Annotated in this window: 47 protein-coding genes, 1 tRNA gene and 1 pseudogene (2 of these 49 cut by a window edge); 16 read left to right on the top strand and 33 right to left on the bottom strand. The window is 56.2% G+C overall.

Annotation, left to right across the window (positions count from 1 at the left end; all coding sequences use genetic code 11):
- On the top strand, positions 1 to 395 hold the 3' portion of the coding sequence (gene rep / locus JOE34_RS05895; protein WP_003318412.1) for a DNA helicase Rep. The gene continues 1,615 nt to the left of window position 1, outside the view; 395 of the gene's 2,010 nt are visible here — the last part of the coding sequence; the start codon falls outside the window, past its left edge; its stop codon occupies positions 393 to 395.
- Positions 396 to 446: 51 nt separating this feature from the next.
- Complete coding sequence (locus JOE34_RS05890) at positions 447 to 1,016, top strand: xanthine phosphoribosyltransferase (RefSeq protein ID WP_003318411.1); 570 nt, start codon at positions 447 to 449, stop codon at positions 1,014 to 1,016.
- 134 nt (positions 1,017 to 1,150) lie between these two features.
- On the opposite strand, the gene JOE34_RS05885 is transcribed toward JOE34_RS05890, so the two are convergent.
- Positions 1,151 to 2,470: a sigma 54-interacting transcriptional regulator gene (locus JOE34_RS05885; RefSeq protein ID WP_074955135.1), complete on the bottom strand. Its 1,320-nt coding sequence runs from the start codon at positions 2,468 to 2,470 to the stop codon at positions 1,151 to 1,153.
- Between the two features lie 266 nt (positions 2,471 to 2,736).
- Between JOE34_RS05885 and JOE34_RS05880 the strand changes: the two genes are divergently transcribed.
- The 3 genes from JOE34_RS05880 to JOE34_RS05870 are packed head-to-tail and all read left to right on the top strand — an operon-like array spanning position 2,737 to position 5,707.
- Positions 2,737 to 3,621: an MBL fold metallo-hydrolase gene (locus JOE34_RS05880; protein WP_003421590.1), complete on the top strand. Its 885-nt coding sequence runs from the start codon at positions 2,737 to 2,739 to the stop codon at positions 3,619 to 3,621.
- A gap of 27 nt (positions 3,622 to 3,648) precedes the next feature.
- Positions 3,649 to 4,902 (top strand): FAD/NAD(P)-binding oxidoreductase, encoded by a 1,254-nt coding sequence (locus JOE34_RS05875; protein ID WP_003421591.1) that lies wholly within the window; start codon positions 3,649 to 3,651, stop codon positions 4,900 to 4,902.
- Complete coding sequence (locus JOE34_RS05870) at positions 4,895 to 5,707, top strand: sulfite exporter TauE/SafE family protein (RefSeq protein WP_003421592.1); 813 nt, start codon at positions 4,895 to 4,897, stop codon at positions 5,705 to 5,707. Before JOE34_RS05875 ends, JOE34_RS05870 begins: the two co-directional genes overlap by 8 nt.
- Before the next feature lie 200 nt (positions 5,708 to 5,907).
- Here the strand turns inward: JOE34_RS05870 and JOE34_RS05865 are convergent, their stop codons facing one another.
- The 6 genes from JOE34_RS05865 to dibA all read right to left on the bottom strand — a co-directional run bounded on the left by JOE34_RS05865 (position 5,908) and on the right by dibA (position 12,156).
- Positions 5,908 to 6,888, bottom strand: coding sequence for a sulfate ABC transporter ATP-binding protein (locus JOE34_RS05865; RefSeq protein WP_209995286.1), 981 nt, complete (start codon positions 6,886 to 6,888; stop codon positions 5,908 to 5,910).
- Positions 6,889 to 6,890: 2 nt separating this feature from the next.
- Positions 6,891 to 7,763: a sulfate ABC transporter permease subunit CysW gene (cysW, locus tag JOE34_RS05860; protein WP_003421594.1), complete on the bottom strand. Its 873-nt coding sequence runs from the start codon at positions 7,761 to 7,763 to the stop codon at positions 6,891 to 6,893.
- Positions 7,764 to 7,776: 13 nt separating this feature from the next.
- Complete coding sequence (cysT, locus tag JOE34_RS05855; protein ID WP_003421596.1) at positions 7,777 to 8,598, bottom strand: sulfate ABC transporter permease subunit CysT; 822 nt, start codon at positions 8,596 to 8,598, stop codon at positions 7,777 to 7,779.
- Positions 8,599 to 8,692: 94 nt separating this feature from the next.
- On the bottom strand, positions 8,693 to 9,703 hold the full coding sequence (locus JOE34_RS05850; protein WP_003413883.1) for a sulfate ABC transporter substrate-binding protein: 1,011 nt from the start codon (positions 9,701 to 9,703) through the stop codon (positions 8,693 to 8,695).
- Positions 9,704 to 9,855: 152 nt separating this feature from the next.
- Entirely contained in the window at positions 9,856 to 10,035 is a 180-nt protein-coding gene (oscA, locus tag JOE34_RS05845) for a sulfur starvation response protein OscA (RefSeq protein WP_003318679.1), read from the bottom strand.
- A gap of 201 nt (positions 10,036 to 10,236) precedes the next feature.
- Positions 10,237 to 12,156 (bottom strand): phosphodiesterase DibA, encoded by a 1,920-nt coding sequence (gene dibA, locus JOE34_RS05840; RefSeq protein WP_096137659.1) that lies wholly within the window; start codon positions 12,154 to 12,156, stop codon positions 10,237 to 10,239.
- A 153-nt stretch (positions 12,157 to 12,309) separates the two neighbouring features.
- Here dibA and desA point away from each other — a divergent pair, with 153 nt between their 5' ends.
- Together desA and JOE34_RS05830 are read left to right on the top strand one after the other, a co-directional pair.
- Positions 12,310 to 13,494, top strand: coding sequence for a delta-9 fatty acid desaturase DesA (gene desA, locus JOE34_RS05835; RefSeq protein ID WP_024683748.1), 1,185 nt, complete (start codon positions 12,310 to 12,312; stop codon positions 13,492 to 13,494).
- Positions 13,495 to 13,623: 129 nt separating this feature from the next.
- Positions 13,624 to 14,622: a sensor domain-containing diguanylate cyclase gene (locus JOE34_RS05830; RefSeq protein ID WP_003318683.1), complete on the top strand. Its 999-nt coding sequence runs from the start codon at positions 13,624 to 13,626 to the stop codon at positions 14,620 to 14,622.
- A 1,625-nt stretch (positions 14,623 to 16,247) separates the two neighbouring features.
- Here the strand turns inward: JOE34_RS05830 and JOE34_RS05825 are convergent.
- From JOE34_RS05825 to JOE34_RS05805, 5 genes are all read right to left on the bottom strand, one after another.
- A complete protein-coding gene (locus JOE34_RS05825; RefSeq protein WP_209995284.1) occupies positions 16,248 to 17,633 on the bottom strand; it encodes an HDOD domain-containing protein in 1,386 nt (461 codons plus the stop codon).
- Positions 17,634 to 17,792: 159 nt separating this feature from the next.
- Positions 17,793 to 19,073 (bottom strand): 4-aminobutyrate--2-oxoglutarate transaminase, encoded by a 1,281-nt coding sequence (gene gabT, locus JOE34_RS05820; protein WP_065088790.1) that lies wholly within the window; start codon positions 19,071 to 19,073, stop codon positions 17,793 to 17,795.
- Positions 19,074 to 19,252: 179 nt separating this feature from the next.
- Entirely contained in the window at positions 19,253 to 20,695 is a 1,443-nt protein-coding gene (gene gabD, locus JOE34_RS05815; protein WP_209995282.1) for an NADP-dependent succinate-semialdehyde dehydrogenase, read from the bottom strand.
- Between the two features lie 286 nt (positions 20,696 to 20,981).
- On the bottom strand, positions 20,982 to 21,617 hold the full coding sequence (locus JOE34_RS05810; protein WP_209995280.1) for a LysE family translocator: 636 nt from the start codon (positions 21,615 to 21,617) through the stop codon (positions 20,982 to 20,984).
- Positions 21,618 to 21,662: 45 nt separating this feature from the next.
- On the bottom strand, positions 21,663 to 23,048 hold the full coding sequence (locus JOE34_RS05805) for an FAD-dependent monooxygenase (RefSeq protein ID WP_209995278.1): 1,386 nt from the start codon (positions 23,046 to 23,048) through the stop codon (positions 21,663 to 21,665).
- A gap of 23 nt (positions 23,049 to 23,071) precedes the next feature.
- Between JOE34_RS05805 and JOE34_RS05800 the strand changes: the two genes are divergently transcribed.
- Positions 23,072 to 23,148: transfer RNA gene (locus JOE34_RS05800), tRNA-Arg, on the top strand.
- Positions 23,149 to 23,432: 284 nt separating this feature from the next.
- Here JOE34_RS05800 and JOE34_RS05795 read toward each other — a convergent pair.
- From JOE34_RS05795 to JOE34_RS05755, 9 genes are all read right to left on the bottom strand, one after another.
- Positions 23,433 to 24,536 carry a hypothetical protein gene (locus tag JOE34_RS05795; RefSeq protein ID WP_209995268.1) on the bottom strand — a complete coding sequence of 368 codons (1,104 nt, stop codon included), beginning with the start codon at positions 24,534 to 24,536 and terminating at the stop codon, positions 23,433 to 23,435.
- Positions 24,537 to 24,616: 80 nt separating this feature from the next.
- A complete protein-coding gene (locus tag JOE34_RS05790; RefSeq protein WP_046266584.1) occupies positions 24,617 to 26,413 on the bottom strand; it encodes a DUF262 domain-containing protein in 1,797 nt (598 codons plus the stop codon).
- A gap of 79 nt (positions 26,414 to 26,492) precedes the next feature.
- Entirely contained in the window at positions 26,493 to 26,825 is a 333-nt protein-coding gene (locus JOE34_RS05785; RefSeq protein ID WP_046266585.1) for a hypothetical protein, read from the bottom strand.
- A 12-nt stretch (positions 26,826 to 26,837) separates the two neighbouring features.
- Positions 26,838 to 27,812, bottom strand: coding sequence for a 5'-nucleotidase (locus tag JOE34_RS05780; RefSeq protein ID WP_046266586.1), 975 nt, complete (start codon positions 27,810 to 27,812; stop codon positions 26,838 to 26,840).
- Between the two features lie 125 nt (positions 27,813 to 27,937).
- Positions 27,938 to 29,128: a restriction endonuclease subunit S gene (locus JOE34_RS05775; RefSeq protein ID WP_046266587.1), complete on the bottom strand. Its 1,191-nt coding sequence runs from the start codon at positions 29,126 to 29,128 to the stop codon at positions 27,938 to 27,940.
- The gene (locus JOE34_RS05770; RefSeq protein ID WP_046266588.1) at positions 29,125 to 30,729 is read right to left on the bottom strand and encodes a class I SAM-dependent DNA methyltransferase; all 1,605 of its coding nucleotides are present in this window, start codon (positions 30,727 to 30,729) and stop codon (positions 29,125 to 29,127) included. Before JOE34_RS05770 ends, JOE34_RS05775 begins: the two co-directional genes overlap by 4 nt.
- Before the next feature lie 33 nt (positions 30,730 to 30,762).
- Positions 30,763 to 32,619 carry a DNA recombination protein RmuC gene (rmuC, locus tag JOE34_RS05765; protein WP_209995266.1) on the bottom strand — a complete coding sequence of 619 codons (1,857 nt, stop codon included), beginning with the start codon at positions 32,617 to 32,619 and terminating at the stop codon, positions 30,763 to 30,765.
- Positions 32,620 to 32,621: 2 nt separating this feature from the next.
- Positions 32,622 to 36,026: a DEAD/DEAH box helicase family protein gene (locus JOE34_RS05760; protein ID WP_245226991.1), complete on the bottom strand. Its 3,405-nt coding sequence runs from the start codon at positions 36,024 to 36,026 to the stop codon at positions 32,622 to 32,624.
- A gap of 32 nt (positions 36,027 to 36,058) precedes the next feature.
- Positions 36,059 to 37,540, bottom strand: a complete 1,482-nt coding sequence (locus tag JOE34_RS05755) for a sigma-54 dependent transcriptional regulator (protein ID WP_209995264.1) — start codon at positions 37,538 to 37,540, stop codon at positions 36,059 to 36,061.
- Positions 37,541 to 38,140: 600 nt separating this feature from the next.
- On the opposite strand from JOE34_RS05755, the pseudogene JOE34_RS25790 reads away from it, so the two are divergent.
- Both JOE34_RS25790 and JOE34_RS05750 read left to right on the top strand, forming a co-directional pair.
- A pseudogene (locus tag JOE34_RS25790) lies at positions 38,141 to 38,375 on the top strand (hypothetical protein); the annotation flags it as partial.
- A gap of 346 nt (positions 38,376 to 38,721) precedes the next feature.
- Positions 38,722 to 40,080: an MFS transporter gene (locus JOE34_RS05750; protein WP_063313214.1), complete on the top strand. Its 1,359-nt coding sequence runs from the start codon at positions 38,722 to 38,724 to the stop codon at positions 40,078 to 40,080.
- A 592-nt stretch (positions 40,081 to 40,672) separates the two neighbouring features.
- Here JOE34_RS05750 and JOE34_RS05745 read toward each other — a convergent pair.
- The 10 genes from JOE34_RS05745 to JOE34_RS05700 form a co-directional block, all read right to left on the bottom strand.
- On the bottom strand, positions 40,673 to 41,440 hold the full coding sequence (locus tag JOE34_RS05745) for a LuxR family transcriptional regulator (protein ID WP_063313215.1): 768 nt from the start codon (positions 41,438 to 41,440) through the stop codon (positions 40,673 to 40,675).
- A gap of 89 nt (positions 41,441 to 41,529) precedes the next feature.
- The gene (locus JOE34_RS05740) at positions 41,530 to 42,117 is read right to left on the bottom strand and encodes an aminodeoxychorismate/anthranilate synthase component II (protein WP_209995262.1); all 588 of its coding nucleotides are present in this window, start codon (positions 42,115 to 42,117) and stop codon (positions 41,530 to 41,532) included.
- Positions 42,114 to 43,589, bottom strand: coding sequence for an anthranilate synthase component I family protein (locus tag JOE34_RS05735; protein ID WP_209995260.1), 1,476 nt, complete (start codon positions 43,587 to 43,589; stop codon positions 42,114 to 42,116). Before JOE34_RS05735 ends, JOE34_RS05740 begins: the two co-directional genes overlap by 4 nt.
- 534 nt (positions 43,590 to 44,123) lie before the next feature.
- The gene (locus tag JOE34_RS05730) at positions 44,124 to 44,999 is read right to left on the bottom strand and encodes an alpha/beta hydrolase (protein ID WP_063313219.1); all 876 of its coding nucleotides are present in this window, start codon (positions 44,997 to 44,999) and stop codon (positions 44,124 to 44,126) included.
- 27 nt (positions 45,000 to 45,026) lie between these two features.
- A complete protein-coding gene (locus JOE34_RS05725; RefSeq protein WP_063313220.1) occupies positions 45,027 to 45,911 on the bottom strand; it encodes an EamA family transporter in 885 nt (294 codons plus the stop codon).
- A 6-nt stretch (positions 45,912 to 45,917) separates the two neighbouring features.
- A complete protein-coding gene (locus tag JOE34_RS05720; RefSeq protein ID WP_058398368.1) occupies positions 45,918 to 46,529 on the bottom strand; it encodes a flavodoxin family protein in 612 nt (203 codons plus the stop codon).
- Positions 46,530 to 46,533: 4 nt separating this feature from the next.
- Positions 46,534 to 47,220 carry an iron-containing redox enzyme family protein gene (locus JOE34_RS05715; protein WP_063313222.1) on the bottom strand — a complete coding sequence of 229 codons (687 nt, stop codon included), beginning with the start codon at positions 47,218 to 47,220 and terminating at the stop codon, positions 46,534 to 46,536.
- A complete protein-coding gene (locus tag JOE34_RS05710) occupies positions 47,213 to 47,767 on the bottom strand; it encodes an acetyltransferase (RefSeq protein WP_080466133.1) in 555 nt (184 codons plus the stop codon). Before JOE34_RS05710 ends, JOE34_RS05715 begins: the two co-directional genes overlap by 8 nt.
- Before the next feature lie 13 nt (positions 47,768 to 47,780).
- Entirely contained in the window at positions 47,781 to 48,884 is a 1,104-nt protein-coding gene (locus JOE34_RS05705; RefSeq protein WP_245227108.1) for an AMP-binding protein, read from the bottom strand.
- Positions 48,885 to 49,699: 815 nt separating this feature from the next.
- On the bottom strand, positions 49,700 to 50,326 hold the full coding sequence (locus JOE34_RS05700; RefSeq protein WP_065093765.1) for a TetR/AcrR family transcriptional regulator: 627 nt from the start codon (positions 50,324 to 50,326) through the stop codon (positions 49,700 to 49,702).
- A gap of 113 nt (positions 50,327 to 50,439) precedes the next feature.
- Between JOE34_RS05700 and JOE34_RS05695 the strand changes: the two genes are divergently transcribed.
- The 4 genes from JOE34_RS05695 (at position 50,440) to JOE34_RS05680 (ending at position 53,952) form a co-directional block, all read left to right on the top strand.
- Positions 50,440 to 51,360, top strand: a complete 921-nt coding sequence (locus tag JOE34_RS05695) for an NmrA family NAD(P)-binding protein (RefSeq protein WP_209995258.1) — start codon at positions 50,440 to 50,442, stop codon at positions 51,358 to 51,360.
- On the top strand, positions 51,357 to 52,511 hold the full coding sequence (locus tag JOE34_RS05690; RefSeq protein WP_209995240.1) for an epoxide hydrolase: 1,155 nt from the start codon (positions 51,357 to 51,359) through the stop codon (positions 52,509 to 52,511). The genes JOE34_RS05695 and JOE34_RS05690 overlap by 4 nt, the downstream gene beginning before the upstream one ends.
- A 198-nt stretch (positions 52,512 to 52,709) precedes the next feature.
- Positions 52,710 to 53,045: a hypothetical protein gene (locus JOE34_RS05685; RefSeq protein WP_016566852.1), complete on the top strand. Its 336-nt coding sequence runs from the start codon at positions 52,710 to 52,712 to the stop codon at positions 53,043 to 53,045.
- 142 nt (positions 53,046 to 53,187) lie between these two features.
- Positions 53,188 to 53,952 (top strand): hypothetical protein, encoded by a 765-nt coding sequence (locus JOE34_RS05680; protein ID WP_046266597.1) that lies wholly within the window; start codon positions 53,188 to 53,190, stop codon positions 53,950 to 53,952.
- Positions 53,953 to 54,046: 94 nt separating this feature from the next.
- Here the strand turns inward: JOE34_RS05680 and JOE34_RS05675 are convergent, their stop codons facing one another.
- Both JOE34_RS05675 and JOE34_RS05670 read right to left on the bottom strand, forming a co-directional pair.
- Complete coding sequence (locus tag JOE34_RS05675; protein ID WP_209995238.1) at positions 54,047 to 54,541, bottom strand: hypothetical protein; 495 nt, start codon at positions 54,539 to 54,541, stop codon at positions 54,047 to 54,049.
- 249 nt (positions 54,542 to 54,790) lie between these two features.
- Positions 54,791 to 55,243, bottom strand: a complete 453-nt coding sequence (locus tag JOE34_RS05670) for a hypothetical protein (protein ID WP_209995229.1) — start codon at positions 55,241 to 55,243, stop codon at positions 54,791 to 54,793.
- A gap of 327 nt (positions 55,244 to 55,570) precedes the next feature.
- Here JOE34_RS05670 and JOE34_RS05665 point away from each other — a divergent pair, with 327 nt between their 5' ends.
- A complete protein-coding gene (locus JOE34_RS05665; RefSeq protein WP_065089019.1) occupies positions 55,571 to 56,341 on the top strand; it encodes an SDR family NAD(P)-dependent oxidoreductase in 771 nt (256 codons plus the stop codon).
- Positions 56,342 to 56,785: 444 nt separating this feature from the next.
- Positions 56,786 to 57,671: the 5' portion of a ribokinase gene (gene rbsK, locus JOE34_RS05660; RefSeq protein WP_209995227.1), read on the top strand. 41 nt of this gene lie beyond the right edge of the window; the window shows 886 of its 927 coding nt (coding positions 1-886); it begins with the start codon at positions 56,786 to 56,788; the stop codon falls past the right edge of the window.

Below are 57,671 nucleotides of genomic sequence, written 5' to 3'. Positions count from 1 at the left end.
TGCTCGAACGTCAGCAGGAAGAGGAAGACGGTGCCGAAGGCGTGCAGATGATGACCTTGCACGCCTCCAAGGGTCTGGAATTCCCTTATGTGTTCATCATGGGCATGGAAGAAGAAATCCTGCCGCACCGTTCCAGCATCGAAGCCGACACCATCGAAGAAGAGCGCCGCCTGGCCTACGTGGGCATCACCCGCGCGCGGCAGACCCTGGCCTTCACCTTCGCCGCCAAGCGCAAGCAGTACGGTGAAATCATCGACTGCGCGCCAAGCCGCTTTCTGGATGAGCTGCCCCCGGACGACCTGGCCTGGGAAGGCAATGACGACACCCCTACGGAAGTCAAAGCGGTGCGCGGCAACACCGCGCTTGCCGACATTCGCGCCATGCTGAAACGCTAGCCGACACCCTATTGATCATTTATTGCGCAATGGCGCAGCCAAGGAATTGAAGTGGAAGCACTGCACAAGAAAATTCGCGAAGAAGGCATCGTGTTGTCCGATCAGGTGCTGAAGGTCGATGCGTTCCTCAACCATCAGATCGATCCGGCGCTGATGAAGGAAATCGGCGACGAATTCGCCCGACTGTTCGCCGACGCTGGCGTGACCAAGATCGTGACCATCGAAGCTTCCGGCATCGCGCCGGCAGTTATGGCAGGCTTGAACATGGGCGTGCCGGTGATCTTCGCCCGCAAGCACCAGTCCCTGACCCTGACCGAAAACCTGCTGTCGGCGACCGTGTACTCATTCACCAAGCAGGTGGAAAGCACCGTGGCCATCTCGCCGCGCCACCTGAGCAGTGACGACAAGGTGCTGATCATCGACGACTTCCTGGCCAACGGCAAAGCCTCGCAGGCACTGATCTCGATCATCAAACAGGCCGGCGCCACGGTGGCCGGGCTGGGCATCGTGATCGAGAAATCCTTCCAGGGCGGCCGCGCCGAACTGGACGCCCAGGGCTATCGCGTTGAATCCCTGGCGCGGGTCGAATCCCTGGCCGGTGGGGTTGTGACGTTCAAGTAAGGCTCCCGAGGGCGGACGCGGAGCGTCCGGAAAGGCATACGACGCGGAGCGCCGCACGATAGTTGCGGTTATCGTTCCGCACGCTCCAGCATGGGAATGCCGTTCGTGACGCTCTGCGTCATAGCGTCCGTGCGTCAGCGCGGAATCCCCAGGGCACGCAAACGTCGATACAAAGTGCGCTCGCTCAGTCCCAGTTCTCTGGCCAGTTCGCTGCGCGAGCCGTTGAACACTCGCAGCGCATGGGCGAGTTTTTCCAGGCTGTCGTCCTGCTGGCGGTACGTCACGCCACCCGCCTCGCCCTGCCCACGTACTTCGGCGGGCAGATCCTGCGCGCGAATGATGCCGTCATCGGTAAATAAACGGGCGCGTTCGAGTATGTTGCGCAGCTCGCGAATGTTGCCGGGGTAGCTGTACAAACTCAGCAGCTTCATGGCCTCGGCGTCGACACGCGGCGCGGCGCCAGGCGCGATGCGTTGCAGCAGGCTATCGATCAGCAGCGGCAGGTCTTCACTGCGTTCACGCAGGGCCGGCAGGCGAATCGGAAAGGCGCTGATGCGGTAAAACAAATCCTGGCGAAAGCTGCCGTCGGCGACCATCTCCCTGAGCGGTTTATGCGTGGCGACCACCAGCCGAAAATCCGAGTGCACCGTGCGCAGACTGCCCACCGGACGAAAACTGCCCGACTCAATCAGCCGCAACAGCTTGACCTGCATGGCGAGCGGCACTTCGCCGATCTCATCAAGAAACAACGTCCCGCCATGAGCGGCTTCGGCCAGACCGGTCTTGCGCTGCAATGCGCCAGTGAATGCGCCCTTCTCATAGCCGAACAGCTCGCTTTCCAGCAGGGTTTCGGTAAGCCCGGTGCAATCGACCACCACCAGCGGCCCGGCGGACCTGGCGCTGCTGGCGTGCAGTGCGCGCGCGAACAATTCCTTGCCGGTGCCCGACTCGCCCTGCAGCAACACCGGAATCTGCGCGGGCGCAGCGCGTTGCAGAGCGCCCAGCACTTCTTTGAACGCCGCCGAGCGCCCTACCAGCCCATGTTGCTGCGGCTGGACGGATGCCACCGCCACCGAGCTCAGTCGCTCGACATAAGCGATCACCTCACCCTGATCGTCGAGAATCGGCCGCAGCTCCACATCCACATGCTCGGGGCCGCGCGGCGTGTGATGAATGTGCAACAGACGCTCCGGAAGCCGTGTTTCATGGGCCTTGCGCATCGGGCAATGCTCACCGGCCTGATCGCACGGCACCGCAAACTGATGCGACACCCGATAACACTTCTCGCCCACATGCGGCGTGCCTTCGACGCCGAACTGGCGCTGGTAGGCAGTGTTGGCGGCAATGATGTTGTAGTCGGTGTCGAGCACGATGGTCGGTCGCAGATCATGTTCGAGGTATGACACCAGCGACTGCATGCGACTGCCGGGAAAATCGGTGGCGATGAGGTTCATGGGTGCTCCTGTGGACTGGGCGCAGCTTAACCCATTCGCCTGCCAGCTTGTGCCACTGACTGCCAAATGACTGCCAGAATGTGGCAGTCAGCGAATTGCGGCAGGCCATCGAGGTGTTTTGAAAAACCGCAAAACGCCCCGAATTTATTAGCCTTAACAGGCTTTACAGTGATTGGCATGGTTATTGAGACATCATGGCAACGACTGCCAACCGTCCGGCCTGGCCAAATGGGCCTTGAGGCGATTTACAGCCACAGGAATTGCACATGATCATCGGTGAAAAACTCCATGTCGAAGCGCTCTTCGACACGCATACCTGGACCATCAGCTATCTGGTGATGGACCTGCACAGCAAGCAATGTGCGCTGATCGACAGCGTGCTCGATTACGACCCCAAGTCCGGCCGTACCAGGACCGAGTCTGCCGACCGGATGATCGAACGGGCGCAGGCGCTGGGCGCCTCGGTGCAGTGGATTTTTGAAACCCACGTGCACGCCGATCACCTCTCGGCAGCGCCGTATCTGAAACAGAGATTGGGTGGGCAAATTGTCATCGGCAGCCATATCACTGCCGTGCAGGAAACCTTCGGTACGCTGTTCAACGCGCCGTCTGACTTTGCCCGCAATGGCAGCCAGTTCGATGTGCTGCTGGAGGACAACGCGTCGTTCGCCCTCGGCACGCTTGAGGTCAAGGCCATGCACACGCCCGGACACACGCCGGCGTGCATGAGTTACCTGGTGCAAGTCGGTGACGCCACGGTCGCGTTTGTCGGCGATACGCTGTTCATGCCCGATTACGGCACCGCTCGTTGCGACTTCCCGGGTGCCGATGCGCGCACGCTGTATCGCTCGATCAAGAAGCTGTTGGCGCTGCCGCCGGACACTCTGCTGTTCATGTGCCACGACTACCTGCCCAATGGTCGGAAGCTGAAATACATGACCACGGTTGCCGAACAGCGCGCCAGCAACATCCATGTGCACGACGGGGTGGATGAGGACGCGTTCGTCGGCATGCGCGAAGCCCGTGACGCAACGCTGGACATGCCGGTACTGATGCTGCCTGCGGTGCAGGTCAACATGCGCTGCGGACACTTTCCCGAGCCGGAAGACAACGGCGTCGTCTACCTGAAGATCCCGCTCAATGCCCTTTGACCGCTGCCCGCCTTGGAAAACCCTGTGATGAATGCTTCGACAACAACCTGTCAGATCCTGATCGTCGGTGGCGGTGCTGCCGGTATCGCTACTGCCGCAAGCCTGCTGGCCCGCGATGCTACCCTGCAGATCACCCTGGTCGACCCCGCCGATACCCATTATTACCAGCCCGGCTGGACCATGGTCGGTGCGGGGATCTTCACCCCGCAGTCGACGGCACGCAGCATGGCCTCGCTGATACCCACAGGCGTGCAGTGGATCAAGGCTGCGGTCGCGACCTTCGAGCCGCAGCACAATACGCTGACGCTGGCCGACGGCCGTGTGCTCGGTTATCAGCAACTGGTGGTCTGCCCCGGCCTGAAGCTGGACTGGTCGGCTATCGACGGGCTGGTGGAAACGCTCGGGGCCAATGGCGTGACTTCCAACTATCGCTATGACCTGGCGCCCTACACTTGGAAGCTGGTGCAGAACCTGAAACAGGGGCGCGCGCTGTTTACCCAGCCGCCCATGCCGATCAAATGCGCCGGTGCGCCGCAGAAGGCCATGTACCTGTCCTGCGATCACTGGTTGAAAAGCGGCCGTCTCGCGCAGATCAATACGCAGTTCTACAACGCCGGTGGCGTGCTGTTCGGTGTCGCCGACTATGTCCCGGCGCTGATGAAGTACGTCGAGCGCTACGCCATCGACCTCAAGTTCAGCCATCGGCTGGTCGCCGTCGACGGGCCTGGCAAGCGCGCGACCTTCATTCGCACGCAGGCCGATGGCAGCAGCGAGACCGTCGAGCAAAGCTTCGAAATGTTGCACGTAGTGCCGCCGCAGATTGCCCCTGACTTCATCCGCAGCAGCCCGCTGGCCGATGCCGCAGGCTGGGTGGATGTCGACCCTGCCACGCTGAAGCACCGGCAGTTCGCCAATGTTCATGGTCTGGGCGACGTCACCAATACCAGCAATGCCAAGACCGCTGCAGCGGCACGCAAGCAGGCGCCGGTGGTGGCCAACAACGTGCTGGTCGCGCTGGGTCGTCGGGATGGGGCAGCGGTGTATGACGGTTACGGCTCGTGCCCGTTGACGGTCGAGAAAGGCCGCATCGTGCTGGCCGAATTTACCTATGGCGGCAAGGTTGCGCCGAGCTTTCCGCGCTGGCTGCTGGAGGGTCGCCAGCCGACCCGACTGGCCTGGTGGTTGAAAGCGCGAGTGCTGCCCGCGCTTTATTGGCATGGCATGCTCAAGGGCCGTGAATGGCTGGCCAAACCGCAAAAGGCTGACACCCGGCATGGATGAGCATCAGTTGCTGGGCGTTGGTCTGGGGACCGTCATCGGCATGGTACTGGCGCTGACCGGCGCGGGCGGCGGCATTCTCGCCGTGCCGCTGCTGGTCTTCGGTCTCGGCCTGTCGATTGTCGAAGCCGCGCCTGTCGGTCTGTTGGCCGTAGGGCTGGCGGCGGGGATCGGTGCGGTACTGGGGCTGCGTCAGGGCATCGTCCGCTATCGCGCGGCCGGGTACATCGCCTCCATTGGTGTGCTGATGGCGCCTCTGGGCCTATGGCTCGCTCATCGACTGCCCAATACGCCGCTGGCTTTGGTCTTTTCGGTCGTGCTGCTGTACGCCTGTGGACGCATGTTCATCAGGGCCAGCCGCGAATTGCGCCACGGCAAGCCGGCGCCGCGTGCGGAAATACTGCCCTGCGTGCTCAACCCGCTGCAGGGCCGCCTGCGCTGGACCATGCCCTGCCTGCGCGCACTGACGCTGACCGGCGTGGGCTCCGGGTTGCTGTCCGGGTTGTTGGGGGTGGGCGGCGGGTTCGTGATCATTCCGGCGCTGACCCGCTACAGCGACCTGGACATGAAGAGTGTCGTGGCGACGTCACTGGCCGTGATCGCCCTGGTTTCGATGGGCAGCGTCATTACCGCGTCACTGAGCGGGGTGATGCACTGGGCGGTCGGTGCGCCGTTCGCGCTGGGTGCAGTCATCGGCCTGGTCATCGGCAGACAAGTCGCCCGCTACCTCGCCGGCCCACGCCTGCAACAGCTGTTTGCCGTATGCGGCATCGTCGCGGCGTTCATGCTGGCGTTGTCCGTGCGATAACAGCCCGAGGACGCAGAGCACGCGGAGCATGGGAACGATAAGGCTTCTGCCCGGAGGGCGTAGGAGCGAACTTGTTCGCGAAGGGGTCGGTAGAATCGCCGAAAATACATCGACTGAAACACCGTCTTCGCGAGCAATGCGGATCGCCGCTCCGGTCGCTCCCACAAGAGTTGTGTATAACGATAAGCACCTGCGCAGGCTTAAAGCTTCTGCCAGACCTTCGGTTTGAAGAACAGCGTCTCGCCCTTGGTCAGGCCCACCAGGCTGTCGTGGTCTTTCACCACTTCGGCCTCGATCAGTTCGCTCTGCCCTTCCACTTTCAAGGTGACCCGCGTCGTCGCGCCCAGCGGGCGGATGTCGCGGACTTCGGCGGCGTGGTGGTCTTCGATTTCCTGGCGGGACAGCGACACCTCATGCGGACGGAACAGCAGGTGACCCTCCTCGCCCAGGCTCAGGCGATTGGAGTCGCCGAGGAAGTGGTAGACGAAGTCGTTGGACGGGTTCTCGTAGACCTCGCCCGGCGAGCCGATCTGTTCGATCACGCCCTTGTTCATCACCACGATGCGATCGGCCACTTCCATGGCCTCTTCCTGATCGTGAGTCACGAACACCGAGGTCAGGTTGATGTCTTCGTGCAGGCGCGCCAGCCAGCGACGCAGCTCTTTGCGGACCTTGGCGTCCAGCGCGCCGAACGGCTCGTCCAGCAGCAGCACTTTTGGCTCGACCGCCAGGGCGCGGGCCAGGGCAATGCGCTGGCGCTGTCCACCCGACAGCTGCTCCGGATAACGGTCGGCCAGCCAGTCCAGCTGCACCATGTTCAGCAGCTCATGGACCTTCTCGGCGATGCGCGTTTCGTTCGGGCGCTCGCGCTTGGGCTTCATGCGCAGGCCGAACGCGACGTTGTCGAACACCGTCATGTGGCGGAACAGCGCGTAATGCTGGAACACGAACCCGACATTGCGATCACGCACGTCGTGGCCGGATACATCTTCGCCATGGAACACGATGCTTCCGTTATCCGGGGTTTCCAGACCGGCAATGATGCGCAGCAGAGTGGTCTTGCCGCAGCCTGACGGGCCGAGCAAAGCCACCAGCTCGCCACTCTGGATGTCCAGACTGATGTTGTTCAGGGCCTTGAAGGCGTTGAAGTTCTTGCTGACGTTACGGACTTCGATCGACATGATTATTCCTCCGCCGCGTTATGGCGCAGACGGTTAATGCGGGATTCGCTCCACTGCTTGAGCAGCAGGATGAATAGCGCCAGGATCAGCAACAGGCTCGCCACGGCAAAGGCGGCAACGTGGTTGTACTCGTTGTAGAGAATTTCGACGTGCAGCGGCAGGGTGTTGGTGACGCCGCGAATGTGCCCGGAAACCACCGACACCGCGCCAAACTCACCCATCGCCCGCGCCGTACACAGCACCACGCCGTAGATCAGGCCCCATTTGATGTTCGGCACCGTGACGTGCCAGAACATCTGCCAGCCGTTGGCGCCCAGCAGCCGTGCGGCCTCTTCTTCCTGAGTGCCCTGCTCCTGCATCAGCGGGATCAGTTCACGTGCAACGAAGGGCACAGTGACGAAGATGGTCGCCAGCACGATGCCCGGCAGGGCAAAGACGATCTGGATGTCGTGATCCTGCAACCACGGCCCGAATAGCCCCTGCGCACCGAACATCAGCACGTAGACCAGGCCGGCGATGACCGGCGATACCGAGAACGGCAGGTCGATCAGCGTGACCAGAATGCTCTTGCCGCGGAACGAGTATTTGCTCACGCACCATGCGGCGCTGACGCCGAACACCAGATTGAGCGGCACCGAGATCAGTACCGCGATGACCGTCAGCTTCAGCGCCGACAGCGCGTCCGGCTCGAGGATGGCGGTAAAGAACGCGCCCAGACCGTTTTTCAGGCCCTGGGATACCACGATGAACAGCGGCAGGCCCAGAAACAGGGCGAACACCAGCCAGCACAGGCCGATCAGGATACGTCGCGACACCGCGCTGCCACGACGTGCAGCGTTGGCAGAGGCGGCGGCTGAAACAGATGAATAAGACATGTTCTGCGCCTCCTCAGGATGGGGTTTCAATGCGCCGCTGCAGCAGGTTGATCAGCAGCAGCAGAATGAAGGACACCACCAGCATCATCACGCCGATAGCGGTTGCGCCGGTGTAGTCGTACTGGTCGAGCTTGACCATGATCAGCAGCGGCAGGATCTCGGTTTTCATCGGCATGTTGCCGGCGATGAAAATCACCGAACCGTACTCGCCCACGCCACGGGCAAACGCCAGGGCGAAGCCGGTCAGCCAGGCAGGCAGCAACGCCGGCACGAGGATGTGGCGGAACACCTGCAGGGGGCGTGCGCCCAGGCAGGCAGCGGCCTCTTCGACTTCGCGGGGGATGTCGGCCAGCACAGGCTGCACGGTGCGCACCACGAACGGCAGGGTGACGAAGGTCAGCGCCAGGGTGATGCCCAGCGGGGTGTAGGCGATCTTGAAGCCCAGATCAGCTGCGAACTGGCCGACCCAGCCGTTGGGCGCGTATAGCGCGGTCAGGGCGATACCGGCCACGGCGGTCGGCAGGGCGAAGGGCAAATCGATCATCGCATCGATGATCTTGCGGCCGGGGAAGGTGTAGCGCACCAGCACCCAGGCCAGCAGTGTGCCGATCACCCCGTTGATGAGGGCTGCGTAAAAGGCGGTGCCGAAACTCAGCTTGAGTGCCGCGATCACGCGAGGTGCCGTGATGATGGTCCAGAACTGATCCCAGGTGAGCTGCGCAGCATGTACGAACATGGCGGCCAGCGGTATTAGCACAATCAGACTGAGGTACACCAAGGTGTAGCCCAGCGTCAGCCCGAAGCCGGGTATGACGGGGGAGATACGACGCGACATAAAAGTCCCTGGTTTCACTTGCACGAAGCCCGGAGGTCAATCCGGGCTGTTTGGCCAAACCTGCGATGCCGCTCGTGCGGCATCCTCATTCGGCTTATTGCGCCTGATAAATCTGGTCGAACACGCCGCCGTCATTGAAAAACTTCGGCTGCGCAGTTTTCCAGCCACCAAAGTCTTTGTCGATAGTCACCAGATCCAGTTTCGGGAATTGCTTCTCGTACTTGGCGGCCACTTCGGCATCACGTGGACGATAGAAGTTTTTCGCGGCAATTTCCTGACCTTCCTTGCTGTACAGGTGCTTGAGGTATTCAGTCGCGATTTCGGTATTACCTTTCCGCTCGGCGTTCTTGTCGACCACGGCAACCGGAGGCTCGGCAAGGATCGACAGCGACGGTACGACGATGTCGAACTTGTCCTTGCCGCCGTCTTCTTTCAACGCCAGGAACGCTTCGTTTTCCCATGCCAGCAGCACATCACCCTGACCGTTGTTGACGAAGGTGATGGTCGAACCGCGTGCGCCGGTATCCAGAATCGGCACGTGCTTGAACAGCGTCTGCACGTATTCCTTGGCCTTGGCTTCGTCACCGCCGCCCGCCTTCAGGCCGTAGGCCCAGGCGGCCAGGAAGTTCCAGCGCGCACCGCCGGAGGTTTTCGGGTTGGGCGTGATCACCGAGACGCCTTCCTTGGTCAGGTCGCCCCAGTCCTTGATGCCTTTCGGGTTGCCCTTGCGCACCAGAAACACGATGGTCGAGGTGTACGGCGTGCTCGCGTCCGGCAGGCGGGTCTGCCAGTTTTCGGGCAGGGTCTTGCCGAGCTTGGCGATTTCGTCGATGTCACCGGCCAGTGCCAGGGTCACCACGTCGGCGCGCAGGCCGTCGATCACGCCACGCGCCTGCTTGCCCGAGCCGCCGTGGGATTGCTTGATCTCGACCTTGTCGTCCGGATGTGATTTTTTCCAGAAATTGACGAATTCTGCGTTGTAGTCCTGATACAGCTCGCGGGTCGGATCGTAGGACACGTTGAGCAGTTCGTAATCCTTGGCGACAGCCGAACCTGCGAAAACAGCACTGGCCAGAGCAGCCAGCGCAAAACGGCGAATGGACATAGATTGAAGCTCCTGGAAATACGGTGTGTCGGCTTTTTTGATTTCTTCTTGGCGCGTCAGAGCGGCATTCGCACGGGCGCGCTGCTTTTTTTCAGGGGGGTATCAGGAGTCAGGATGAAACCCTCCGGTTGACCAGTCGGGTGCTTGCCGCTTCAGCTCTGCTTGGCAGGGTTCTGCAAACGAAACTTTTCCTTGCGCTCGATCTGCACCACCTGTGCGTTGTGCACGGTGATTTCGACGGCACCAAAACGCAGGTCACGCAACGCACTCTGAATTTCACGCAGAATGGCTGCTTCGTCCTGACCGTCAACACTACGTAGAGATGCGCTCATTGTCTTATTCCTTGAGAAGTGAGAGGCCTGCCTTCGCGACTGGGGGCGATGGCGTATGGCAGTGAGGCAATAATAGTGAGGTGCGGATATTCTTAAAAAGACTATTTAAGAATGCAGATATAACCAAAAGAACTTTAGAGAGGTGTGACTCTGCCAGAGTGCATTGCACACCCTGGCCGGTGTTATCAGTGAGAGGCTGAACTAGTTGAACGCGGGGGCGTGCGTCCAATCGATAGACTGCGCCGCCATGGGCCGGGCAAACCAGTAACCCTGGCCCAACTCGCAACCGTTGCTTAACAAAAATGAAGCCTGATTGGCGTGTTCGATCCCCTCGGCCAGTACACGCATGCCCAGGCTCGACGCCAGCGCGATGACCGCCCGCACAATCGCGATGTCATCTACATCGCCCGGCAGCCCGGCCACGAACCCCTGGTCGATCTTGAGCTTCTGCACCGGCATGCTCTTGAGCCGCAGCAGCGATGAGTAGCCTGTGCCGAAATCATCGATGGCCAGGCTCAGACCCAGTTCACGCAGGCGATGCAATTGCTCGATGGCCTGTTCAGGGTCTTCCATGACGGCACTTTCAGTGACTTCCAGCTCAAGAAATGCCGGATCGAGGCCGGTCTCGTTCAAGACCTCAGCCACTCGCCGATCGACATCACCACGACTGAACAGACGGCTGGATACATTGACCGCGACGGACGCAATCGAGACGCCTTCTGCCAGCCAGGCCTGCATTTGCCGACAGGCAGTATTCAATACCCAGGCATCGATATCGGCGATAAGTCCGTTCTGCTCGGCAATAGGGATGAAGTCGCCAGGCGACACCATGCCACGGGTCGGGTGTTGCCAGCGCACCAGCGCTTCGACCGCGCAAATACGCCCGGTCACCAGGTCGTAAACCGGTTGGTAGAACACCCGCAATTGGTCCTGCTCGATCGCCTGACGCAACTCGCTGGCCAGTTGCACCCGTTGCTGGGCGTGGGCGGTCAGCTCTTCGGTGTACAGCGCAAACCCTTCGCGGCCATCGCTCTTGGCCTTGAACAGCGCCGAATCAGCATTGCGCAACAATTGCTCGGCAGTCAGCGCATCACCGGGAAACAGGCTGATACCGATACTGGCACTGACGAACAACTGATGCCCGGCAATCGGGTATGGCGCTTTGAAGGCATTGATCACCTGTTGCGCGAGCGCTGCGGCATGCACCATGTGCGTACAGTTTTTGACCAGCAGCGCGAACTCGTCACCCCCCAGGCGTGCGACCGTCATACCGCTGTCAGCCAGCGCTTTGAGGCGTTCGGCAGCCGCCTTGAGCACTTCGTCGCCGATGTTATGGCCAAGGCTGTCGTTGATGTTTCTGAAGTTGTCCAGGTCCACCACCAGCAGCGCACAGCCGCGCTTGCTGGAGCGCGCCGAGGTCAGCGCCTGGCTGATACGATCGGTCAGCAGCAGACGATTGGGCAACTCGGTCAGCGCATCGTAATGGGCCAGTTGCGCCAGTTCCTGCTCGGAGCGCTTGATGGCCGTGATATCGGAAAACACCGCGACAAAATGCCTGGCCTGCCCGTCTTCACCCTTGATGCTACGGATGGTTTGCCACTGCGGATAGATTTCACCGCTTTTGCGTCGGTTCCAGATCTCGCCACTCCACTGCCCGGCACTCTGCAGTGAGTGATACATCTGCCGATAAAACTCGGGGCCATGACGACCGGACTTGAACTTGCTGGGGTTGAAACCCAGCACCTCGTCGGCCTGATAGCCGGTGATGTCCACAAACGCACGATTTACATGGACAATGCGCCCTTCGGCATCACTGACCAGTACGCCCTCACGCGTGCTGTCGAACACCACTGCCGCCAGCAGCAGTCGGTCATAGTCCTGTTGTTGGCGCTCAAACAGCGCTTCACCGCCGACGATGGCCTTCAATCTGTCACGTGCAATGAAGATCATGACGGTGCTGAGCAGCGCCCAGCCATAACCGATCATCTGTTGTCCGACGGCCAGTCGAGCCGGATTCTTGACGAAAAAAGACAGCAGGGCGCTGCCTGTCGCGAACCACAGAATCGACAGCAGCCCATACAGAACGGCGGTTCGCAGCGCGTTACGGGAATAATCGGACATAAAAAACCGAGCCTTACGAAAGGTCTGGATTATAAAGCAAGAAACATCCTGCGACGCTTATCTGCAAGGGTGGCTGGTTTTCTGAGCAATGTCAGTGATAATGCTGTTGCGACTTTTTTCTTCACAGGTATTTCTACGAGGGCCAAACAGCCTATGTGGTACAACGGTTTGCTCGACCTTTCCGTCTGGCAGGTAATAGCGGTCACGCTGGCGATGACCCATATAACTATTGTCGGCGTCACGGTCTATCTGCACCGCTATTCAGCCCACCGCTCACTTGAGCTCAATGCGGGTCTGAAACACTTCTTCCGCTTCTGGCTGTGGCTGACCACTGCCCAGAATACCCGCGAGTGGACAGCCATCCACCGCAAACACCACGCAAAATGCGAAACCGTCGATGACCCGCACAGCCCGGTCGTCAAGGGTCTGTCCACTGTGCTGCGCAAGGGGGCCGAACTGTACCGCGAGGAAGCGCAGAACCAGGACACCTTGCGTATCTACGGCAAGAACTGCCCGGAAGACTGGATCGAGCGCAATCTGTATTCGCGCTACAAGCTGCTGGGTATCGCTCTGATGGCGGTCATCGACGTGGCGCTGTTCGGCGCCCTCGGTATCACGGTCTGGGCCGTGCAGATGATGTGGATTCCCTTCTGGGCTGCCGGCGTGGTCAATGGTCTGGGTCATGCCGTTGGCTATCGCAACTTCGAATGCCGCGACGCAGCCACCAATCTCGTGCCGTGGGGCATCGTGATCGGCGGCGAAGAACTGCACAACAACCACCACACCTATCCCAACTCGGCCAAGCTGTCGGTCAAGCCATGGGAGTTCGACATGGGCTGGGCGTGGATCAAACTGTTCAGCTTCCTCGGTCTGGCCAAGGTCCAGCGGGTCGCGCCGATCGCCCATCGCGTCGAAGGCAAGGGCCATATGGACATGGACACCGCAATGGCGATCCTCAACAACCGTTTCCAGATCATGGCGCAGTACCGCAAGCTGGTCATCGCGCCGCTGGTTGCCCAGGAACTCGGCAAGGCCGACGAGTCGGTGCGTCATCAGTTCCGCCGCGCAAAACGTCTGCTGTCGCGTGAGACCAGCCTGCTCGATGACAGGCATCACCTGCGTATCCAGACCATGCTGGAACACAGCCATGCGCTGAAGGTGATCTATGAAAAACGCCTGGCCCTGCAGCAGATCTGGGTCAAGACCAGCAGCAACGGTCACGACATGCTGTCGGCCATGAAAGAGTGGATTCACGAGGCCGAAGCCAGTGGTATTCACTCGTTGCGCGAGTTCGCCGACCAGCTGAAAACCTACTCGCTGCGCCCCGCCCACGCTTGAACCGTTGATCGGCGCGCCATCCCCTGGCGCGCCGGTCCCGGAACTTATCCCCTCCTCGTCTATCTCATCCACTTTCCCGCCAATCGGGACAGGGCGCCTCACTGGCCGTAAACGCTTGAGATGGTTCTTATGGAAAAGCAGCCCCCCACCTCCCTATCCGGCACTCCGATCACAGATATGCCCGCAGCCGCAGAAACCCTGTTAGCCCTGATGCACGCTCAGGCAGAAGTCGCACGCCTGAGCGAGCGTGAACAATTGTTCAGCTCGTTGCTGGTGAGCGTGAACGCTGTTCTGTGGGCGTTCGACTGGCAAACTCAGCAGATGATCTATGTCAGTCCGGCCTACGAGCGCATCTTCGGTCGTTCGGCGGGCCTGCTGCTGGCTGACTACAGCGAGTGGCGCGATAGCATCTACCCCGATGACCTGAATTACGCCGAGCGCAGCCTCAACGAGGTCATCGAGAAAGGCTCGATCGAAGACCGCGAGTACCGGATCATTCGTGCGGACGGCGAAGTGCGCTGGCTCAGCGACAAATGCTTCGTCAGCCAGCGCGCTGATGTCAGCCAGCGTCTGATCGTGGTGGGCATCGCAGAAGACATCACCGAGAAGAAGCACCTCGAGGATGAGCTGCAACGCCTGGCAACCACCGATGTGCTGACCCAGAGCAGCAACCGCCGGCACTTTTTCGAATGCGCCCAGCGCGAGTTCGAACTGGCTCGTCTCAACGGCACGCCGCTGGCGTTCCTGCTGCTGGACATCGATGACTTCAAGCTGGTGAACGACACCTACGGTCATCAGGAAGGCGATACCGTGCTGCAGCGCATCGCCGAAAGCGGTCGTTCGGCATTGAGGCGGGGTGACCTGTTCGGGCGTATCGGTGGCGAAGAGTTCGCCGCAGTATTCCCCGGCTGCGCGCCGGACATGGCCATGCAGATCGCCGAACGCCTGCAACGCGAGATCCAGCGCCAGAACTTCCAGTCAGGCGGCACCACCTTCAGCATCACCGCCAGCCAGGGCCTGACCAACCTGGGCGCTGACGACCCAAGCCTCGAAACCCTCTACGGCCGCGCCGACGCAGCGATGTATCAGGCCAAACGCCAAGGCAAGAACCAGATCGTACTGGTCTGAAATGCTTTCTCGAAGGTAGAAAGCACGACCGGCCCCATCGCGAACAAGGCGGATCGCCACCCCGGTCGCTCCTACAGGAGCACGCAGTATCTTGTGGGAGCGAGCTTGCTCGCGAAGAGTCCGGTACAGTCGATGGACTTTCTGCGTCAGGAATACCGCCTTCGCGAACAACTTCGCTCCTACAGGAGCACGCGGTACCTTGTGGGAGCGAGCTTGCTCGCGAAGAGGGCGGTACATTCAATGCATTGGCTGCGTTTGGAATATAGCCTTAGCGAACAAGTTCGCTCCTACAGGAGTACTCGGTACCTTGTGGGAGCGAGCTTGCTCGCGAAGAGGCCGGTGCAGTCGATGGTTTTCCTGCGTCAGGAATATAGCCTTCGCGAACAAGGCGGATCGCCACCCCGGTCGCTCCTACAGGAGCACGCGGTACCTTGTGGGAGCGAGCTTGCTCGCGAAGAGGCCGGTGCAGTCGATGGATTTCCTGCGTCAGGAATACCGCCTTCGCGAACAAGGCGGATCGCCACCCCGGTCGCTCCTACAGGAGCACGCGGTACCTTGTGGGAGCGAGCTTGCTCGCGAAGAGTCCGGTACAGTCGATGGACTTTCTGCGTCAGGAACCGCCTTCGCGAACAAGTTTGCTCCTACAGGAGTACTCGGTACCTTGTGGGAGCGAGCTTGCTCGCGAAGAGTCCGGTACAGTCGATGGACTTTCTGCGTCAGGAACCGCCTTCGCGAACAAGTTCGCTCCTACAGGAGCACGCGTTACCTTGTGGGAGCGAGCTTGCTCGCGAAGAGGCCGCTACAGTCGATGGATTTCCTGCGTCAGGAATACCGCCTTCGCGAACAAGGCGGATCGCCACCCCGGTCGCTCCTACAGGAGTACGCGGTACCTTGTGGGAGCGAGCTTGCTCGCGAAGAGGCCGGTACAGTTGATGGATTTTCTGCGTCAGGAATACCGCCTTCGCGAACAAGTTCGCTCCTACAGGAGTACGCGGTACCTTGTGGGAGCGAGCTTGCTCGCGAAGAGTCCGGTGCAGTCGATGGATTTCCTGCGTCAGGAATATAGCCTTCGCGAACAAGTTCGCTCCTACAGAAGCACGCGGTACCTTGTGGGAGCTTGCTCGCAAAGAGTCCGGTGCAGTCGATGGATTTCCCGCGTCAGGAATACCGCCTTAGCGAACAAGGCGGATCGCCACCCCGGTCGCTCCTACAGGAGCACGCGGTACCTTGTGGGAGCGAGCTTGTTCGCGAAGAGGCCGATACAGTCGATGGATTTTTCTGCGTCAGGAATACCGCCTTCGCGAACAAGTTCGCTCCTACGGGAGTACGCGGTACCTTGTGGGAGCGAGCTTGCTCGCGAAGAGTCCGGTGCAGTCGATGGATTTCCTGCGTCAGGAATACCGCCTTCGCGAACAAGGCGGATCGCCACCCCGGTCGCTCCTACAGGAGTACGCGGTACCTTGTGGGAGCGAGCTTGCTCGCGAAGAGTCCGGTGCAGTCGATGGATTTCCTGCGTCAGGAATACCGTCTTCGCGAACAAGGCGGATCGCCACCCCGGTCGCTCCTACAGGAGCACGCGGTACCTTGTGGGAGCGAGCTTGCTCGCGAAGGCGTCAGTCAGATTTTTACTTTTCGGGCGGACCCTGAACAGCGCCAGCCGGATCCTCAAGTGCAGCAGGCTCTTCAGCAGGTGCCTCAGGCGCCAGGTCGAGCAGATCAGGCTCGTCGTCGACCGCATCGACAGCCACCTCAGGCTCGCTAGTCAGCGGCCTCAGCAAACTCGGATCCGTCACACCCGTCAGCTTCTTGCGCAGGCGCTGCAAGTCACCGACGCTGAGCTTCAACAGCTTGGCCGACTTGGTCTTGACCAGCGTGGTGACACTTTCTTCCTCGCCCAGGCGTGCCATCTGCCCCGCCAGGTTCATTGCCAGCACTTCGCGTGTGTAGATGCCGGTATTGTACTGATACACCGCAGCGATCAGCTCACGCAGTTCCAGCGGCAAACGCCAGCGGGTGCGCAGAGCAGAACCGAAGGCAGCGGAGTACTGCTCCAGAGACTGCCCGATCACCTGCTCATCCAGATGGCCGCCAGCCAGCAGCCACTCCTGCAGACAACCCAACACCGCCAGATCGCCCAGCGACTGCAACAGTCCGGCACAGAAACAGCGCTCCGCATCCAGCTCCAGCATGCCGCCCAGAATGCGTGCGTAATCAGCCGTGCGCTGCGACAGGGTCCACAGCTCATGGGCCTTGGCCAGCAACGCGTCGTCGGTCAGCACCGCCATACGCTTTTTGCCCAGACCGGACGCGATATTGGCGCCCTGCATCGGCCCGAGAACGGCCAGCGCTCCGCCCATGGTCTGGATCGGCTTGCCCAGATGCTGCGCCGCCGTGTTGGCGGCTGCGATCAGTACGGCGGTGATGTGCGGATCGTTGCGCAGTTCCTGCTCCAGCAGGGCGGCGTCGATGCCACTGGCGGTCTGGCTGAGCGTCACCGCTGTGGCGACATCGACAAACAGCGGCGCGCCATCGGCTATGTCGCGGCGTTTGTCGAGAAACTTGGTCAGGGTCAGACCCGGCGTCAGCGCGGGCACCGCACCCGCAGCCGGGGCGCTGCGTTCCAGCAACAGGCCTTCAAGACGCTGGCGCAGGCCTTCGGTGTTCAGTGGTTTGGTCAGGTAGGCAGTCGGCGCCAGCGGCACGACCTCGCGCACGCTGGCGCTGTCATTGCGATTGCTGATCAGAATGAACGGGATGGCGGGCTGACGACGCAGATTGCGCACGCCCCGCAGCAGGCTCAGGCCATCGATCCCCGGCAGCTCGCGGGCGGCGATGATCAGGTCCGGCAGGTGTTTTTTCATCCACTCGACGGCCTGTTTGCCATCGGTGCACATCTCCAGCTCGATATCCGCACGCACGCCCAGCACCAGGTCGCTGAGCGTCTCGCGAACCCACGGATCAGACTCGGCTATCAGTACGCGAGGAACGGCGGGCAAAACTACAGCGGTCATCATGACTCTCCGATGTCAATGCGACCACCTTAGCCAATGCAAACGTCCGGATATACCCAAAACAGCGAAATACCCTGCTCTAAAGCAAAAAAAACCCGTCGAAACGGGCTTTTTTTGTCTGTTTGGTCATAAATTAATCAATTCATGACTTCACACTTTTTACGCGATTTCAGCGAAGCATTCGTCAAGAATGGCCAGGCCGCGGTTCAGCAATTCGTCTTCGGCGGTCAACGGCACCAGCACGCGCAACACGTTGCCGTAAGTACCGCAGGACAGCAGAATCAGACCCTTGTCACGCGCCTTGGCAACCACCTGAGCCACAGCAGCGGCGTTAGGCTTGTGCGAGTCGCCGCTTTCGAACAGCTCGACAGCGATCATCGCACCCAGCGCACGCACTTCACCGATAACCGGGTACTTGGCCTGCATCGCCTTGAGCGAGGTCACCAACTGCTCGCCAACCGCCTTGCAGCGCTCCAGCAGGTGCTCTTCTTCGAAGATATCCAGCACCGCCAGCGCCGCAGCGCAGGCCACCGGGCTACCGGCATACGTGCCGCCCAGACCGCCGGGTGCGATGGCGTCCATGTACTCAGCCTTGCCGCACACGCCCGCCAGCGGGAAGCCGCCTGCGATGGATTTGGCGAAAGTAGTCAGGTCAGCCGCAACGCCCATCTGCTCCATCGCGAAGAACGTGCCGGTACGGCCAGCGCCGGTCTGCACTTCGTCGGCGATCAGCAGAATGCCGTGCTTGTCGCACAGCTCGCGCAGACGCAGCATGAAGGCCTTCGGTGCCACGTAGAAACCACCCTCGCCCTGTACGGGTTCGATGATGATTGCAGCGATGTCCTTGGGCTCGGCGTCGTTCTTGAAGATGCGCTCGATGCTGGCGATGGAATCATCCACGCTCACGCCATGCAGTTCGCACGGGTACAGCGCGCGGAAGATACCGCCTGGCATCAGGCCCATGCCGGCCGAGTACGGCACGACCTTGCCGGTCAGACCCAGGGTCATCATGGTGCGGCCGTGGTAAGCGCCGGTGAAGGCGATAACGCCCGCACGGCCGGTCGCAGCACGGGCGATCTTCACGGCGTTTTCCACCGCTTCGGAACCGGTGGTCACCAGCAGGGTTTTCTTGTCGAAATCGCCTGGCACCCTGGCGTTGATTTTTTCGCACAGCTCGACGTAAGGCTCGTAGGCCAGTACCTGGAAGCAGGTGTGGCTCAGCTTGGTCAGCTGCTCTTGCACCGCGGCGATGATCTTCGGGTGCAGGTGACCGGTGTTCAGAACGGCAATACCGCCCGCGAAGTCGATGAACTCACGACCTTCGACGTCGGTAACGGTCGCGTTCTTCGCCGAAGCAGCGAAGATCGGATGGATCTGACCAACGCCACGCGGGACGGCTGCATGGCGGCGTTGCATCAGGGATTCGTTAGTCTTGCTCATGTATTCCTCATTCGCCGCTCATCGGTCGGCGTGGGTCAAGGATCAAGCGGACCGGATCAACTGCGGCAGCATACGATGATCGACTGCTGCAGCCTTCAGGCCACCAGGAAACTGCGGTACAACAAAAGCCGATGACACGTCGCTCTCGCGCGCCATCGGCTGCAATACCCAAGTGTCGGTCAGACCGACAGGCAGAGGTATTTGATTTCCAGATAATCTTCGATGCCGTACTTGGAGCCTTCACGGCCCAGGCCGGACGACTTGATGCCGCCGAACGGTGCCAGCTCGTTGGAGATCAGGCCGGTGTTGATACCCACCATGCCATATTCCAGCGCTTCGGCGACACGAAACACGCGGCTCATGTTCTGCGCGTAGAAGTACGACGCCAGACCGAACTCGGTGTCGTTGGCCATCGCTATCACTTCGGCCTCATCCTTGAAGCGGAACAGCGGGGCCAGCGGACCAAAGGTCTCTTCCCGGGCTACGGCGGCATCTTTCGATACGTTGACCAGAATGGTCGGTTCGAAGAACGAGCCTACCAGGCTGTTGCCGCCAGTCAGCACGGTTGCGCCCTTGCTGACGGCGTCGGCGATGTGTTCCTTGACCTTGGCCACCGCCTTGTCGTCGATCAACGGGCCGGTGGTGACGCCTTCTTCCAGGCCGTTACCGATCTTCAACTTGCCGACCGCCGCTTTGAGCTTCTCGGCGAACGCGTCATACACCGCGTCCTGCACGTAGATGCGGTTGGCGCACACGCAGGTCTGGCCGTTGTTGCGGTACTTGGAGATCATCGCGCCTTCGACCGCCTTGTCGAGGTCGGCATCGTCGAACACGATGAAAGGCGCGTTACCGCCCAGTTCCAGCGACACCTTCTTGATGTCCTTGGCGCACTCGGCCATCAACTGGCGACCAATGTCGGTCGAGCCGGTGAAGGACAGTTTGCGCACGATCGGGTTACCGGTCAGCTCGGCACCGATATCGCCTGCGCTGCCGGTCACCACGCTGAACACACCGGCCGGGATACCCGCACGCTCGGCCAGTTCAGCCAGTGCCAATGCCGAGAACGGCGTTTGCGACGCAGGCTTGAGCACCATGGTGCAGCCCGCCGCCAGTGCAGGGCCGGCCTTGCGGGTGATCATCGCCGCCGGGAAGTTCCACGGGGTGATCGCCGCCGTCACACCAATCGGCTGCTTGAGCACGATCAGGCGCTTGTCCGGCTGGTGACCAGGAATCACATCGCCATAGACGCGCTTGGCCTCTTCGGCGAACCACTCGATGAACGACGCGGCGTAGGTGATCTCGCCCTTGGCTTCGGCCAGCGGCTTGCCCTGCTCCAGGGTCATCAGCAGACCCAGGTCGTCCTGGTTCTCGATCATCAGCTCGAACCAGCGGCGCAGCTTGTTGCCACGCTCTTTGGCGGTCAGCGCTCGCCAGGCCGGCAGCGCCTTGTCAGCCGCCTCAATCGCCCGACGCGTCTCGGCTGCGCCCATTTTTGGCACAGTGCCGAGGATCTCGTTGTTGGCAGGGTTGTTGACCTTGATCGACTGACCACCGTCCGCGTCCAGCCACTGGCCATTGATGTAGGCCTGCTGGCGGAACAGTGTGGAATCTTTGAGCTGCATGTCGGCCTCCTAAACAGCATCGCCCGAGAGGCGACGCGAACAATTGATATCGATGCACCCCATTTGGAAGCCATCGTCAGGAAAACATTCCATCGGGTTCCAGCGCTGCGCAACGCATGAAAGCAGGAAGACCGAACAAGAGCGTTTGAAATCTCAAACGAATCCTAGGCATTGCGGGGGGAAAGGACAATAGCCCGTTCGAAAAAAAGAACGGTCGCAGGGAGGTGTGTGGTTTTCTGATCAGCGTCGAGCCGCGACGCAGAGGCATCTTGCAACCGCAACGCGATCAGGCGGCCCTACCCTTCAACGTGAACAGGCTCAGCCCCAGACCAATGAACGACGCGCCAAACACCCGATTGACGTTCTGGCGCCTGCGCGCTGAATTGAGGTGGCGCTTGAGCGTCTGTGCCAGCAGCACATAAAAGACGTGAGCAACCACAGAGCAGCCGGCGAAGGTCACGATCAGCACCCCCGTCTGCTCCACCTGAAAGGTGCCGGGCTGAATGAACTGCGGCAGAAACGCGATGAAAAACAGAATCGCCTTGGGGTTGGTCAGCGCTACCGAGATGCCTTTGATAAACAGGCTGCCTGTGGACACCGCCTTGGGCACGTTGGACAGCGCATCGAATGCACTGCGCGCGCTACGCCACTGCTTGATCCCCAGATAAACCAGATACCCCGCGCCTGCGATTTTCAGCACCAGAAAGGCACTCGCGGATGCTACCAGTACCGCGCCCAGCCCGGCCGTTACCGCCGTGGCGACCACGATCAACCCCAATGCGTTGCCGAGCGAGCCGACCATCGCCCTCGCCGGGCCGTGGGTAATTGAATTGGACAGCGCCATGATCACCGCCGGGCCCGGCGTGAGCGTAACGAACAAGGCAATCATCGCGAAGCTGAGCCACTGTTGTAACGATTCCATTTTTTATTCTCCCTGTGGCGCAGGCATTAACCCACGCCTGTAGCGCTATCGATAATCCGGAAGCGTGAACGACTGCACCGCCGGGGTCAGCGCCCTGGCAGCACGCTTGCTGATAAAGGGCGTTGCCACCAACCGCTGCACGGCGCGCAGGATTTTCACCCCGGTCTGAGTGCGAGGGTGGACCAGACGCGGGACAAGTTTCGGCACGCTCTGCGACTTTTTCACCACAGGGCGCAGGACATATTCGTACGAGGCAAGCGCCTCTGCAATCGTATCGGTCTTGGTGAGTTCACCCGCCAGCACATACGCGCCAATCAGCGATAACGAAGCGCCGACCCCGCCCAGCGGCGTGACACACCACGCCGCATCGCCCAGCAGCACCACCGGGCCGTTCGACCAGCGATCGATCTTCACCTGACGCAGATCATCGAACCAGAAATCCTCCGCAGCCTCCATCCCTTCCAGCAGACGAGGCACCTCCCAGCCCGCGCCAGCAAACGACGCGCGAAGAAACGCTTTCTGCTCGGCAACGCTGTTGCCGACCGTCAGATGGCTTCGGCCCTGCACGTTAAAGAACGCACGCGTCGTACCGCGATTGTCCGGACGAACACCCGCGCTGCGACCGCCCACCGCGTTGTACCAGCGCGCGGTCTGACTATCGGTCGGCGCACGAGGCACGGTAAAGAACGCGCTGGCCAGATCCATCCGGCGCGGCTGATTCTCGCCGGGGAACACCAGTTCCCGCGTGCGCGAGCCGACACCTTCGGCAATGATCAACAGATCAAAACGCTCCTCGCCACCGCCCTCGAACGTAACCGACACGCCCTCCGCATCGTGCTCGACCGAGACGATGCGATCACCGAAGCGATAGAACGCATCAGCAGACGACGCCTCATACAGCAGACGCGCAAGATCACCGCGCAACACCTCAAGCTCAGCCGTCGGGCCGTCCCCGTCCAGACCAGCCAGATCGATGCGCGCCGCCGTGCGGTTATCCTCATCGACCCACGCAAGCCCCGTCTCGCCGGTGTTGAGATCCTTCACCGCCTGCTCAAGCCCCATCAAGCGCAAGACCTCCCGAGCCGCGCCCCGCACATCCACATTCTGCCCGCCATCGCGAAAGGCAGGCGCCTGCTCGACAACCGTGACATCGCAATCGCGCCGCGTCAGCCACCAGGCCGCGGCACAACCTGCGATACTGGCCCCGGTAATAAGAACGCGGCACGGGCTGCGCTCGATGCTTTTGAACTGATTGATAAGAGGCCCTCGGTGGGAACGAACTGACGGAGTGGTATGAGGAGCATCATGCACCAGCTGGCGGTTGTGCCGGTAGCGGTGGGCTGTTCCTTTGTGGGTGGAGGTGGGTGTGGGGTGATGGAAGGCGGATGATTTGTGTCGCACACCGCCCGCAACTGGACGCCCCGTACCCATGTGAGTATCATGGCGCCCGCGTCGCACCAGTAGCTCAGCTGGATAGAGTACTGCCCTCCGAAGGCAGGGGTCGTGGGTTCGAATCCCGCCTGGTGCACCATATAAGACAAGGGCTTAGGTGAAAACCTAGGCCCTTTTGTTTATGAATGTGCCCATTCTGTGCCTAAACCGTGCAGCGCCATCTCGCACCACCCATGCGTATAGCTTTAGTTAGAACACTAGCCACGCGGGCTGGAAGCGCCGAGAAAATGCATCCACCCCTGAAACCGGCTCAGCCCCACGCACCTTTCACATACCCCGAGTCCTGACTGGCGGCCAGGGGTATTAGGTCTACGGTTTGGCGGCGCAAGACTTACAATTGCTCATAACAGCTGTGGGAAGGTGTCAGAAACGCTGGCGGCTCAACTTGGCGATAAACATATCCACTATTTCCCCTGAATCCAGGTCAAATTTTTGCTCTTCACTGATGCTCCAATCATCGTCATACGGTGATCGCCATGCGGGCCAATTCAGTTCCGCTAGAGATGCCTCTAGAGAGCAGTTAGGCGCGGAGATCGAGAGCATAAGACCCAGCAGGATCTTTTCGCGCAGAACACCCCTTGGAACGCTATCAGCGGACTTCGCCAAAGCCTGAAAGAGCTTCTGGAGGTAGTTGATGAAGTGTTGCACTGCCTCGTCGTCTAGCGGCTCTGTGGTTCCAAGCTCGTAAACTTCCACGAAAAGGGAGGCTTTCTCATCGCGCACTTCTTCTGACGCTTGCTGATGGAAGCTATCTGTCAGGTGCAAGATATCGGTCGGCATCTCGCTTACGACGAAACTCCCCACGGAATACTTCGGCACCTCTCTCGAGCTGCCATAGAAAACTCTGGCCGCATCAGCGACCTCTTCGATTTTCTCACCTGGAAACGTTGCATTCACACCGAATCCTACTTGCTCAACATCAGCGAGCGTAGATCGGACTAGCTCGATCAGCTCGACCCTATAGTCTCGATTGGTCGCGCCTTGGTAATCGAATATATGCCCATGTCCGACATTCTCAACCTTGCCCAGCAAGCGACGCAGACCTCGCCACCCGCCTGAGTAAAAGTTGCGCCAGCCCCATGACTCGCTAGTTTCAATCGAGGGGAGTGGAGTGGGAGCAGCTTCAGGAGGCGTCGACCGCTTCTCCGAGTTTTGATCCAACCTGGATTGCACCTCCTTGAGGGCCCGTTGTTGGCGGCGAAGTTCGCTTTCTAAACCCAGACCCAGTGAGCCAAGGCGCGTTTGGCCCGCAATCTCCTGATGGTTGATGGCAACCCGCGGGCGAAGCCCTGAGCCGAACACCTGCTCACACCAAGCGGCATAGGTCAAATTTTCGCCAGTGGTGCGGGGCAGTCTGTTCGCCAGCTTCTTAAGGAGGGAAGTCTCCAGATATGAGCAATCGACCAAAACGTCGAACCTCTTCAAAATCCTGAACTGAACCCACTGCTCTAACTCTTCACGGTCCATCCAGTTACTCCACATCAAGTAGGATCAATGTTCTGTCTAATCTTATTCAAACACCGGACAGCTTGGCCTCTGGGCGCGCCTCACAAACCCCAATAGTACTGCTTGATCTTCTGCGCCATGAGCCGGCGGCGCTCGGCTAAAAAGGCTTCAAATTGCTCAGGCTGATAGGCGGCCAGATCCTCAGGGAGGCAGTTGCTGGCTAGGTTGACTTTGAGATCATCCAGGCGCGTGATAGCTCCATAGCGCGCCAAGCCGCTATCACACTGAGCGAGCACATCGGCCATGTAGGCTGCCGGGGCGGTGTGGCCGATCTTGATGTTCACTTCCTGCTGCACGTACACGTAGTTGGCAACCTGGTTGTACTTGCTTCGTTGCAAACCCCGCTGCTTCAAGAAGTTCTTCGGGAAGATGTGGTGAATATCACCATGGTGCGTGAGCATGTCCCGGACGGTGATGTCTTTTGACAGGAAGCCTTTGTCGCCGCGATTAGCCTGCGCTGCCCAAAACACTTTAATTGCTGGCGCATTAACGGACGATGTAGTCAACGACTGTGGCAAACCGAAATCCCAGAAAGCGTCGGAAAGCTCAGCTGCCTCGATCTCGCCCAGCACCTCCTCGAACTTGCGCTCATGAACGGCCTTGATGTCCTTGTCGAAGCGCGACTCCGGCGAGCCCGAGTAACGCCCGGTCAACAGCGACATGACAAACCAGCGGCGGACCCAACTTTCGATATTAGGGTTGTTGCCCAAGTCGCGTTTGAGCTTGAGGTACAGGACGTATGCGAAATTCAGCGCGTTGACCGAGCCGATCATGGAGCTGTCCACGAAGCCGGCCGAGCGAATGATCATCAAGAAGCGCTTGAAGTGCGTTTCGTTGATGAATTCCCTGACCCCTTCGCTCAGGACCCTGAACGACTCTTCCTCGATTTCTTTCTCATAGCTTCGCGTATCGAAGTTGCGACCCGAGAGCAGCCCGACCAGATCCGATAGGCGACCACGATTGAATTTGGTAGTGAAGGCCACGCGCAGCATGTCCGAGTAACTTGGGTCGTACAGATCATCGTTTTCACCCCTCAGCCAACGCATAGCCTTGAAGTAGTCCGTTTGGACGAAGGCTTTGTCGTTGTTCTCAATGTGGGCATAGAACTCGGGCGCGATGGATAGGTGGCAGAAGTAATCGATGGCCTTGCGAAGGGTATTGCCGTCGAACTCCTCGTTGGCAGCGATCTTCGACATCACAAAGTCCGCCTGACTGAGCACAACACCTTTTGAGTTGATGCGAATGAAGATCTCCGTAACAGTCTCGATGTCCAGATCAGCCGCCAGCTCGATCAGACCGATCTGCTTTTTGGTGATATCGCAAAGCCTGTCCAATCGCTCATAGACAAGATCTTCATTCAAGTCAGGGTTTGCAGCCAGGTAATCCCTTGCGGCTTTGTGCGACTTCAGCTCGCCATTGACGATGGGCGCGATATCTGCGAACCATGCTTTGTCCTTCTCGATAGCTGGGTTGCTGACCTCGAATCGCTCCTCGATAGGATGGAAGGCGATGCGGATACGCACCTGCTGATAATCCTGGTTGATCACCTGTTGGCCAGCGATCGCCGCGGTCAGCGCAGTGACGCGTTGCTGGCCGTCAATTAGTACCTTCTTGCCCTCGGCTAGCGAGCCGTCTTTAAGTTTAACCGTGGGGTTACGCCACGCAATGATGTAGCCGACCGGGAAACCTTGGTACAGGCTGTCCATCAGGTCGCGCACCTTGCTAGCATCCCAGACGAAAGGGCGCTGAATTTCCGGAATCGCAATTTCGCCGGACTTGACCCAGCTAAGGAGAGTTTCGATCAGGTGCTGGTTAACAGAGTACTTTTGGGCAGACATACACAACATCCTTGTCGCAAAGCTTGGTCAGATTGAGTGGTTCAGATCATCGGGGTGTTGAACACGCACAAGTCAGTAATTAAGGTAAAGCAATCCACTCGCCCTCTCCGACCCCGGAGCGGATTGAGATAATCATTTGCTGCACTGCCGCCCGCTCGACTCGCTGGGGGCTTTCGGCATGATAACGGCCTTGAAAATACTCATGACCAATGCGAGTCAATCGGTAACCGTCAGGCCCGCTTTCGATTCGCACTCCATCCAAGTGAGTCTGAAAATTCACCATGAACCGCTTCAACGGAAAGGATTTTCCCTGGCTCATCTCAGTGACCTCTAGGATGGCAGCCATATATGTCCACAGCCGACGACCTGTGGGGGTTACGGCGAGTTTGTAGAGCCGATTATCGCTATCCATTCCTGATTCCTTTCACTCCGCCGAGCTGACAACACCTGAGTCGATATTGGGTCTCGTTAAGTATGGCACTTTGCCCGAGGGTACCAGATTTGCCGCAGCTTCCAAGTGGACGTCCTGGTCATCGAAGAAAATGTGGGGGTTGAAGGCCGTAAGCACTTTGGGTTTACCCACACCACCGAGGAAGAAGGCTTCATCAACGTATACGCCCCAGGCACGCAGAGTGTTGATCACGCGCATTTCCGACGGGGAGTTTCGAGCGGTGACAATGGCGATTCTGATCGGTGAATCCTTGCTACCGGTGGGTAAACGCTCCTGCAATTTGGCCAGTTTTATGAGCAGGCTGGCATAGGGCCCCTCTTCCATGGGGGTGTGCTGCAGTGCATCTTCCTGCGCCTGAAAGGCATCCAGCCCTTGGGTTTTGTAGACCAGTTCACTGGCATCGGAAAACAGGACTGCGTCACCGTCGAAAGCGATGCGTACCTGGCCTTTGGGGATTTGCGGAGCGTTGGCTGGAGGCGCCTTTAGGATCGCAGCGGCGCATTGCCGGGAATCGATCACCTTTTGCGCGTCGTCCACGTTGGTAGTGAGAAACAGATCGACATCGAAGGCATCCATGTAGTCAGCCACTGACTCGCCACCGGTGAACGCCGAACGCGTGATCGCCAACTGATCACGGCGAATGGTCTTGAGTACGCGAATACCCGTGTCCGGGCTGTTGCGAGACATCACCACTACTTCGACCAGAGGGGATAGGTCGCCACTTTCCATATGCCGGTTGAGATCGAGCAGCGCTTTGACCAAGTGGTAACCGGTACCTGGCTCCAGCGGCTCATCCTCCCTCTCTTGCATAAAACGGCGATAGTGGTCAATTACACGTTCCGGATCGTCCTCAAGAGCGGCCTTGAACATCTGGTCGGACTCGCTCATGTCGAAAAGTGCAGTGGCTGAGATGCCCACTACCAGAGTGTTGCTCAAATCAAATGCCATTTATCCTACCTTAGAACGGCAATGCTCGTCATAAGAAGAGAGCCGCTGCTTTCAGGCGCACCGGCCCGCAAACTGATGAAGATGAAGGTGGTGAAACGGTAGCAACGCATAAACAGTGACTCAACTCATAGATGGCCGGAAAACGCCTTTTGGCTTAACGATCGAAAGAGTTGCTCTGCTTGCTCGCTCGACTCCACCGCTGATTCGATCAACACCTGAAAATCCCAGTAAATGCGCGCAAACTTCTTCTGATGCTCCAAGCATGGGAAAATGGCCGTCGTTTCTTCAAATTTTTGCTTTGAGATATTTAACATGGATCCACTCGTACCTGTCGCTTGAGATGTAAGCTTCTCCTTAAATCTTGGCTGCCAGACCATGTAATTCAGAAATTCCGGTAACAGCTTCGCCTGATCCGTCTTCACCAACCACAATTTGTCAGGCAGAAAAACATCCTCAACATCGGCCTTAACAATGCAGGTAGCCGCTACTAACTCTCTCGTATTCGCTCGACTGAAAAGCAAATCGCCTTTCTTAGGGATTAAAAGTTTTTTCCCTTCTGGAATAGAATCTAAAGAAACGCTCTTATTCTCCTCCGGCTTGAATTTTCCACTTGTAACCGCACTAATTTTAAGAACACCTATTTCGCCATTTTGGCGCGGGCGGTTGCTACCAACCGCACTCCATCCAGAAGCAATAGACTTCAGCCCAGCAGAAATTGACTTTACCGGCCACCCCTTCGAATTGGTAACCGGGTCGCCGAACATGTCAATAAACACGGTACGGAGGAAGTCGTCGGCGAGTTGAATGGCTTGCTGGCGTTTGCGGCGGATGGCGTCAGCCTTGTCGAGGATGATGGCGATGCGCCTTTGTTCGGGCAAAGGTGGAAGAGGGACTTCAATATTCCCTACCTCTGCTGGCCTGGCGCGAACCAACGATCCGCCCACACCAGCAGTCGTATTTATAAACTGCTTATGAAATAAATCTGACGTTAAAAAATGCTTCAAAAATGGCGGATGTACCTTGTCACTTCTAAAGATAATCCACTCGCCTGAGCCAATCTGCCGATAGGTACCTTGACGAGCAGGTACAACCCAACACCGCTTGATATGCGGGACAATTTTTGACAGCAGGACATCATTAGGCTGAACACAGCTTTTCGACGATCCTATCGCCTTACCTTCAACAATTTCTGGCTCTCCTTTGTCAAAGGCAGGAATACTCAAAAGCTCGAACGTCTCGTCAGGGAAATTCGCAGGATTGACTGAACCGCCGCGTTTGAGCATTAACTCTGCGGCAGGGACTGTTGACCAACTCACAGCATGCCCTCCAACTCATCCAGATCCGCCATAATTTCCCGCTCTAGCCCTTTAAGCCATTTCAGAATCACCTTCGGGTCTTCGTACTGCTCTTGCTGGTACTCCACCTCTCTATAGCGGTTGATAGACAGGTCATACTTGTTAGCAGCGATGTCTTCAGCGAGCACGACAAACACCTTTTTGCGCTTATCGCCGAACAGGGTGTTAATGGTGCTGGCGCTGACATTCCCTTCGACCATCTGACGATATTTGTGCCACTGCGCAATGGCATCAGGCAGGTCGTTGCTGCCCTCGCCTTTGAGCTCAGTGCGTTTATCGTCCAGCGAATAGCCATCGGCCTGCAGGTCATAGAACCACACTCGCTCGGTAGTGCCGCCTTTAGTGAAAATCAGAATGGCAGTACTGACACCGGCGTAGGGCTTGAAGACCCCGCTGGGCAGACTGACGATACCTTCGAGCTGGTTGTTGTCGAGCAACTCCTGGCGGAGTTGCTGGTGAGCCTTACTAGAACCAAATACCACGCCATCCGGGACGATTACTGCAGCACGGCCGCCAAGCTTGAGCGAGCGCAGAATATGGGCGACAAACAGCAGCTCGGTCTTCTTGGTTTTCACCAGCCCCAGCACATCGGGGTTGGTGTTGCTTTCGTCAAGTGTGCCTTTGAACGGCGGATTGGCCAGCACCACATCGAAGAAGTCCTGCTCCTGACGCGGGAAATATTCCTTGATGGATTTGCTCAGGGAGTCCTGATAGCGAATGTTCGCGCCATTCACCCCGTGCAGCATCATGTTCATGCTGGAAACGCGCAGCATGGTGGTATCGAAGTCGAAGCCCCAGAACATGTCCTTGTTGATGTGATCGCGATACGGCTCTAATAGGTCGCCGCTGTAGTGCGGATTGCCGTCCTCATCATTGAAGATACCGGCGTCGCTTGAATGCACTTTATTCAGGTATTCCATGGTACGAGCCAGGAAGCCTGCGGTGCCGCAGGACGGGTCGCAGATCACATCGGTCGGCTGTGGCGCGATCAGTTCGATCATGGCATCAATGATATGCCGGGGCGTGCGGAACTGGCCGTTGATCCCGGCGGTGGTGAGTTTGCTCAGCAGGTATTCGTAAATATCACCCTTGACGTCGCTCTGGGTCAGCGGCAAGTCGTTGACCATCTCCACAGCGGAGGTCAGTACCGACTCGTTTTTGATCTCCAGATCAGCGTCCTGCATGTATTCGCCGATATGGCCCAGGCCCTCCAGCGCGCTTCCTTCCTCGCCTAGGCCGTCCGCCGCATCGGACTTCTTGCCCAGCTTGGCGAAGTACGGATAGACGTTCTGCTTGAGATGCTTGTGGAGCTCCTTGCCACTGAGGTGATGGAAATTCTTCCAACGCAGCAGTTGGCCATCCGGCGTATTGGGGAACAGACGGTCAAAAGACTTGCCGGTACGATTGGCCTTACGCTCGGCCACGTCTTCTTGCATGTCGAGCATTCGGGCGAACATCAGGTAGCTGATCTGTTCGATCACGGTCAGCGGGTTGGTGATACCGCCAGTCCAGAACTTTTCCCAGAGCTTGTCGATATCATTGCGGATTTTGCCAGTAAGCATTATTTGCTACTTCTCTTTTATCTGAGTTCGGAATTACTGCTGGGCGGACAATTCGCCAGCAAAAGGATCATGTGCGCCAGCGAGCAAAGGCCCGTTTGACGCGGGAGTTTCTTCGATGGCTTCGACGATCATGGAAAGACGCTCCGCCTCGAAATCCATATGGACTGGCTCAAGCTGCGGCAGAGTCTTGCTGACTTTTGCAGACAGTTTGTCGAAGCGCTCCACCTTGCCATAGAGACCCTGCTGACCTGCCAGGGCCTTCACGCTCGCGTTGTAATGATTACTCGCCGTATTGAGGCTTCCGCCCAGTTTGCTGAGTCGCTCTGCAACAATGCAGACCTGGTTGTAAATTTCCCCGGCCTTTTCACTGATCTCACGCGCATCGGCATTGCTGCGTTCAAGCATCCATAGATTGGAGACGGTGCGCAGAATCGGAATCAGCGTGGTGTGTGAGACCAGCACGATGCCTTTCTTGTAGCCGTACTCAAACAGGTCCTTATTATGCTTCATGGCCTCGATATAAGCTGGCTCGATGGGCATGAACATCAGCACAAAGCTCGGGCTACGCATACCAATCAGGTTGGTGTAATCCTTGGACGCCAAGTCGTCGATGTGTCTGCGCACAGACTTCACATGCTCCGCCATTGCCAACTGATACTCCTCCGGCGTGTTGGCGGAAACGGCACGATCATAAGCGACAAGCGAAACTTTGCTGTCGATGATCATGTGCTTGCCGTCTGGAATCTTGATCAGGTAGTCAGTCTGCTTGCTCTTACCTTCAGCGTCCTTGAACGCGCTCTGAACCTCGTAGTGCGCCTCCTCGACCAGCCCGCTCATTTCCAGGGTGCGACGCAATTGTGCTTCGCCCCACGCGCCACGTTGCTGAGAATCACCTTTGAGGGCCGAGGTCAGGTTGTTGGCCTCGCTGCTCATCTTCAGCCCAATATCCAGCACCTTCTTGATCTCAGCATTCAAGTTGGTGTTGCCTTGCAGAGAAGCATCGTGAACATCATTGATGCGCTTCTGAAAGCCCTCGATCTGATCACGGAAGGGTTTGAGCATGCCGTCAATGCTGGTCTGGCTGGTCTGGGTGAAGGTCTTGCCTTTTTCCTCAAAGATCTTGTTGGCCAGATTTTCGAATTCCTGAGTCAGCGATTTTCGGGTATCGGCCAACTGAAGCATTTGCTCCTGGAAGTGCTCTTCGCGCTTTTGCAGAGTGGTTTTAAGTTCAGTGTGTTCGGACGACAGTCCGCCGAAACGCTCCTGCAGTGCATTGAGTGCTTGCGCTCGCTCAATCAACACCTGCTTGGCTTCACCCAACTGCTCACGAACGTCACGATCGGAAGTTTCAAGTGACTTGGCCCGCTTACCCTCATTAGCCAGCTCATCCTTGAGGCGGTCCCGGTCTGCCTGCAGATGCTCGGTGGAAGTCTGCGCTTTTTCCAGGCGATCACGCAGCTCAGTGATCCGCTCTTGAAGTGCCCGCCCCTCGGCCTGGGCGGTATCCAAGCGTTTAGCGGCTTCATGATGCTGCCGGTTTGCCTCTTCCAACTTCACTTGCACAGCAGCAATGGCGTCCCGGCTCTGCTGTTGCTCGGTGTTCAGCCGCGTCACGTTTTCGAAGGCGGACTGTAATTGCGCGTTCAACTTGCTTTCTGCAACTTGCAGCTCATGGCCGCGCCCGTCTGCCACCTTGAGCTGCTCAGTGAGAGCAGCCTTCTCTGCGCTGATCGATGCCTGAGCCGTGTGTGACTGCTCAAGCTGTGCTGTCAGTTGGCTTAGTTGCCGCCCCTGGCGCAGCGCTGCTGCGAAGTAACCCAGCAGTGCAGAAGCCACTGCGAGCACTGTAGTGATAACAACGATATCCGTAGTCCATTGACTGGATTGCATGGTCACTCCTGAACGCCAGATGGCGAGTTGTTCTCGCGAAGGAAGGGTTTGAGCACTGCGACTAACTGATCAATATCCGTCGGCTTGAACACGCCGTCTATTCCCTTGTGGGAAATTCTGTTGAAGGGTGCGTCGTAGAGTTTTTCGATGACGATGCTGCCGTGCTGGGCAATATAGTTCTTCAACAGATTCATGAAGCTCACCTGCTGGGCAGTGAGAGTTGGGTGGCTGTGAAGGAATTTCTTGAAGTGCTCTTCGATGGCCTGCGCATCCTGTCCGATCATCTCGCGAATCGTGACGTGTAGCTGCTCTGCCGTACGACCGTAGAACTCATTCAGCACATCCAGGCTTACCCCGGGATGGCTGGTGAGAATGGTCGATGTCAGGGTTTTCAAATCTGGATCGGCAATTGGCTCGCCTTTGTGGATTTTTTGCAGAATTGGATTGGCGGCAAGCATGTCTGTGAGGATTTTTTTCAGTCGACCGCGATAAAGCATCGCCTCGCTGGCACCCATGATCACGACTCGACGTTCCTCCGCTACCACGTGGTCATCCTTGGCCTTGGTGGTTCCAATCCCATAACTGATTGTGCTCCCCGTCTGCCGGTATTTCATGATGCTGCGCAGTTCCTGACGGGCACTTTCCAGCTTGCCAATGCTCGGCTGCTGCCAGAAAGCCGCACTGCGTACCTCGGCGAGAATCTCATCCTTCTGGCGCACGGCCTGGATATTTACCGCGAGCTTGTCCAGTTCAGCCAGAAGCGCGATTTTGCCGTCCTCGAAACAACTGGCCTGCTCCACCATGCAGCGCTCAATGTTAGCCACCAGCTTGTCCAGCGCGGTGGCGTGTTTATCGTGCAGTACCCGAGCGGACATCAACGGTGCAATGGTGTTGCTCAAGAGATGCTGAGTACTTGCGTCGAAACGCTTCAGCAGACCCGTCTGCTGCAATTGGTGCACGTTACGCAGCTCGCGCTTGACCGCCACGCTGGTTTCCGGAAGGTCATTGATGTCAGCGCGCAACAAGTCAGTGGCAGCATCGAAAGCTTCGGCATGGTTGAGTCTCAGTGCGGCTTGGGCCAGCTCTAGGCGAGCTTCGAAAGTCGTCTGCAGCAGGGACTTGCCGCCAGTATCTTCCGGCTCTTGGTACTCCTGCTCGAAGAAATCGAAGTTGCCATAGTGATCGAAGATCAGGAACTCTTGCTTGTCTTTCCCCTGACCAAACAGATTGGGACGCAGGCGCGTGCCCCTACCAATCATCTGCCAGAACTTGACCCAGGATTTCACCGGCTTGGCGAACACAAGGTTGACCACCTCCGGCACGTCGATACCGGTGTCCAGCATGTCGACTGAAATGGCTATCCGAAATTCGTTATCTGGCTTTTTGAATTCCTTGATCAATGAGCCCACATGGGCGATGCCGTTATGGATAACCTTGCAAACCTTGGTCCCGTACTGCGGGTAGAGTTTGCAAAAGAGCTTTTCGAGATGCTCGGCGTGATCCTGGCGTTGAGCGAAAATGATTGTCTTGCCTACCAGAGAGCCGGTTTCATCCTTGATACCGTTATCGATCAGGTTTTCCAGAATGATACGATCGGTGTCTTCACTGAAGATCTTGCGGCCAATGTCCTTGCCGGCGATCGTTGTACGCTGGGCCTCCTCTTCGCCGAGATCTTCCTCGAGCTGTGCCTTTTGTTCGTCACTCAGATCTGTGTAATGGATGCCATCACGCAGAAAGTCGGTGGTTAAATCCTTGACGCGAAACGGCACCAGGTAAGGCGGTTCGTTGTTGATGGCGGCATCCAGACCAAACTCGAACGTAGGGTCGGTGGTTTCGCAGTCGAAGATGTCGAAGGTGTTGCGGCTGATGAATTTGACTGGTGTGGCAGTGAGGCCAACTTGCAGCGCATCAAAGTAGTCGAAGATATCGCGGAATCTGTTGTAGATACTGCGGTGGCTCTCGTCAGCAATGATCAGGTCGAAGAAGCCCACATCGAGCTGAGCGAGGCGGTTCATCATTCCTGGGTAGGTGGCGATGAAAATTCGCGCCGTCTGATCCACCCTGGTGGTTTCACCAATTACGCAGCGTGGCTCGCTGGGCAAGTTCTGCTTGAAGGCATCGTCAGCCTGCACACGCAGTTCCTTGCGATCACAGAGAAACAACACTCGCTTGGCCCATCCGGTGCGCAGCAGTAGTTCGGCCAAGGCAATGGCTACACGGGTTTTACCGGTGCCCGTGGCCTGGATGATGAGGGCCTTGCGCCGCTGCTTCTGGAAATGCGCGGCAACGGTCTTGATCGCCTCGATCTGATAAGGGCGGTCCGCAATGCTCAAGTCAGGGTTGTGCTGCTCCAGCTCGGCAATACGATACTGGCGCTGATAAGCCAGGTACTCAAGGCTGCTCTTGCTGTAGAAGCCGTACACCGGACGATAAGTGTTGTACTGAGTGTCGTCCCAGATGAAGGTTTCGTAGCCGTTGCTGTAGAAGATCACCGGCCTTTGCATGCCCATACTCTCGAAACCATCGGCATACATGCGTGCCTGTTCGCGACCGGCCTGCAGGCTCACATTGCCGGATTTCTTGGCTTCGATCACGGCTAACGGTTGGCCATTATCCCCCCACAGCACGTAGTCCGCTCGGCCCTTGCCACTAGTGTTGTCAGGAAAATCGACTTCTATCTCTTGGCCAACCTGCGCGGAATCACTCACATTCCAACCGGCCTGTTGCAGCATCAAATCGATCATGAGTTTGCGAGTCTTCGACTCGCTCCATTGCAGCCTGTCAGAAACTTGCTGACTCTGCAGACGACGCTTCTGCTGGTCTGGCTTGGCGGGCGGATCAAGCTTGTCGAGATTGCGAATGCGCTCTTGCTCAAGCTTGTCCATCACACGCTGGAGCTCTTCCTGCTGCTGATTCAGCTCCTTTTCATAGCTGAAGACAGTCTTCTTCAGGCTAGCCAACGCCGCAGTTGGATCCTGCACATTGGCAAACTCAGGGATCGCAGCCTGATTGACATCGTAATATCTAATCGCCATATACATGGCCAGCTGATGTGCAGTCTTAAGCGCCCGCTGCGCATTGTGCAAATCACCTTCGGCACCATGGGCCGTATAGTTGCCCTGAATGCGTAAAAAGTTGATTTGGTGAACAAGAGGTTTACTGACACAGTTAATGAAGACTGGGCTTTTCACCAGGTCGTAGAAGGTTGACTGCGGCATACGCGGCAGCAGCTCCTCCTTGTAGACGGACTTGGTAAGTTCCTCAGCGAAGCTGCGAAGGCGGGTTAGCGCACTGCCCGGATCGATGTGCAGCACCGCCTCGGCCAAGCCAGCAAGATTCGCCAGCAATTCATTGCCGGAGCGGAGGAATTCGAAATTGACTGATTTCATAGAGGCTATTCTGTCCATACCGGTCCTATAGCGAGGACCGTGCCAAATTTTTAGTCGATGCCGTACTTGTTCATCCAGTTGCTCAGCGTCTGCTGGCTTTTGAGGCCTAATAGGCCCGCCGCTTGGGTTTTGTTGTTGCCGGTAATCTTGAGTGCCTGACGAAGATAATGATCAGCCACACTAGAAATTACTTCTTGCAAATCAATGCCTTGGGAAACATCAAGGGACATCGGACTTTGCTTATCCTGAGGCAGTTGAAACAGCGCCTGCTCGATGTCAAGCGTGTTTATCACGCTGCCTGTACACCAGAGCGCTGCTCGCAATAGAGTGGATTGCAGTTCCCGGACATTACCTCGCCAAGGGTGGCGTAGAATAAGATTTTTTGCATCAATGGAAATTTTCTTATCTCTGAAGGAGTTGTCCTGGGCGGTGATCTCCTTCAATAGGTAATCCGCCAGCAATAGCAGATCGCCCCCACGCTCACGCAGCGCAGGCAGATGCAGTACACCTACGGCCACGCGGTAAAAAAGGTCTTCCCTAAAGCGCCCGTCCGCTACGGCCTGCATAAGGTTGCGATGGGTTGCAGTAATCACGCGCACATCTACCTTGACGTCCTGACTAGCTCCGACCGGATTTACAACGCCTTCTTGCAGGACCCGCAACAGGCGTACCTGTGCATCTGGCGCGAGTTCACCGAACTCATCCAGAAAAAGGGTTCCCCCATGAGCTTGCTGGAAAACACCGACTCGATTCTCGACAGCCCCGGTGAAAGCTCCCTTGCGATGACCGAAAAGCGTAGAGTCGATCAGCTCTGGCGGGATGGCACCACAGTTGACGGCAATGAAAGGCTTGGATGAGCGAGGGCCTGCATTGTGGATTGCCCTGGCAAAAAGCTCTTTTCCTGTGCCAGTCTCACCATAGATCAGTACCGGAACCTGTTTTTGAGCAAGAATCTGAGCTTGAGATTTAAGAATCAGCATGCGGCTGCTTTGCGCGATTATGCTGTCGAACGCAGCGTTGACTGGAGCCTGCCCCTCAGAAAGCTGTAGCAGTTTTTCACCGGTAATGGTGTTAGCTGCAGGCACATATTCCGCAGTGATCTCGAACGGGACTTCAACTGTATGAACGCCCTGCTCTAAAGAGGACTGATAGAAGGTAGCTGGATAGCGTGTTTTGCCTAGCAAAATCCAGATTGCCTGCATCGCAGGCGTGCCAGGACTGATCAGTATTGAAAGATCTGTCCGAGGGGAGGACAGCCGTTCCAAGTGCTTATTCGCTGCCTTGTAGATTTCACCGAAATGCACCGGGGAGCTCAGCGACTCGTAGTGGAGTTCAATGCCTATGTCCACACCTGCCTTCAGCCATGCAAGGTATGGTTCAACACGTTCGGCAGGATACGAGCTGAGCAGCTCAACACGGTCAAATGAGGCCGATCGCAGGGTCGATAGAATAGGGCCGACCTCACCACCCCCTGGCGCCTTAAGATCATTCCCTCCGACCCAACAAGTCAATACACGCTGATTCTTGGACACGGTCCTTGTTCCCCCGACTTATACTCCCGCTGGATCCAGACAGGGAAAGTTTTGCTGTAACTCTTGGGCCGGATACTAAACTATCGGGCCGGGTTAAGCCTCGTAAACCGCAATGTCTCAACTCTCACGCCTCCGCATCAGACAGATTGACGTTACCGCCAATCTGTCTGATGCTAGCGCAAGGCTACCATGCCAGTCGTTAACTGAAAGCCAAAGCGGATGATGCTTATGCGGCACGAGCTTTCGTCAGCTGGTCGGCAGGTGATCCATTCAGCAAGTGAATGTGAATCAAAGGGTCAATTCGGTCACCACCCACGCTGCCAAATAACAGCGGCAGTCTTCCAATGCCTCAAATTTGCCACACTCACCTAGATAATTGTGGCGAAAACCCGCCACCCTCAACTAACACAACCCGTTGATTTTCCAGATAATCCCCGCTAAGTATTGATTCTAAAAGTCGACTTTTAGGACTCCGAAGGCAGAGGTCGTGGGTTCGAATCCCGCCTTGTGCACCATATTTTGCACTCTGGATATGTCTTGAATTGTGGACAGTCTATGAAATGCCCGAAGCCCGCCTTATGCAGGCTTTGTTGTTTCTGGCTTTTGGTGCCGGATGAGATCGTTATGTGCGCTCCGCACGTCATCGGCGAGAAGATGTTGGCCCAGCAAATGGTCCAAGCGAACAAGGAACTGAAAGCGGGCATCGAGGTACGCATGCTCGCCACCTCCCAACCGATGCCAGCAAAGGCCTCGGTATGTTCGACGCCCTGAACGGTTCCGAAGATGCAGCAGCACTGGCACACCGCTAACTGCCTTTCTCACAGCCCCAGGAAAAAGATGTATTTATTTTCATACACAATTCGAAACACCTCATCCCCCTAAATCCGAACCCCTCAGACAATGCAACCGGACATATTGTCGCACCACAAAAAATGGCTTGCGGTTGTGATGAATCGTTTCATCTGGCATAAAAGGTCGGCTTCGGGCTCGAAAATCTAGAAAAACATAGATTAATGGGTCGACGATAGCTGCTCCAATGTCTGACCCCGCGCGTCAAATAATCAAGCCAGTTTTGCTCGCTGCCCGAAGCGGATGCCTGTGCTATCCAATCTGTCTTTCAACCTCATCGAGGCCATTCCTACGGCGCGCCCAAACGTCGTGCAACAAAAAGGACCGGAAAATTGAGCGATCAATCCACTCCGAACACTCCACTCGTTAGATTCTGCGACAAAGTTGGTATTCCCTATCCCATGTTCTGGGGTTTTGTCGGCCTGTTGATCTTCATGATCGGCGATGGCGTAGAACTCGGATACCTCTCGCCCTTCCTCAGTGAACGCGGCATGCCCGGCGATGAAGTCGCCATGATCTTCACCATCTATGGCGTCACGGTCGGTATTTCATCGTGGCTCGCCGGTGCGCTCTCCAATATCTGGGGCCCGAAACGGGTGATGTTCCTGGGATTGATCATCTGGAGCGTGTTCGAAGTGCTCTTCCTGGTCTACGGCCTGCGGGAATTGAGCTATTCCATGATTCTGCTGACCTATGGTTTGCGCGGTTTCGGTTATCCGCTCTTCGCCTACGGTTTCCTGGTCTGGATCGCGGCTTCCACGCCGTCCCGCAAGATGGGCATGGCCGTGGGCTGGTTCTGGGTGGCTTACGCCGCGGGCCTGCCAATGCTGGGCTCTCTGGTGGCGAGCATCGCTATTCCGTTGATTGGTGCATTGCTGACCTTCTGGCTGTCTTTCGCCCTGGTGGTCATCGGTGGTGTGATTGGTCTGGTCGGGATGCGCGAAGCTCATGGCATGCGCCGACTGGCACCGGAAGGCGAGCGTCCGCTGGTGTCGATGGCCAAGAACATCACCATCATGTGGACCCGTCCCAAAGTGTCGTTGGCCGGTATCGTCCGCGTCATCAACACCTCGTCGATGTTTGGCTTTCTGGTGGTCATGCCAGGGTTCTTCATGCAAACCGTTGGCTTCACCCTGGAAGAATGGCTGCGCCTGCTGACCATCGTGTTTGTGTTCAACATCATCGGCAACCTGGGCTCCAGCGTCATCAGCACCAAGATCGGTTATCGCAACACGATCCTGTGGTTTGGCGCAGTGGGCAGCACGATCAGCACGCCGCTGTTCTTCTTCATGCCACAGGCGTTTCCGAACGACTTCCTGATCGCCTCGATCTTCGGCGCCTTCTACGGCCTGACCCTGGCGTGCTTCGTGCCGCTGTCGGCGCTGGCCCCTGCTTTGGCACCGAACAACAAAGCGGCTGCCTTGTCGGTGTTGAGCCTGGGTGCCGGCGCGTCGACGTGGGTTGGCCCGGCTGTTGTTGCGATCTTCAATGAAAGTTACGGCATTGAAGGCGTGGTCTGGGCGTTCTCCGGGTTGTACGCACTGAGTGCTGTGCTGACCGTATTCCTGAAAGATCCGGAGCCGGTGCATGACCCGATTCTGATCAAGATCAAGCGTCGGATCAAAGTGTTCGCGCCGCGTCTGGATTATCGTTGGGCTCACGCTGAGGATCCGAAGCAAGGTCAAAGCTGATTCAGAGCCCCAGGCTTTGCAGGAAAGAGCCGCCGCAGACTGCACACGCACTCTGCGGTGGCTTGGTTTTATTTGCGTGATTTAGGTCTGGGCACTCTGTTGAAATCTAGATACATGTATGCATAACCGAAACACCATTAACCAAGCCCTTATGAAATGGGATCTGCAGGGCTCAGTTCAAACCACGCCTAGGCAGTCTGGATGTGGCTTGAGTTGAGGACAGCCTATGAAATACCCGAAGCCCACCGTGTGCGGGTTTTTTGTTTTGGGCTTGTGGATTGCAACCCGTTGCTGAGCGCGCGCGCGCACGCTCTGACGGACGTTTCGAGCTGGATGAAGTCGACATGTGAGGCCGTGCATCATTGCGACGATCTACACGCTTCAGGTCGGTAAGCGCTCGTTAACGATTGAGGCCAAGTTTCTAAAAACCATCGAAGTGACCAGTGCCAAAAATAGTCGATACAAGCGATGACGATAAAGTGTGACTGGTGCGGATGGGGAGCAAAGTAACCTCTTGGAAGTGGTGCCGAACCTCTAACGAGCACTATTCATCTCAACGTCTATATGCATTCCATAAGCATATGTTTATTAACTAAAGTGAAATTAACTCCTGCGCTAATGCCACACCCACCGCCTGCAATCTGTTGGAGGCCCCTAGCTTTCTACTCGCATTTGCAATGTGAAAGTTTATAGTTCGCTCGGAGCAGCCAAGGATGCGGCTTATCTCCCATGTTGTTTTGCCTGCCCCCGACCATTTCAGCACCTCAGTCTCTCTCAGTGTGAGGCTGCAGAACTGTGCTTCCGGTCCTTTCAAGTGTCTCTGTGAGCCTTCTAGGAGAAAGGGTATCAACATAAAAAGCGCTCCTAAAGTCACACTTATTTCATCGCTAAGCTCCCCATTAGACGCTACTTGATGAGCAACATTGAATGAGCCGAGCATTTCTCTACAGCGCAGGGGAATGCTAACACCTTGTGATAGGTCATAGCGCTCTCGTGCTGCCCAGAACTCTTTTGATCTGTCACTCGCCCTCCTTCTTGCGGCCCCCCAAAAGAGTGGTACGAAGTGGCGACGGCAATGCTTGACTATAGGATCTACAAGGATGAAGTTCTGATCCTCATAGTATCTGAGCCAATCAAGAGGATAGGTTGTTATAATTTGATTGGGTAGTTCATTAGTGGTAGAGCTGCCCACGCTAAGCAAATAGGTTTTGCAGCCAAGCCGATATAATACTTTTCGTAAATGACTTTCCCAATCACTGCGGCATGAACGCTTCGCCAATCCGGAGAAATCATCCAGTACTTCTAAATAACCAATTTTTTGGAATGCGTCTTTTTTTGTATTGTTGTAGGAGAGTGGCAAGGCAATATCCTTTTTATTTTATTGTTATACGATAAAGAATTCGAGCGGCGGGTCGCAATTCAGCAGGCCCGCGCCTGATTTGTATTCAGTTACTGATGATGGCAATACTTTTCTATAAAGCTTTGGAATAGTGCAAGGCCATCCTCAGTCAAAATACTCTCGGGATGAAACTGAACCCCTTCCATTGGGTATTCGTGGTGACGAACACCCATGATATATCCGTCATCGCTTGAGGTGGATGTAACCCGCAGCACGTCAGGCAGACTCTTATCGTCAATGATCAAGGAGTGATAGCGTGTAGCTTTGATTGACTTGCCGCCGGTATGTGTATAGACGCCTTTGCCATCATTATCTATTATGCTGATCTTTCCGTGCATGACATGACCAGCCCGAATAACCGCTCCGCCAAAAGCAAGACCAATAGCCTGATGCCCAAGGCATACACCCAATATAGGCAGTCGTCTCTTAAAGTGCTGGATTAACTCGATATAACCTGCATCCTCCGGGCGACCGGGGCCTGGTCCAAGCACGCAAAAATCCGGTGCATACGCTTCGATCTTTTCTATCAGGTCTGGAGCATCATTGCGCTCCACGTTCGTCTCCAAACCTAACTGCTCAAGGTACTGACTGATGATAAATACGAAGCTGTCATAAGCATCTATCAGGAAAACTCTCAATGCAGCATCTCCTTTCCTGTGACTGCGCGGTAAACAGAGCTCATCTTATAAAACGTCTCTGTCCATTCTTTGTCCGGCACCGAATCTGCAACAACCCCTGCGGAAGCTCTCAAATAATAGGTACCTTCCTTATGTACGGCTGAACGGATACATAAAGCAGTATTTACGCTACCATCGAATCCAATCAGACCTACCGCGCCGGCGTATATGCCGCGTCGGTTTTTTTCCATACTTTCTATAATTTGCATCGCCCGAATCTTCGGCGCACCCGTCATCGTCCCCGCAGGAAACGACGCTTTGATAACATCGAATGCATCAAAGCCTGATCTTAGTAAGCCGCGTACGTTTGAGACCATGTGATAAAGATGTGAATACTCCTCTACCAGCATGAGCTCATCAACCTCTAGCGATCCCGGCTGACAAACACGACCGATATCGTTCCTGCATAGGTCCACCAGCATTAGATGCTCAGCACGCTCTTTTTCAGAGCGTGTCATGCTCAAGATCAGATCGCTGGGGGACACGCCAGGCGTTTTACCCACGGTTCCAGCGATAGGCCTCATTTCGATCAGCTCATCTTTGACTCGGACAAATAATTCGGGGCTTGCACCGATCAGGTCGACATCGCCCAGATTAGCCATGTACATATAAGGTGATGGATTGTTTTTCCGCAGTGCCCGATACACGTCGAAGGGCTTGACTGATGTATCGACCTGCACCTCATGACCCAGCTGAATCTGATAGATGTCACCTTGGTGAATGTGCTTCAGCGCCTTGTCGACCCAGCCAAGGAACTGCTCTTTTTCCACCGTATCCCGAGCAACTGTAACTGAAGGGTAACCGATCTGCTCGTCAGGTAGCGGCCTGCTTGCTGCGTCGGCCAGCAGAGCCGCGTATTCAGAAGTACCGCGGGTTTCCCACAGAGGGCAGTTATTAACCATGACTTCTACAGTCTGGTTTGTGTGAAAATAAATCAGCGTCTGAAAAACAGTGAGAGCGATGATTGGATAGTCAGCGGTCCGCTCAGTAAGGTCCGGGATTTTTTCGACGAATCGAACGCTGTCATAAGAAAGATAGCCGAAAAAAGCGAGGCTGGGATTAGCGTGGCGTGGAATCTCAAAGGGGACTTGTAAAATGCGCAGCAAATTCCATACGGTATCGTTATTGTCAATACCGATACGCTGGCTTTCGTCCAGAACAATTCCGTGCTCGGACAGCGAGCTTCTTAAATGACCTATAAGAAGCTCATTCCCTTCAAGCTCTGCATGTGCCTCATACACCTTTACTGACAGTAACGGGTTCATTCCTATAATAGTCGCCTTACGATCTCGACTGGGACCCGATAAAGACTCAAGAATAAATGTGCTAGCTGGACCTAAGGTATCCAGTGCTATCTTGTACAACGCCAATGCTTCGCATTTCTGACGCTCAGTATGTAGCTGCAGACTGACAGGTGCAATCGTCCTGCTCATAATGCTTCCTTTATTGTCGAATATCCTAAGTAGGTAGGCGGAAAACGTAAAAGCTCAATCATAGAACACCCCGCCAGTACGGCTTATCTAATTATTTATAAGATTTTCATTGGCCATGCAGGCGAACGAGGTCAATTGACACATTTTATCGGAATGGCATGAAAACCTGCTCGTCCCGCTGACGTATGTAGACTTTCGTATGATAAATAGCGAAAATTCCTACAGTGCTGGCCAGCTTTTTAAGAACGATGTTTTCTTGGTGCGTGACTGGCATGCAAAAAGACACTGGCAGTTGTTTGGCAGCGCCAGATATTGCTTTTGAAAACTGAAAGGTAGGATGCACTGCAATCACATGGGAGGCCCGCGAAACCATCCGATACTGATACTCTGTAATACATTGAGACCTCCTGTGTCTGTTGACGTACTGCAGAAATTATCTTGGATTATTTTAAGATGCTACTCATCGGTCTGGTGAGAGTCAATATACAATTATTCGGGCTTTGCAGGGCTAATCCTACTCGGCGGGAAAAATTACTATTCGGCAATAAACTGTCGAATAGCGGTAACGGTCTGTTCACTGCACTCGAGATATGGAACATGTCCCGCCCCCTCGATGATGCAGATACTTGCTTTCGGCAGGTCGCTAATGATCTTATCCAGGCAAGAAATATCAAAAATACAGTCTTCGCTACCCCATACGATCAAGGTCAGGGCTTGAATTTGAGTAAGTAGTGTCTCTAGTGGGTACAAGCCTGCATCTTTAAAGTCCTCCAGTATTTTTACGACGTTTGTGTAGCGAAGCGCCCCTTTGATAGCTAGAGCCTTCGCCAAAAATAACGGAATCCTGGGTGCCCGATGGAATGCAATGCTCCAAAAATTTTGCATTTCGTCGACAGTCCGATAGCCAAAAGGATGCTTGTCAGATTCAAGAAACTGTTTCATGACAAGGCTCGGTCTCAGAGCCGGCAAGCCGGCCGGTGCCATTGCGATCAGGTGGGAGACATCAGCAGGAAAAGCAGCTGCGTAAATACAGGCAATGCAGCCTCCGATAGAACTGCCGATCAACACAAAGCTTTTGCTGAGTTGTGTATCTAGAAAAGCCTTCAGCCGCCACGCCTGAGTTGCAGGGCTGTAGCTTTGCGATTTATCGAACGAAGACTCTCCCTCACCGGGCAGATCCACAAAAATACAGTTATAGGTGTCCACCATCGAGTAAATTTGTGGCCCCCACTGATCCTTGCTGGCCCCTAACCCATGAAGAAACACCAACGTAGGTCCAGTGTTGCGGCCACTCGAGCATAAGTAAGCAATTTCATAATCTTCTGCTTTCCAGCGCCGAAGTTTAAGTCTGTAGCGACACCTGTTCTGCTCGCGAATGCCTAACAGTAATAATTGACCCAGCCAATTCATGAAAAATCCTCTTACCGGGCTCGCCTGTCAATCGGCAGAACTACCGCTCACTGGAGCTGTCTTAGGCAATCCACGTACCTGGCAAAGCCCAACACCCATTACAACCGCCACTCCGCCAATCATAAGGCTTGTCGACAATTCCTCGCTCAGAAGCAATTGGCTGACCGCTACTGCAAATACTGGCACGAGTAAAAGAAACGGTGCCAAACGCTGAACAGGATGTCGACCCAAGAGCCAATACCACAGACCAAACCCAATGAGCCCGCCGCTCACGGCGGTATATAGCACAGCGGTCCATGCTATCGGGCTCGCAGTAAAGACAGACCCCCACATGGGACCCTCTAATGCAGCTGATACAATCAGCAGCTCAGGCGCTGCAATCAGTGCAGTCCATGCACTGATTGTCAATGGATTAAAGGGGCCCCATCGTTTAGCGAGCAATGTACCCACTGCGAATACAAAAGCGGCAGCAACCACCAACAATATCCCCGACAACTCGCCGCCCTTTCCTATTCCACCGACTACCGTCAGCACACCAAGCAATGCGATTACGATACCCACAATCACCGGCAAGCTGATGCGCTCCCCCAGCACGACAAATCCCAGCAAAAGAGTGAAAGGCGTTGTCAGTTGGTATGCAACGGCAGAAGTCGAAGCATCTACATGTGAAATACCGCAGTACAGCAATCCAAAATGCAGCGCCCCGGTTAACGAGGCAATGTAGAAGACTTTCGATAGTTCGCTTCGCTTGGGACCACCGCAAAACGGTAGTAACACGACCGCCATCAATGCGAATCGCATAGCAACCATAAGGATAGGCGGAAGTTCTTGTCCACCTATTTTAACTGCTGTCACTTGTGCTCCCCATAGAAAAGCCACGAGTACTGCTATCAGTGAATCTCGTATAGGCATTAGCCGTCACCCTGTCTGAAATTGAACTTGTTTAAGTAAACGCAGGTGCTCGGACCCGCGACGGGGTCGTTCGTTTAGTTTCTGGTAATGCTCCACGAGACGATCCAGAGTTTCCCGAAGTGCCTGTTCCGCTTCCGGGTCCTGAACCAGTTGGCTGTTGAACGTAGCCGGAAACCCTGAACCAACCAACACCATTTTGTTCAGCAGTACATTGAGCACCACCTGACCAAATACAGCGGTATGACCGTATCGACGTCCCACTACTGCTACCGCTGCGAGCTTGTCTCGCAATGGGCGCTCTCTCGGACGCAAAAAGCCATACCCCACACGTTCCAAAAATGCTTGAAAACGACTGTTGGCTCCATATGCGTGCATCACTGGCAGATACAGAATTGCGTCTGCCTTAACCATCTCATCAACGATCAAAGCGACGTCGTCAGACAAAGAGCAATCAGTTTTTGAGCAGGCATTATCGGCATCGCAATAATCGATACGATAATCTCGAAGCCAGAGATCTTCGACTGAGGCGCGTCCTTCCAGGTGATGTCGAATCAACGACACCACCCGGCTACTGACCCCGTTTGTCCGGTTTGAGCCCACGATGACGATCAGCTTCATTGGCTCAAGACGCCTTGAATAATGCTGCCTCAGCAAGGCGCTCATATTCTAGAAATGATTCCTCCAGTAACTGTCCAGTGAGGTATAACGTCACCCTTGCCACTTCTTTGATCTGTGCTCGCTCTTCATCTGTCTTCACCGAGCGCTGTATAGCCGCTCGCACTTCTTCAGAATGTTTTTCATCAATAGTCGAATGAGCAACAAAGAATGTCATCTGCTCGTCCACAAGACCCAGGTCTAAGCGAAACTTGTTCAGTATTGGCTGGATATGGCCGTAAACCTCTTCTGCCCAATAGCTATATCCTAAGCGAGCGACTGGCCCCAAACGAATGGCCACATCGTTCAGATAAGCGATCAGCGCCTGAGTAGGGGCAAGCGGCGTAGGTAGCAATGCGGGCAAAGCGTCTATGGACTCCAAATCGCGAATCACCATCTTCTCGTGCCCCAATTCTTCAAGCGCGTGCTTATAGACGAATCGCAGCAGCGTTGTCTGTCCCGGGTCCGCGCTGAATGCACAAGCCGCCTGATTAATCGAGTTGAAGCGGGTGTAATGGTAAATCTGAAGCATCACCTGTTGATAAAGCTCTACTGTAGTCGGATGCCCAAGACTGTGTGTCCAGTAGTTGCCTTTTTTAATTTTTGCCCAGCCGCTTTCGACAATAGCGTCCAGTTCTTTAAAGAAGTCATTCATTAGCTATTTTTCCTTTTATAGTATTAAAGACGGTGTCTATCTCTAGGTAAATCAAGCTGTAATCACGCATCGATTGACGACTTTTCCACGTGATGTTATCGGCTAAAACAATTCCCCCGATATCAACATATAATGCAGCCAAACGTCCTCGACATAACGCTGAGATATATCGAAATGACGTGTTCGTCTTCAGCCAGATTGCTATCTCTAGAAGAAAGAGCCTTAAGTGTGGGCCTCCTCTGTATTTCTCATCTAACACTAGTCTATTGGCGTCAAAAGTATCCATGGGATGAGTGAAATGCTGATCTACATTAACAACACGTTCGACGAAGCTTATACCATGTCCCAAAGGCGTTATTCGGATAGCACCTACGACCCTGTCGCGATCCATATAAGCCAGGTGGTAGGAGCAGGTATCACGCAACGCCTCTACGTTTTCAAAATTTTCTTCATTCGCCGGATTATCACCAATGTAGCGAGACCTCAGTGAATAAACCGTCTTGAATAATTCACTCTTCGTGGATATAACCTGCACAGACATGCTCATACAAACTCCTCGATTAGAGGCTGCGCTGATCGATAATTCGTGCTTCTTTCCAACTAAACCAACTTCCTAAATTTACATGGTCATCTAAATCATCCACTATCATGATTGTCGCATCGACTTCTAGACGCTCGCGCATACGCTCACGAACCACTAACGTCAATTGACTTCGATCACCTTGGTAGAATTTGGACATCTCAATTTTGGCTATTATCGTATCTTTACCGTTAACGTGGTTTATGACGATTTGATAACCTAGGCACTGCTCGACACCTTCGAGCAGTGCCTGCTCAATATGGCCGGCGGTGAAGGGCTTGCCGTTGAGGGTCATGGAGTCCTTGACTCGGCCAAGCACTTTCATTGTGTGCGAAAGGGCAATCGGTTTTTCTGCCGTTTTTTGGATGCAGACGAGATCCCCCGTCCGATAACGAATTAGGGGTTTCACTCCGTCAACCAGCATAGTGACACACAACTCGCCCTCGCCATTGTCTCCGAGACTCTCACCCGTTCTCGGATTCAATATTTCAATAATATAGTTGAGTCGATGAGGTACTAGTTGATCATGAGTATTAGTGGCAGCAATAATCATGGCTTCTTGCGAACCATATAAGCTGTTATAAGCTTCGCAGCCCCAAAGGCTGTACAAATTGTTTTTAAGAGCTGGCGTACAGAGTTCGCCGCTCATCATGAATGCCCGCAACGAAAAATCCTTGCGCGGGTCAAAACCTAATCGTTCGGCCTCTTTGGCTAGCGCAAGTAATAAGCCTGGAGCCGAAGCAACGATGCCAACACGTAAGTCCTGCATCAACTGGAGCGTTTTGGGATAGCCAATGACTGGAGAGTGCGGCCAGATTTTGGCGCTACATACACCTAGTTGCTGACAGATATCACCCAGAGTGTCGCCGAAAGAATGAACTTCGGTAGGGCCCATGATGCCTACGACAGTTTTTTCTCTTGGAAAATGCTTTTCCAGTACCGCCTTGTATGCCATCGCGAGTTGCTTATTACTCGCATAACTTTCCTTTTCGTCTCGAGGACAAGGCGTCGCCGGCCCCGTCGTGCCGGTAGTTTCATAATAGTACGCACTGTCTTCTAGTGCGCCAGATAATATATCCAGCATAGACGTTCTTAAATCCGCCTTGGTTGTAAAAGGCAGGGAGGTGAGGTTCTTTAATGAAACGTCTTGGGCTGAAATATTTTTAAAATGCTCTGCATAAAAATTTGATTTATTTTTGACATGGTTTAATACTGTTTCAAGCCTTTCCTCATGCCAGAATTTAAGGCTTTCTTCAGTAAGAGTATTTGTCCAATATGCTTGATGGATATCATCATACTTAACAAAAAATTCATTAGATGACTTTTCGATTTTCACAACGTAATCCCTGCTGGTAATTATAATCTTCGCCGCAATGGCTGCTTTCACTGGGTGCAGACATTAACAAGCAGAGAAAAATCGTATCCCTGTCAAATTGGTCAGTTGTTAGTATGTGTGTTTTATGCTAGGGCTGCGTGGTGATGGCAGGATGTTTATTGTTTAAACGATATAAGTCCTTCACATAGGCAGTTCGTATTCGACTTAAGAAACTAGGAGGCCTGAGTGTCAAAGGTAGCGGCGGCATAGCGTATACAGTGATTTTTCGTCATTTCGGCGGCGTTATTTAACCAGCGTCTTCTGTGGTTTTTAGATATCTCTCGTCTGCCTGGCTGTTTAAATTAAACACTCAATATTAAACGATATGTTTATTAAGATTGCCCAAGGAAATATTTTTCGAACGGCGAGATTCAGTTCCGACCGTGCAGTGCCCTATACAGCGTTATTGGGCTGATCTACGTGACACTACCGAGAATTACGCCTCAGCAAATCACCAACAAATGCTTCGCGAGGATTTTCCGGTCCAGCCAACTCCCTCACAAACACCTAAACCCCCACCCTTCTCACCCCAACAACCCAGCACCTCCAACCATCCTCACCCCCCATTCCACCCGCTCAGGAATACCCTGAATCAACACCCCCCGATCCTCCCCCAACAGCGCTCTAAGCTGATGGGGAGCGAACACCAGATCAATGAATTGACGGGCCAGTGCGTCAGGATCCTTGGGCTGGTCCGGCCCTGCCAATATGGCCGAACGTACTCTGATGAAACCGCCTTCCCACCCGATGCGGTTGACCTCAGCCGCCAGCAGCGGTGTGCGGTTAGAGGTGGCGATCACCAAGCGCATCATGGCCAGGGTATCGGCTTGCAGCGCATGTTCGAGGATGCCGTGGCCCACGTGGCGCAGGCGGCCTTCGAGTGGGAGTGCGGGGATTGTTTCGGCGGGCATCAGCAAGGTGGCTACGTGGCGTCGCACCACGGCTTCGAACAGCGCTTCTTTGTTGGCGTAACGGGCATAGAGGGTGGCTTTGCTGGCACCTGCCGCGCGGGCGATGTCTTCGCATGAGGTGCCTTCGAAACCACAGGCCAGAAAGCGCTGCAGCGCGGCATCCAGCAATCGACGCTCGGCCTCGCCCGCTTGGTCTTGCCTGGGCCTGCCACCTTTGGATTTGGTCTTGATCGCTGTCATGGCCGGCAACTTACAGCCCGCTTGTTTGTTCGTCAACTAAACGGTAACGTTCAGTTAAATGGAAGCAGGTAAACGCCGTTTCTACCTATTCATAACGACCAAGGAAGCGCTTTGTGAATGACGCGACTGCTTTACCCATCGTGGTTGCTGGCGCTACGGGAGATTTGGGCCAACGCGTCGTGCGGGCCTTGGCAGAGCGCGGTGCCCATGTCATAGCGCTGGTTCGACCGGGCACTGAACCAGCCAGGCTGAATGGCCTGCGCAACAGCACCACGACGATCACGCCGGTTTCACTGGATGACCCTCAGGGCCTGCGCCGTGCCATTGCCGGTTCGGGTTGTGTGGTGTCTACGCTCAACGGCCTGGAAGAGGTGATCATCGGGCAGCAGGGCAGGCTGTTGGAGGCTGCGGTGGCGGCTGGCGTGCCCAGGTTCATTCCCTCGGATTATTCGCTCGACTACACCCGTACCCGGCCTGGCGATAACCGCAACCTGGACCTTCGCCGACGCTTCGTCACCCAGCTCGATGCGGCCGACATCAGCGTGACCTCGATCCTCAACGGTGGCTTTCTGGAGCTGCTCGAAGGCGATGCACCGATCGTGCTGCCCGGACGGCGGGTGCTGCATTTTGGTGATGCACAACAGTTGCTGGACTTCACCGCCAAGGACGACGTAGCCGCCTTCACCGCCGATGCCGCGCTGGATCCCCACACGCCGCGCTTTCTGCGCATTGCCGGTAACAGTCTGTCGCCTGCGCAGATCGCCAGCCTCCTCACTGAGTTGACCGGGCAGCGCTACCGTACCCTGCGCCCCGGCAATATCGGCACGCTGTCCACCCTTATCGGCGTGGTGCGTGCGCTCACGCCTGCCAGTGACAAGCCGTTCCCGGCCTGGCAGGGCATGCAATACCTGCGCGACATGATGAGCGGGCGCGGCAAGCTGCTCAATCTGGATAACGACCGCTATGGCCAACGTGAATGGGCGTCCGTGCGTGACACGCTGGCCCGTACCCATGTGCAAGGGAGCAAACAATGACCTACCTTATCGAGCCCTTTCCTATTCAAATCCCCCAGGTGCAACTCGACGATCTGGCTCAGCGCCTGGCGCAAACCCGCTGGCCTGATCCTGAAACGGTCTCCGACAACAGTCAGGGACCACGGCTCGAGCGTCTGCGCGCGCTGGTCGAGCGCTGGCGTAATGGCTATGACTGGCGGTCCACCGAAGCCCAGCTCAACCAGTGGAACAGCAGCCGGGTCGAGATCGACGGGCTTGGTATTCATTTTCTGCACATCCGCTCGCCTCATCCTGACGCCTTGCCCTTGCTGATGACCCACGGTTGGCCGGGCTCGATTCTTGAGTTCAGGAAGATGATCGGGCCACTCACCGACCCTGTCGCCCATGGTGGGCAGGCCAGTGATGCGTTCCATTTGGTGATCCCGGCGCTACCGGGCTTTGGTTTCAGTGATAAGCCGCGTTCTACAGGCTGGGGCGTGGGCAAAACGGCGGCGGCCTGGGCGCAGTTGATGGAGCGTTTGGGCTATGGCCAGCGCTGGGCCGCTCAGGGTGGGGATTGGGGCGCGGCCGTGACCACCGCCCTTGGGCACATGCGCCCGCCTGGCCTGATCGGCATTCACCTGAACATGGTGATGTACCAAGCCACCGAGGCGGAAATCGCCCAGGCCACGCCTGAAGAACAGCGCATGTTGGCCGATGCGCAGCGCTACGACCGAGAGCTTTCCGGTTACATGAAAGTGCACAGCACCCGGCCGCAGTCAGTAGGCTTCGCCCTGTCGGATTCGCCCGTTGGCCTGGCGGCGTGGGTGTATGCGCTGTTTCAGGATGCCTCCGACAGCGGCGGCGAGCCTGAGCGGGTCATCGAGCTCGATGCGCTGATCGACGACATCATGCTGTACTGGCTGCCCAATGCCGGCCCCAGCTCGATCCGTTTCTACTGGGAAGGGATGCGCGAAATGCATAAGCAAGGCCCTGCCCCTACGATGCCTATACCTGCGGGCGTGAGCATGTTTCCGGGCGAGCTGCTGCGCCTGTCACGGCGCTGGGCGCAGGCGCGTTTCGACGATCTGCGGTTCTTCGCGGAAGCCGAGCACGGTGGCCACTTCGCGGCCATGGAAAACCCGAAAACGCTCACCGAGCATGTGCGTGAAACCTTCCGCCTGCTGCGTTAATACTTTTGCAGGCGTGCTGAATATCTCGGAGGTGGAGCGCCCCGCTACAACTGGAAAACAGCCACTCTCGGAGTTGGCGGATGCTCGGCCGTGAGCGCGCTGTGAGGCAATTTCAAAAAATTACCTCAAGCATGAACCCGACGAGTAAAGTACCGCCGCCCGAGATTTGGATCCGGGCGTTTTCCATGGAGTTTTATCGTGAAGTCAGTGAGTAAAGTTGTCGCCGCAGCAGTATGTGGTCTGGTTCTGGCAGGTTGCACCGGCACCCCTATGAAAACCCCGCAATACGACAGCAGCCAATACACCGTCGTAGGTCACAGTGAGGCAAGCGCCACCGGCCTGATGCTGTTCGGTCTGATCCCGATTCGTCAGAACGACCGTTTCGTTCGTGCGCAGAACAGCGCCATCCAGGCTAAGGGTGGCGATGCGCTGATCAATACCCAAGTGCAGGAGAAGTGGTTCTGGGCCTGGGTTCTGAACGGCTACACCACCACCGTTTCTGGTGACGTGATCAAGCTGAAAACGGCTAAATAAGCACTGCCCGATTTCAGAAAGCCCGGTTCGCCGGGCTTTTCTGTTTCTGGCTATCGAGCGATGGAGTAAGCGCTGACATACATCGTTACCCTCCGCCAAAAGGTTTAGCATTCAGCCCACCTTCGGATGTGAAGTTTTCTGCATGACGGCCTTCTACCTCAAGTTACTCATCACCCCCGCGCTCATGCTGGCTATTTCATTGGCCGCGAGGCGCTGGGGCACCGGCGTGGCGGGGCTGCTTTCCGGATTGCCGATGACCTCGGCGCTGGTCATGTTGTTTCTCAGCCTTGAGCAAGGCACCCAATTCGCCTCGATGGCGGTGCCCGGCGCACTGGCCGGGCTGGCGGCGATTCAGGCGACTTACCTGTTTTATTTTCTGGCCACTCGACGCGTTTCAGCGTTGACCGGATGCATCCTGGCCTTGGCGGTGTATGGCGCGACGGCCTTTGTGATGAACCAGTTGGGCTTACTGGCGCTGTCGATCATGTTCACGCTGCTGATGGTTGCGCTGATCATCGTTGCCACCTCGAAACAGACACCGCCGGACGTAGCGTCATACGTTGCACTGCCGCGCTGGGTCATTCCGATGCGCATGCTGACGGCTACCCTTCTGCTGCTGGCGATTACCGCAAGCGCCACCTGGCTCGGGCCCGTGGTCAGTGGGCTGCTCGCGCCGATCCCGGTGATCGCCTGGCCGCTTGCAGTGTTCGTCCACGTGCAAGGCGGGCGTTATGAGCTGGCGGCAATAATCCGCGGCAATGCCATTGGCGCGGTCGGTGTGGTGAGTTTCTACCTGACCCTCAGGTACTCCATCTTGCAATGGGGCGCGCTTCTGTCTATCGCGGCTGCCGTTTTGCTGGCTGTTGTGGTGACGGCTGGGTTGGCGCGGTTGTTGGCGAGGCGGTAGGGTTTATAGTTGCTCCGCTGAACGATGTGTAGTTCTGCGTCCGCGAATGACAGGCGCCTGTCGGCCAGAAGCGGTCGCGCCAGTCACTACATCCTCAGCTATGGGTGACGTCATGCTGACTTCGCACTCGTAGTACAAATACGCCCCACACGATAAACATAACACCTACAACCACACCGCCAACAATGGCCGAATTTTTTATTTTAGATCGATCCAAAGATTTGGTTCTTTCTGGATCACATATGATTTTTTCGCCGTCATCAAGTGCAACCAGCTTGTTCCTCCTAATCCCGCCATAAACTGACTGACGATACCAATGAGCTGTTACGCGCCTACCGGTCAAAGCTTGAAGCTGCTCTTGCGAAAAACATCGCGTCGAGCCACTCATACCCAGAGAGCAACTGAGAACAACAGCCCCCTGCTCATTGGAGATTGACACGTACTCGTCTCGCCCACCTGCTTTGACGGAAAACGTCCCGACAGCCACCTCCAACTGTTCGGGCCACGTAGACGAAATCAGCTTATCGACCACGACTAGGCACTCAATGGCAAATATCACAAAAATCACGATCAAATAACGTTTTCGCATCAAAGCCCTTCCTGGAAAATGATGAGCACGGCGTGAATCCGGCTGCTTCGCCAACCTCGCATAACATTAGATGAATGTTTGACGGTCGGTTTACTTTCACGATGCCCAGCAGGATTTTGCGGGTTGATGATTCGCATTGAGCTTCGATGCCTGGTAACACAATCAGCGCACGGGGAGATCGGTCGTAGGCGTCCGCTCTTGGCCGTTTGCGGCCCCTCGCGACAGGCAGCAATCTGTGTAAACGAGCACTCAACCGACTCGCAAGATTGCCCACGCAATGTAGAGAGCGGGTTGGCAGATCAGGATGACTGTCGCGAGTATCGTGCCGTAGGCAAGCCTGGTTCTTGGCGATTTCGCTCCCGAAGGCAAGACCACCGCCGAGCAACTCATCCGTAGAGTGAATACGATGAGCAGCACCAACTGCGCGCACACGTAGAGGTTGAAAGCTGGAGTTGCTGGAAGAAAATAATCGACAGGGCAAAGCAAAACCCCGAAGAGCGTGCCGAACAGGATTACGTGCCGGAAGTTTTTGGACACCTCGGCAAAGCTTAATTCGAATCGCACACCGGTTTTGCTGCTCATCAACCAGGCATAGAGCATGGTAAAGCCAACGGGCAACACGTAAATACCCAAGACCGCGTACAGCAGATATCCCCCTATCATGATGTTCTCCCTGAAAGTCCATTCAATCGCAATTTCCATCTCTTGCCAGATCCAGTCGCCTCCGGCAGCGTAGAATCTCAGCTGGTTGATGAGTGGATTATTCCGTAGCAGAACTCGGTCGGATAGCGATCGTGCTGGGAGGATTCTGCGATAACGACCTCCCCTTTTCTCATGATTTTTCTACCATGAAGCATTGAGCGTATATCGCATGAATACAGCTCTTGAATTTCCTACTGTGGCTCTTGGCCGACACACCAGCATAAGCCCCCTTTCGTTGAGCTCTCTATTGGCAAGCAACCGCCCGCCTGAACGTAATGTCTGGCCCCGAAGTCAAAAACACTTCAACCATGCTCCTCAAGGTGCCTTATGAGTTTGATACCCGAACTGAACAGCGAGGCTAACGTGCTGATATGCGGGGCCAGCCGAGGTATTGGCTTGGCACTGTGCGCGGCGTTGCTTGCTCGCGATGATGTGGCTCAGGTATGGGCGGTCGCGCGACAAGCCAGCACTTCCACAGAGCTGGCAACGCTTGCAGAGCAATATGGCCAACGCATCAAACGCGTCGACTGCGACGCGCGCATTGAACAATCCCTCGAAGCACTCGTGAGCGAGACGCTTGATGGATGCGATCATCTGCACCTCGTCATCAGTACGCTTGGCATCCTTCATCAGGACGGTGCGAAAGCAGAAAAGGGTCTGGCACAACTGACACTTGCGAGCCTGCAAGCGAGTTTCGCGACCAACACCTTTGCACCGATCCTGCTGCTCAAACACCTGCTCCCGCTATTGCGCAAACAACCTTCTACCTTCGCGGCGCTCTCCGCGAGGGTTGGCTCTATTGGCGATAACCGCCTGGGTGGCTGGTACAGCTACAGAGCCAGCAAAGCAGCGCTCAACCAGTTGCTGCACACGGCCAGTATCGAATTGAAACGCCTGAATCCGGCCTCTACTGTCCTGGCAATACACCCTGGCACGACTGACACGGAGCTGTCTCAGCCATTCCAGGCGAACGTGCCAGAAGGCCAACTGTTCGAACCGGCTTTCTCGGCGGATCGCATCATTGAGGTGGTGGGCGCGCATGGACCGGCCGACAGCGGGACCTTTTGGGACTGGGACGATAAGCCGATTGTCTGGTGACTTATTTCATTTGCGAAAATGAGAGGGCTGTAAGCCTGGTCAGGCCCGTCTGACGGGCTGTTATCGCCCAAAGCATGCATTTTGGTCACAACCCCGTGAAGCACGAAAACCAAGGTAAAGCAGCGTCACTGCTATGCCCTTTGTACTCTGTTTGTCCTCGAAGATCATGCATACAAAAAGACGAGCGGATTGTGGCTGGAATAGACAGAACGTTGAGTATCCAGAGAAAGACATTGCCGGATTCAAACCGCAATAAGGCCGCGAAGGCAGTCGCTCGATTTCCCTGCCTCTGATCCGGAACCGCCACCGAAACGCCTTGCAGGCGTTTTGATAGCGCACGCTCACATCAAAAAATAAAGATTGAATCCTCACAGAAAATGTTATTTAAATAACATAAATAAAACCGTCGAGGCTTCCATCGGCGCTGGTGAGGTCAAAATAACAATGAGCAAGATTGCAGTCATCGGCAGCAACATGGTCGACCTGATCACTTACATCGAACGCATGCCTGCCCAGGGCGAAACGCTCGAAGCACCGCGTTTTGCCATGGGGTGCGGTGGCAAGGGTGCCAATCAGGCCGCCGCCGCTGCGCTGCTGGGTGCCGACGTGCTGATGCTCAGCAAGGTCGGTGACGATGCTTTCGCCGATACCACCTTGACCAATTTTCAACGGCTGGGCATTGATACGCGCTTCGTTGAACGGGTGCCGGGCGTGTCGAGCGGCGTGGCGCCGATCTTCGTCCAGGAGAACTCCCATAACAGCATCCTCATCGTCAAAGGCGCCAATGCCCACCTGAGCCCGGCCGATATCGACCGCGCTGAGGCACAGCTGCGCGATTGCGCATTGATCGTGCTGCAACTGGAAGTCGAGCTGGCGACTGTTTACCACGCCATCGCCTTCGCTCATCGGCATGCCATCCCGGTGCTGCTCAATCCGGCGCCGGCCTTGGCCGGCCTGAGCCGCGAGCACCTGGCGCAGCTGGATTTCCTGATCCCCAACGAGAGCGAGCTGGCTCTGATCAGCGGCCAGCCGGTGACGTGCGCCGAGGAAGCGGCTCAGGCTGCACGCCAATTGGTTGCGCTGGGCGTACGCCACGTCATCGTCACCCTGGGCGAACAAGGGGCGCTGTACGTCGGTGCCGAAGGCGAGTGGCAGGTGCCAGGGGTCAAGGTTCAGGCGCGTGACACCACCGGTGCCGGTGACGCCTTCATTGGCTGCTTCGCCCGGCACTGGAGCGAGGACGGCAATATTCGCCAGGCCATGCACCAGGCGGTGGCCTACTCGGCCTGCTCGGTCACCGGCCTCGGTACGCAATCTTCTTACCCCGATG

Source organism: Pseudomonas sp. PvP028, assembly GCF_017832255.1.
In the GTDB taxonomy this organism is placed as follows: domain Bacteria; phylum Pseudomonadota; class Gammaproteobacteria; order Pseudomonadales; family Pseudomonadaceae; genus Aquipseudomonas; species Aquipseudomonas syringae.
The sequence above is the reverse complement of the archived record's forward strand: the minus strand, read 5'-3'. Positions and strand labels throughout refer to the sequence as shown.

What these genes read in the sequence shown, in the direction of transcription:
- JOE34_RS05885 (WP_074955135.1), bottom strand. Translation starts at nt 2,470, where the DNA reads ATGAACCTCATCGCCACCGATTTTCCCGGCAGTCGCATGCAGTCGCTG.
- JOE34_RS05880 (WP_003421590.1), top strand. Translation starts at nt 2,737, where the DNA reads ATGATCATCGGTGAAAAACTCCATGTCGAAGCGCTCTTCGACACGCAT.
- JOE34_RS05875 (WP_003421591.1), top strand. Translation starts at nt 3,649, where the DNA reads ATGAATGCTTCGACAACAACCTGTCAGATCCTGATCGTCGGTGGCGGT.
- JOE34_RS05870 (WP_003421592.1), top strand. Translation starts at nt 4,895, where the DNA reads ATGGATGAGCATCAGTTGCTGGGCGTTGGTCTGGGGACCGTCATCGGC.
- JOE34_RS05865 (WP_209995286.1), bottom strand. Translation starts at nt 6,888, where the DNA reads ATGTCGATCGAAGTCCGTAACGTCAGCAAGAACTTCAACGCCTTCAAG.
- cysW (WP_003421594.1), bottom strand. Translation starts at nt 7,763, where the DNA reads ATGTCTTATTCATCTGTTTCAGCCGCCGCCTCTGCCAACGCTGCACGT.
- cysT (WP_003421596.1), bottom strand. Translation starts at nt 8,598, where the DNA reads ATGTCGCGTCGTATCTCCCCCGTCATACCCGGCTTCGGGCTGACGCTG.
- JOE34_RS05850 (WP_003413883.1), bottom strand. Translation starts at nt 9,703, where the DNA reads ATGTCCATTCGCCGTTTTGCGCTGGCTGCTCTGGCCAGTGCTGTTTTC.
- oscA (WP_003318679.1), bottom strand. Translation starts at nt 10,035, where the DNA reads ATGAGCGCATCTCTACGTAGTGTTGACGGTCAGGACGAAGCAGCCATT.
- dibA (WP_096137659.1), bottom strand. Translation starts at nt 12,156, where the DNA reads ATGTCCGATTATTCCCGTAACGCGCTGCGAACCGCCGTTCTGTATGGG.
- desA (WP_024683748.1), top strand. Translation starts at nt 12,310, where the DNA reads ATGTGGTACAACGGTTTGCTCGACCTTTCCGTCTGGCAGGTAATAGCG.
- JOE34_RS05830 (WP_003318683.1), top strand. Translation starts at nt 13,624, where the DNA reads ATGGAAAAGCAGCCCCCCACCTCCCTATCCGGCACTCCGATCACAGAT.
- JOE34_RS05825 (WP_209995284.1), bottom strand. Translation starts at nt 17,633, where the DNA reads ATGACCGCTGTAGTTTTGCCCGCCGTTCCTCGCGTACTGATAGCCGAG.
- gabT (WP_065088790.1), bottom strand. Translation starts at nt 19,073, where the DNA reads ATGAGCAAGACTAACGAATCCCTGATGCAACGCCGCCATGCAGCCGTC.
- gabD (WP_209995282.1), bottom strand. Translation starts at nt 20,695, where the DNA reads ATGCAGCTCAAAGATTCCACACTGTTCCGCCAGCAGGCCTACATCAAT.
- JOE34_RS05810 (WP_209995280.1), bottom strand. Translation starts at nt 21,617, where the DNA reads ATGGAATCGTTACAACAGTGGCTCAGCTTCGCGATGATTGCCTTGTTC.
- JOE34_RS05805 (WP_209995278.1), bottom strand. Translation starts at nt 23,048, where the DNA reads ATGGGTACGGGGCGTCCAGTTGCGGGCGGTGTGCGACACAAATCATCC.
- JOE34_RS05795 (WP_209995268.1), bottom strand. Translation starts at nt 24,536, where the DNA reads ATGGACCGTGAAGAGTTAGAGCAGTGGGTTCAGTTCAGGATTTTGAAG.
- JOE34_RS05790 (WP_046266584.1), bottom strand. Translation starts at nt 26,413, where the DNA reads ATGTCTGCCCAAAAGTACTCTGTTAACCAGCACCTGATCGAAACTCTC.
- JOE34_RS05785 (WP_046266585.1), bottom strand. Translation starts at nt 26,825, where the DNA reads ATGGATAGCGATAATCGGCTCTACAAACTCGCCGTAACCCCCACAGGT.
- JOE34_RS05780 (WP_046266586.1), bottom strand. Translation starts at nt 27,812, where the DNA reads ATGGCATTTGATTTGAGCAACACTCTGGTAGTGGGCATCTCAGCCACT.
- JOE34_RS05770 (WP_046266588.1), bottom strand. Translation starts at nt 30,729, where the DNA reads ATGCTTACTGGCAAAATCCGCAATGATATCGACAAGCTCTGGGAAAAG.
- rmuC (WP_209995266.1), bottom strand. Translation starts at nt 32,619, where the DNA reads ATGCAATCCAGTCAATGGACTACGGATATCGTTGTTATCACTACAGTG.
- JOE34_RS05760 (WP_245226991.1), bottom strand. Translation starts at nt 36,026, where the DNA reads ATGGACAGAATAGCCTCTATGAAATCAGTCAATTTCGAATTCCTCCGC.
- JOE34_RS05735 (WP_209995260.1), bottom strand. Translation starts at nt 43,589, where the DNA reads ATGAGCAGGACGATTGCACCTGTCAGTCTGCAGCTACATACTGAGCGT.
- JOE34_RS05730 (WP_063313219.1), bottom strand. Translation starts at nt 44,999, where the DNA reads ATGAATTGGCTGGGTCAATTATTACTGTTAGGCATTCGCGAGCAGAAC.
- JOE34_RS05725 (WP_063313220.1), bottom strand. Translation starts at nt 45,911, where the DNA reads ATGCCTATACGAGATTCACTGATAGCAGTACTCGTGGCTTTTCTATGG.
- JOE34_RS05720 (WP_058398368.1), bottom strand. Translation starts at nt 46,529, where the DNA reads ATGAAGCTGATCGTCATCGTGGGCTCAAACCGGACAAACGGGGTCAGT.
- JOE34_RS05715 (WP_063313222.1), bottom strand. Translation starts at nt 47,220, where the DNA reads ATGAATGACTTCTTTAAAGAACTGGACGCTATTGTCGAAAGCGGCTGG.
- JOE34_RS05710 (WP_080466133.1), bottom strand. Translation starts at nt 47,767, where the DNA reads ATGAGCATGTCTGTGCAGGTTATATCCACGAAGAGTGAATTATTCAAG.
- JOE34_RS05705 (WP_245227108.1), bottom strand. Translation starts at nt 48,884, where the DNA reads ATGCTGGATATATTATCTGGCGCACTAGAAGACAGTGCGTACTATTAT.
- JOE34_RS05700 (WP_065093765.1), bottom strand. Translation starts at nt 50,326, where the DNA reads ATGACAGCGATCAAGACCAAATCCAAAGGTGGCAGGCCCAGGCAAGAC.
- JOE34_RS05690 (WP_209995240.1), top strand. Translation starts at nt 51,357, where the DNA reads ATGACCTACCTTATCGAGCCCTTTCCTATTCAAATCCCCCAGGTGCAA.
- JOE34_RS05680 (WP_046266597.1), top strand. Translation starts at nt 53,188, where the DNA reads ATGACGGCCTTCTACCTCAAGTTACTCATCACCCCCGCGCTCATGCTG.
- JOE34_RS05675 (WP_209995238.1), bottom strand. Translation starts at nt 54,541, where the DNA reads ATGCGAAAACGTTATTTGATCGTGATTTTTGTGATATTTGCCATTGAG.
- JOE34_RS05670 (WP_209995229.1), bottom strand. Translation starts at nt 55,243, where the DNA reads ATGGAAATTGCGATTGAATGGACTTTCAGGGAGAACATCATGATAGGG.
- JOE34_RS05665 (WP_065089019.1), top strand. Translation starts at nt 55,571, where the DNA reads ATGAGTTTGATACCCGAACTGAACAGCGAGGCTAACGTGCTGATATGC.